Genomic DNA, 56,399 nt, shown 5'->3' on the forward strand with positions numbered 1-56,399 from the left:
CTTCGTTGCCTGTAAGGAAAGTGAGCTGGAGGAGTTCGAACACTCCATCTCCGACCTTGAATACAACTGGTACCTGCATACCGTTTAAGCGGTTTGCAGCTGCAAAAAAACGCCGTTGGCTGATTCAGCCAGCGGCGTTTTTTTATGGCCTCTGTGGCGAGGGGATTTATCCCCGATGGGCTGCACAGCAGCCGTAAACCCTGAGAACCGGTTATTCCTGATACACCAAGCTGAATGGCTTGGGGCCGCTTCGCTGCCCATCGGGGATAAATCCCCTCGCCACAGGTCGGCAGACAACATCGAACCCGGCTCGTACAATGCCCGCTGCCCCGCAGGAGACTTTCATGACGCGTCCCGCCCCCGTCCGCAAACCCCGTGCCCGCAGTCAGGCACGGATCGATTCGATACTCGACGCCGCGCGTACGCTGCTGGCTTCCGAGGGCGTGGCCAGTCTGTCGATCTACAGCGTCGCCGAGCGCGCGCAGATTCCGCCCTCCTCCGTGTATCACTTTTTCGCCAGCGTCCCGGCATTGCTCGAAGCGCTGACCGCCGACGTTCACGCCGCGTTTCGCGCCTGCCTGCAAGCGCCGATCGATCACGGGGCCCTGCGCGACTGGCGTGATCTGTCGCGGCTGGTCGAACGGCGGATGCTGGAGATCTACGACGAGGATGCCGCCGCCCGGCAGTTGATTCTTGCCCAGCACGGGCTCACCGAAGTGACTCAGGCTGACCGTCAGCACGACATCGAGCTGGGCGACCTGATGCACAAGCTGTTCGACCACCATTTCGAATTGCCGCGACTGCCCACCGACGTCGATGTGTTTGCACTGGCGATGGAACTGGGCGACCGCGTCTACGCCCGGTCAGTCCAGCAGCACGGGCAAATCACCCCGCGCCTGGCCGAGGAAGGCATGCGCGTATTTGATGCCTATCTGGGCTTGTATCTGCCGCTCTATCTGCCCAAGCGAACAGCTGCCGTCTGACCGGTAACAGACAACAGCGCATTGCCCGATGACTTGTTCAGATCGCGCGGAGCAGAATCCTGTCGATGGAATGATCGGCCGACTTGTTGAGAATCAGGCTGGCCTTGTCGCGGGTCGGCAGGATGTTCTCGACGAGGTTTTTCAGGTTGACCCGGTCCCAGGTGCCGGACGCCACTGACAGCGCCTCGTCATTCGACAGGGACTTGTACTTGTTGAAGTACGACTCGTCAGACTGAAACGCGGTGTTCTTCAAGTAGACAAAGCGTTCGAGGTACCACTTCTTGATGTCCTCTTGCGCAGCATCGACGTAGATCGAAAAGTCGACGAAGTCGAGGACATTCAGACTGTCGCGTTTGTCCTCTTGCAGCACATTCAGGCCTTCCAGAACGATGATATCGGGCGACTGAATGGTCTGCGTTTCATCAGGAAGAATGTCGTACTGGACGTGCGAGTAGACCGGAATCTGCACCGGCTGGCCTTCGTTGCGCACGGCGTGCAAAAAGTCGAGAAGCAGCGCCCGGTCATAGGATTCGGGAAAGCCTTTGCGGTGCAACAGGTTGTTCTTTTCCAGGGTCGCCAGCGGCAACAGAAACGAGTCGGTGGTCACCAATTGCACATCAGGCGAGCCCGGCCACGACGACAGAAGCGCCGACAAGACCCGGGCAAAACTGCTTTTACCCACCGCGACACTGCCGGAGATGCCGATGACATACGGCGGTTTGTGCGCCGGCTCGCCGAGAAACTCACTGTGCACCTGACCCAGCGACCGCGCCGCCGCTGCATGCAGATTCAGCAGGCGCGCCAAAGGCAGCAGAATGGTCTCTACCTCCTCACGCGTCATGGGCTGTGTCGGACTGATCAACGCATTCATTTGCGCAGACGAAAGGCTCTGCGCCGCATCGTCCCGGAAGGCTGACCATTGCTCGCGAGTAAATTCCCGGTACTCGCGGTGAGCGGGCGAATGCCCTGCGGCATTCTGCTTCGTCGTCATAATCTTCCTGTAGGCGCCCGGACAAAAGCCGGAACATAGCAGATCTGCCCGGCGCCTCCAAACCGACGAACGTCTGCCTCAACAGCCTTTGAAAAGCGCGCATGAAAAAACCCCGGAGGGCTCAAGCCGTCCGGGGCCCTGTGTACCGCATCGATTACAACTTGGCGATCGACACCTCGGTGGATTTCACGAAGGCAATCACTTCGCTGCCGACCACCAGTTCCAGCTCCTTGACCGAACGGGTGGTGATCACCGAAGTGACGATGCCCGAGGCGGTTTGCACGTCGATTTCCGACAGCACGTCGCCGAGGACGATTTCCTTGATCGAGCCTTTGAACTGGTTGCGCACGTTGATGGCTTTGATAGTCATGGCATTGATTCCTGTCGTTGGATGTAACTTGAGTTATTGAGCCCAACGCAATTGCGTAGGCAGTGGTGAAACGGGTTCCGGCTCCGGCGGCTCGCCGGGCAGGGACAGAACACGGTTGAGCACTTCGGTTTCCAGCGCCGCCAGCCGGTGCGATCCGCGTACACGCGGGCGTGGCAGCTCCACATGCAGGTCAAGGCCGACTTCGCCGTCCTCGATCAGAATCACCCGGTCGGCAATCGCCACCGCTTCACTGACGTCATGAGTCACCAGCAGTACGGTGAAACCGTGTTGCTGCCAGAGACGTTCGATCAGTTGCTGCATTTCAATGCGGGTCAGCGCGTCCAGTGCGCCGAGCGGTTCGTCGAGCAACAGCAGACGCGGTTGGTGGATCAGCGCCCGGGCCAGTGCGACGCGCTGCTTCTGTCCGCCAGATAACGCTGCCGGCCACTCATTGGCACGATCCGCCAGACCCACCGCGTCCAGCGCTTCGAGCGCCTTGGGACGCCAGTTGCCTTTAAGGCCCAAGCCGACGTTGTCGATGATCTTTTTCCACGGCAGCAAACGTGCTTCCTGGAACATCAGTCGAGTGTCTTCCCGCGCATCGCTGAGCGGTGCAGCGCCGGCCAGCAAGTCGCCACCAGTCGGTTGATCGAGGCCGGCGAGCAAGCGCAGCAAGGTGCTTTTGCCGCAACCGCTGCGCCCGACCACAGCGACGAATTGCCCCGCCGGGATGTGCAGGTCGATGTCACGCAGCACCTTCCGCGCACCGAAGGTTTTCTGCAGATTGCGCACCGCCAGCGGAATGCCGCGCAGCAGGCGTGGAGGTTGTTGAGCAGTCATGCCGCACCTCCCTTGGCGACCTGATAGGCCGGGTGCCAACGCAACCACACACGTTCAAGACCACGGGCCGCGAGGTCGGCGAGTTTGCCCAGCACCGCGTAAAGCAGGATCGCCAGCACCACCACGTCAGTCTGTAAAAACTCGCGGGCATTCATCGCCAGATAACCGATGCCGGAGCTGGCCGAAATGGTTTCAGCGACGATCAGCGTCAGCCACATAAAGCCCAGGGCGAAGCGCACGCCAACCAGAATCGAAGGCAGCGCGCCCGGCAGAATCACCTGCCAGAACAGGCTGAAACCGCTCAAGCCATAACTGCGCGCCATCTCCACCAGCGCCGGGTCGACGTTGCGAATGCCGTGATAGGTGTTGAGGTAGATCGGGAACAACGTGCCCAGCGCCACCAGAAAAATCTTCGCCGACTCGTCGATGCCGAACCAGAGGATCACCAGCGGAATCAGCGCCAGATGCGGCACGTTGCGAATCATCTGCACCGAGCTGTCGAGCAGACGTTCGCCCCACTTCGACAGGCCAGTAATGAAGCCCAGTGCCAGACCGATGCTGCCGCCAATGGTAAAACCGAGCGCCGCGCGCCAGCCGCTGATCGCCAGATGCGTCCAGATCTCGCCGCTGCGCACCAGACTGACACCGGCCTCGATCACCGCCACCGGTGCCGGCAGGATGCGTGTCGACAACCAACCGGCCGACACCGACAACTGCCACACCGCCAGCAAGAGCACCGGCAACGCCCAGGGCGCGAGGCTGTGGATGATTTTCTTCATGGCTAGCCTCAGCTCTGCGACGCGGCTTTGGGAAGAATGTCGTTGGCGACCATCTCGCCGAACGGGCTGACATAACCGGCGCTTTTCGGCAGTTCCGGGCGTTCGATATCGAGGTGCGGGAACAGCAACTCAGCGACGCGATACGACTCTTCAAGGTGTGGATAACCGGAGAAGATAAAGGTGTCGATGCCCAGGTCTGCGTATTCCTTCACGCGGGCAGCCACGGTCGGACCGTCGCCGACCAGCGCCGTACCGGCACCGCCGCGCACCAGGCCAACGCCGGCCCACAGGTTCGGGCTGACTTCGAGGTTGTCGCGGCTGCCACCGTGCAACGCGGCCATACGTTGCTGGCCGACCGAATCGAAACGCGCCAGAGAGGCTTGAGCGCGGGCGATGGTGTCGTCATCCAGATGCGAGATCAACCGATCTGCGGCTTGCCAGGCTTCGGCGTTGGTTTCGCGAACGATTACGTGCAGACGAATGCCGAAGCGCACGGTGCGACCGAGCTTGGCGGCTTTGGCCCGCACCTGTTCGATCTTTTCGGCGACCGCGGCTGGCGGCTCGCCCCAGGTCAGGACCATTTCAACTTGTTCGGCTGCCAAGTCCTGCGCCGCTTCCGACGAGCCACCGAAGTACAGCGGTGGACGCGGTTGTTGGATCGGCGGATAGAGCAATTTCGCGCCCTTCACACTGATGTGCTGACCGTCGTAATCAACGGTCTCGCCTTCCAGCACGCGGCGCCAGATACGGGTGAATTCCACCGAGGCCTGATAGCGCTCTTCATGGCTGAGGAACAGTCCGTCGCCGGCCAATTCTTCCGGATCGCCGCCGGTCACCAGGTTGAACAGCGCACGACCACCGGACAGACGATCCAGCGTGGCTGCCTGCCGCGCCGCCACCGTCGGGGAAATGATCCCGGGGCGCAGGGCAACAAGGAACTTCAGACGCTGGGTCACCGGGATCAGCGATGCCGCCACCAACCACGAGTCTTCGCAGGAGCGGCCAGTGGGGATCAGCACGCCGCCGAAACCCAGACGATCCGCCGCTTGCGCGACTTGTTGCAGATAACCGTGGTCGACGGCGCGGGCGCCTTCGGCGGTGCCAAGGTAATGGCCGTCGCCGTGGGTAGGCAGGAACCAGAAGATGTTGAGGCTCATGGAGTGGTCTCCTTGGGGATTCGAGTTACTGGGCTTGGGTGGCCGAGCTTTGGGCCACAGCGGCCGGTGGTGTCCAGATCACATCCTTGATGCTCAACGGCTTGGGAATCAGCTTGAGCTGGAAGAACGTGTCAGCGATTTTCTGTTGCGCGGCGACCACTTCCTGGGTCAGGAACAGCGCGCCGTAGCCCTGGCGTTTCACCGAAGTCAAAGTGATGTCCGCCGGCAGGCCGAGCAGTGGCGCGACTTGTTGGGTGACGTCTTCAGGATTGGCTTTGGACCACTCGCCAACCGCGCGCACTTCCTCGACGAGGGTCTTGATCACCTCGGGATTTTTCTGCGCATAAGGTTTGGTCGCCAGATAGAACTGGTGGTTGTCGACGATGCCTTTGCCGTCGCGCAGGGTGTGCGCTTGCAGCTGTTTCTCGGCGGCAGCCTGGTACGGGTCCCAAATGACCCAGGCGTCGACACTGCCACGTTCAAACGCGGCGCGGGCATCGGCCGGCGGCAGGAATACGGTCTGGATATCGGAGTATTTGAGGCCGGCGTCTTCCAGTGCGCGCACCAGCAGGTAGTGAACGTTGGAGCCTTTGTTCAGCGCGACTTTCTTGCCCTTCAGATCCGCCACCGATTTGATCGGCGAGTCTTTCGGCACAAGGATCGCTTCGCTGTTTGGCGCTGGCGGCTCGTAGGCGACGTAGAGCAGATCGGCACCGGCAGCCTGGGCGAACACCGGTGGGGTTTCGCCAGTAACACCGAAATCGATCGAGCCGACGTTCAGGCCTTCCAGCAACTGCGGGCCGCCGGGGAATTCAGTCCATTGCACGTCGACGCCTTGGGCGGCCAGACGTTTTTCCAGGGTGCCCTTGGCTTTGAGCAGCACCAGCGTGCCGTACTTCTGATAACCGATCCGCAATGTTTCGGCTTGAGCTTGAGTGATGGCGCCGAAGGTGACAGCCGCAGCAAACAGAGCGACCAGACCACGACGCAAAAATACAGTGCGCATAGCGCTCTCCTTTTTGCTGTTGGGTTTTGGCTGCACCTGCTTGCCCGTTGGCGGGCGAGTAAGGCCAGTACTTCAAGTTCGGGTGAGACTTAAATGCTCCAGCGAGCACTCAACAAACGTTCGTTCAACAAGCCCGGCTCCAGCGGTTTCGGCCGGCGGGCCATGGCGCTGACAAACTGGTCCAGCGCCTCATACAGTCGCTGCTCCAGCGCCGGTGCCAGTTGCGCCGCCGCGCTGCCTTCGCCGTAAGCGATCTGGCTATCCTCGGCGAAAATTCCCTGGAGCATTTCCTGGGCTTTCAATGCCGACAACACGGGCTTGAGGGCGTAATCGACCACCAGCATGTGGGCGATGCTGCCGCCGGTGGCCATCGGCAAAACAATCTTGTGGCTCAGGGCGCGCTCGGGCAGCAGATCCAGCACAGTTTTCAACGCACCGGAGAACGAGGCCTTGTACACCGGGGTGGCAATCAACAGGCCATCGGCATTTTCAATCTGAGCCAGCAGGTCGAGCACCTTCGGGCTGTCGAAGCGGGCGTGGAGCAAGTCTTCGGCCGGAAAGTCGCGCACCTGATAACTCACCACTTCCACCCCTTGCTCCTGCAACCAGCGTTGCGAGCGCTCCAGTAGCACCCCGGAACGGGAGCGTTGGCTAGGGCTGCCACCGAGTGAGACGACCAGCATTGAGACAATTCCTTGAGCGTTACAGGCGATTCGCGGGTTGCGATCTCGCTTCGATGGAAGTGACCTTACCAGTTGATTTATATATCCATAAATCATATTTATTCATTTGGTTATTCGTTTTGGAGATATATATTCCGGCATACGGCGGGCGAAAAAAAAGGCCGTGGAAACGGCCTGAAATCCCCTGCTTTGTGGCTACACACTGATCGTTCCTACGCTCTGCGTGGAATGAATCCAAGGACGCTCCGCGGCCACTGTGACGCGGAGCTTCACGGGCGGCATTCCCACGCGGACGGTTCGACGCCTCGACGTGGGAACGATCGCCTCAAAAGGTTATTTATTCGGCTGCGGCGTCAGGCGCAGATACGGTTTCACCGCGCGATAGCCTTTGGGAAAGCGTTTCTTGATCTCGTCTTCATCCTTGAGCGACGGCACGATCACCACCTCGTCACCGTCCTGCCAGTTGGCCGGGGTGGCCACTTTGTAGTTGTCGGTGAGTTGCAGCGAATCGATCACCCGCAGAATTTCGTGGAAGTTGCGCCCGGTGCTCGCCGGGTAAGTGATGGTCAGGCGGATCTTCTTGTTCGGATCGATCACGAACAGCGAACGCACGGTCAGGGTGTCGTTGGCGTTCGGGTGGATCAGGTCATAGAGGTCGGAAACCTTGCGATCGGCGTCCGCCAGGATCGGGAAGTTGACGAGGGTGTTCTGGGTTTCGTTGATGTCTTCGATCCACTTGTGGTGAGAGTCCACCGGGTCGACCGACAGCGCGATGGCTTTGACGCCGCGCTTGCTGAATTCATCCTTGAGCTTGGCGGTAAAACCCAGCTCGGTGGTGCACACCGGGGTGAAGTCCGCCGGATGGGAGAACAGCACGCCCCAGCTATCGCCCAGCCACTCGTGGAAACGAATCTTGCCGGCGCTGGAATCCTGTTCGAAGTCGGGGGCGATGTCGCCGAGTCTGAGGCTCATGGTGCTGCTCCTGATGAGTTGTTGGAGACCTCAACTGTAGCTTGGCTTTTGATCTTCTGAAAAAGAATAAATAAATAGATATCTAGATCTAAAAAGAATATTAAAGATCTGTTCACTGGACGCTCGGCCGTATCCCGACGAACATCGTTCGCAAGGTTCGAGAAGGCCTTGAGTAGCTGCAAAGAGGGAAATTCGGGGAGGGCTTACGGGGGTGAGCCTGACTCGAAAACGCAAAAGCCCCGTCCGGCGCGATGCCGGACGGGGCTTTTTTACATCAACGAATCGAGACGCGCTATTACAGCAGCGGGATCGAGTAGCTGACGATCAGGCGGTTTTCATCCTGGTCGCGTTGACCTGGGATGTCGTTGCGCCAGGTAGCGTTTTTCCACATCAGGCCCAGGTTCTTAAGCGGGCCTTCTGGTACTACGTAACCGACGGTCAGGTCGCGTTCCCACTCGGAACGGCCGGTGGCATTGACGCTGACTTGGTTGAAACCGACGCGACCGGTAGTGTCGATGTTATCGCCACGCAGGTAAACCACACCGGCGGTCAGGCCAGGCAGGCCCACTTTGGCGAAGTCATACGAGTAGCGAGCCTGCCAGGTACGCTCGCCAGCACGACCGAACTTCTGGATTTGCATGTCAGTGATGGTGTAGTTCGAAGAACCGTCACCCTGGTTCAGCCACGGGAAGTCGCTGTTGCCGTTGCTGACCTGGTAACCGCCACCGAAGGTGTGACCTGCAACGGTGTACAGGAACAGACCGCTGTACAGGTTGTTGTCGACTTTACCTTTGGTGATGCCAGTACCGTAGTCACCCGAGGTGTAGTAGTTGGCATCGGTGCCGTTTTTACCGTCGTCACGGCTGTTGAAGTAACGGAGGTCCGACTTCAACACGCCCGGGCCGATTGCCCAGTTGTGCACCAGGCCCAGGAAGTGTTGCTTGTAGAACTGATCCAGATTGCCGTAGTAGTACTGGGCAGTCAGGTCTTTGGTGATTTTGTAGTCACCACCGGCATAGATGAACTTGTTGCTGTCGCGACCAGTCGCGGTACGACCGTTGGCGCCAGCGATCGACAGTTCTTCGTTGTTACTGGAGTTACGACCTTTGACGTGCTCGATCTGGCCGCCAACAAGGGTCAGGTCCTTGATGTCGCCCGAAGTGATCTGACCACCCTGGAAGGTTTGCGGCAGCAGACGACCATCGTTTGTAACGATAACCGGGTTTTTCGGCTGCAGAGTACCCAGCTTCAGTTCGGTCTGGGAGATCTTGGCCTTGGCAGTCAGACCCAGGCTGGAGAAGTTATCAACCGCTTCGCCATTGGATTTGCTCGGGAAAACAGTGCCACCGTAGGAACCGTAGTTGGTGGCGGTCGCTGGGGAAGCGCCGTTAGTGCCACCACCGGAATCCAAACGCACGCCCAACAGGCCGATAGCGTCGATACCGAAGCCTACGGTGCCCTGGGTGTAACCGGAGATGAAGCGCAGATCGAAGCCTTGGCCCCATTCTTCTTGCTTGCTCTGAACGCCGTTACGCTTGTTGGCGGGAGCGTTGACGTCGCCATCACGGTTATCAGTATTGATGTAGAAGTTACGCAGCCCCAAAGTAGCTTTGCTGTCTTCGATGAAACCGGCGGCGCCTGCCTGCTGCGCCATAACCCCTACGGCCACAGCCAGGGCCAAGGTGGACTTGTTCATGTAAAGCTCCTCTCGTTTCTAATTCTTGTGTTCCTGGCCCGGGATCTGACGCCCCTGGGTCCTAAGATTCGCGATTAGCGCCAGACCGTGACTGACAAGTCAATCGTAACCTTGTGTGTCTACGACCAAGGTCTAATCGCAGTGATTTGGTCCGTGCAGAGTAAAGATTTCCTGATAAACCCAAAAAGAATTTATTCATTCTTTTTCATATCATTTCGGAATATGGCCAGTATCTTGCCACCTCCGCCGGGAAACAGCGTATCGGCGACTAAGCTCATTCCTAAATGGTATTTGTTAGCCTTTTTTTAGATCGATTAGCTTTGGCGCAACCCCAAATCGTCAAACCCTATCGAAAAGGCGACGCCATGATGGCCAAACGCGCACTATCTAGTCAATTTGTTACAGTTTGTGTGTCAGCACTGATTTCTTTCTCCGCCCACGCCGCCAACCTTACCGTTGGCTACCAGACCGGTATCGATCCGAGCAAAGTCCCTCAGGCCGACGGCGTCTACGAGAAAACCATCGGTGAGAAAATCGACTGGCGTCGTTTCAATAGTGGCCCGGAAGTTGTGACAGCCATTGCCTCCGGTGATGTACAGATCGGCAACCTCGGTTCCAGCCCGTTGGCGGCTGCCGCGTCACGAAACCTGCCGATTGTGGCCTTCATCGTCTCGGCGCAGATCAATGCCGCCGAAGCCTTGGTGGTACGCAACGGCAGCGGCATCAACTCCCCGCAGGATCTGGTCGGCAAAACCATCGCCACGCCGTTCGTTTCCACCTCCCACTACAGCCTGCTCGGCGCGCTCAAGCACTGGGGCCTGGACACCTCGAAAGTCAAAGTGGTCAACCTGCAACCCGCAGAAATCGCCGCTGCCTGGAAACGCGGCGACATTGACGGTGCGTTTGTCTGGTCGCCAGCACTGGGTGAAATCCGCAAGACCGGCAAGACCCTGACCGATGCCGCGCAGGTCGGCCAATGGGGCGCGCCAACCTTCGAAGTCTGGGTCGCACGCAAGGACTTCGCCGAGAAGCATCCTGACGTCGTGGCCAAATTTGCCAAGGTCACTCTAGACTCGTTCGCCGACTACGCCAGCCATAAAGACAGCTGGACGGCTGACTCGGCACCTGTACAGAAAATCGCCAAATTGACTGGCGCCAATGCCGCTGATGTTCCTGAACTGCTCGCCGGCTCAGCTTTCCCGGATGCCAAGGCACAGCAAACCACCGCGCTGCTGGACGGCGGCACGGCGAAGGCAATTGGCGAGACGGCGAAGTTTTTGAAGGAGCAGGGCAAGGTTGAAACGGTGCTGCCGGATTATTCGCCGTACGTGAGTGCGAAATTCATCACTGAATAACAGTGAAATCCATCACTGGCTCAATGAAACCTGTGGCGAGGGGATTTATCCCCGATGGACTGCGTAGCAGTCCCAAAAGCAGGGCCGCTGCGCGCCCCATCGGGGATAAATCCCCTCACCACAGATAAATCCCCTCACCACAAAAGCCCCGCCAATTCAGATCAAAGGGTCTTTTCGAAGATTTTCGAGTTGCGCTGATAGTTGTACAGCGACGCCCGTGCCGCTGGCAGGCGTTCAACACTGCTCGGCTCGAAGCCACGCTCGCGGAACCAGTGCGCAGTGCGCGTGGTGAGTACAAAGAGAGTCTTCAAACCTTGCGCGCGGGCACGGGTTTCGATGCGCTCCAGCAGTTCATCACCGCGACCACCGTGGCGGTACTCCGGGTTCACCGCCAGACACGCCAGTTCACCGGCATCCGAATCGGCAATCTGATACAGCGCCGCACAGGCGATGATCATCCCCTCACGCTCGACCACGCTGAACTGCTCGATCTCACGCTCCAGCACTTCACGCGAACGGCGCACCAGAATCCCCTGTTCTTCCAGCGGACTGATCAGGTCGAGCAAGCCACCGACGTCTTCAATCGCCGCCTCGCGCACCAGTTCGAATTGCTCCTGGGCCACCAGCGTACCGCCACCGTCACGGGTGAACAGTTCGGTCAGCAGCGCGCCGTCCTCGGCATAGCTGACGATGTGGCTGCGCGCCACGCCGCCGCGGCAAGCCTCGGCAGCGGCATCCAGCAGCTCCGCTTGATAGTTGCTGCTGCCCAGACGCTGCAAATGCGCCGGCACTTGTTGTGGGCGCAGTTCGCGCACCAGTTTGCCGTTCTCATCGATCAGACCGAGGTCGGCGCCGAACAACAGCAGTTTGTCTGCGCCCAGGTCGATGGCGGCGCGGGTGGCGACGTCTTCGCAAGCGAGGTTGAAGATTTCACCGGTCGGCGAGTAGCCCAGCGGCGACAGCAGCACGATGGAGCGTTCATCGAGCAGACGATTGATGCCTTTGCGATCGACCCGGCGCACTTCGCCGGTGTGGTGATAATCGACACCTTCGAGCACGCCGATCGGCCGCGCGGTCACCAGGTTGCCGCTGGCCACGCGCAGACGCGAGCCCTGCATCGGCGATGAAGCCATGTCCATCGACAGCCGTGCCTCGATGGCAATGCGCAACTGGCCGACGGCGTCGATCACACACTCCAGCGTCGCCGCATCGGTGATGCGCATGCCGTGGTGGTAATGCGGCGTCAGGCCACGGGCGGCGAGGCGGGTTTCAATCTGTGGGCGCGAACCGTGCACCAGCACCAGACGCACGCCGAGGCTGTGCAGCAGGACGATGTCGTGGACGATATTGCCGAAATTCGGATGCTCCACGCCGTCGCCGGGCAGCATGACGACGAAGGTGCAGTCGCGGTGGGCATTGATGTAGGGAGATGCGTGACGAAGCCAATTGACGTATTCGGGCATGAACCTGGGCCTGTAATAAAGAGCAGCCGGAAAAGGGGCGAAACGGAAAACGCACAGCGGGCTGATGGTTATCGTCGGAACAGGCTTGGCGACACGCGCGCTCTCCTCATGAATACGGGTTGGAATGCTGGCAATTTACAGCGTTTGGTCGAGCAAAACACAGATCCCTTGTAGGAATGAGCTGCTCGCGATAGCGGAGTGTCAGTCAATATCTCCGGTGACTGTCTCACCGCTATCGCGAGCAGGCTCACTCCTACAAATCCTGTGGTGTTGGGGCACTTGTCAGACAGTAATGTTCAATCAGTTGCCGCAATAGATGCACGGTAGGCTGCAAACGTGACATTTCAAGGTACTCGCCCGGTTGATGTGCACAAGCAATGTCGCCGGGGCCGAGTACGATGGTTTCGCAGCCAAGGCGCTGAAGATAAGGCGCTTCGGTGCCGAACGCCACTGCTTCGGCCACATGACCGGTGAGCTTCTCGGCGATACGCACCAATTCGGCGTCTTCAGACTGTTCGAATGGCGGCACTTCCGGGAACAACGGTTTGTAGTCGATCTTCACCTGATGCCGTTCGGCAACCGGGTTGAGCTTGCGCAGAATCTCGGCGCGCAGGACTTTCGGGTCCATGCCCGGCAACGGCCGCAAGTCGAACTCCAGCGAACACTGGCCGCAGATGCGGTTGGGGTTGTCGCCACCGTGGATGCAGCCGAAGTTCATCGTCGGTTGCGGCACGCTGAACTGCGGATTGTTGAATTCACGCTGCCACAACAGGCGCAGACCACGCAGTTCTCCGATGGCATCGTGCATGGCTTCGAGGGCACTGTGGCCCAGGCGCGGATCCGACGAATGACCGCTCTGCCCGAGAATATCGATGCGCTCCATCATGATGCCTTTATGCATGCGGATCGGCTTGAGCCCGGTCGGCTCGCCGATCACCGCCGCACGGCCCAGCGGTCGCCCGGCCTCGGCCAACGCGCGGGCACCGGACATCGAGCTTTCTTCATCGCAGGTGGCGAGGATCAGCAGCGGCTGCTTGAACGGCTGATCAAGCAGCGGCAGCACGGCTTCGATAATCAGGGCGAAGAAGCCCTTCATGTCGCAACTGCCGAGCCCGACCCAGCGACCATCGACTTCGGTGAGTTTCAGCGGATCGGTCTGCCACAGCACATCGTCATACGGCACCGTGTCACTGTGCCCGGCCAGCACCAGCCCGCCGGGACCACTGCCGAAACTCGCGAGCAGATTGAATTTGCCGGGACTGACCTGCTGGATGTCGCAACTGAAACCCAGATCACCGAGCCATCCGGCGAGCAGATCGATCACCGCCCGGTTGGACTGATCCAGGCTTGGCTGCGTACAACTGACCGACGGCGCGGCAATCAGCGCAGCGAACTGGTCTTGCATGGACGGCAAAGGCATCGCTGACTCCCACTCCCGATTTGAAGTCCATCATAGAGCCATCCGGCGTCAGGAATAAACCGCCGCAGGGCGTAGGAAGTTTGAGTCCTGTACACTGCACGACCTTGGCAGCCACACATTCCCCCGGCTGCGCTCCCGATCCTGGATTTTCCGGCCATGCAGAAAGAAACCGAAATCAAACTCCGCGTCAGCCGCGAAACCCTCGCTGCCCTGCGCGAGCACCCGTTACTGAAAAAACGCAACAAAAATGGCTGGGAACGCCGTGAGTTGATGAACCAGTACTTCGACACCCCAGAGCGCGATCTGGCCCAGGCCAAAGTTGCCCTGCGCCTGCGCAAGGATGGCGACGAAGTGATTCAGACCCTCAAGACTCGCGGCCAGAGCGTCGCCGGTCTGTCCGAGCGTAACGAGTACGACTGGAAGTTGCCGAAAGCCAAGCTCGACGTGAAGAAACTCGACGGCGAATGCTGGCCCGAGTCGCTGGCCGAGCTGGACAAGAAAACCCTGAAACCGATCTTTACCACCGATTTCGTCCGCGAGCGCGCCGAAATCGCCTGGGGTCGTGGCAAGGCCAAAGTGGTCATCGAAGCCGCGCTGGACCTGGGTCATGTGGTAGTCGGCAAACAGAAAGAAGAAATCTGCGAGCTGGAACTGGAACTGCGCGAAGGCGAGCCTGCCGCGCTGCTGGAACTGGCCGCTGAATTGGCGCAAACCCTGGCGCTGATGCCGTGTGATATCAGCAAGGCCGAACGCGGCTACCGTCTGTACGACGCCAACAGCTACTCGCTGAGCCTGCCGGCACCCGAGCTGACGCCGGAAACCCAGCTGGACGACGCTTTCGCCGCGCTGGGCTGGCACTTGCTCGGCAGCAGCCAGCGCCTGGCCGAACAGTACCGTTTCAACGGTCACTGGCGCCTGTTGCTGGACTGGGTCGAGAACCTCGCCGAAATGCGCGCCCTGCTCAGCAGCCTCGGCCAGGCCGCACCGCGTCCGTCGACCCACGACCTGCGCGTGGCGCTGGATGCCTTGCTGGAAGACTGGCGCCCACTGGTGCAGGTCGGCATCGAAGACGAAGACGTGCGCAAAGCTGCGCCGGAACAGTTCCTCGAAGAACTGGAAGACCCGCGTTGGGGCCTGTTCTCGCTGACCGCTTCGCGCTGGTTGCTGGCTCGCAGCTGGACGGCCGAGCGAAACGTGCGTGGCAACCGTCAGGGTGGCGCGCAGTTGCACAGCTGGTTGCCGCGCACATTGGGTGAAGAAGCCACGGCCCTGCAATTGCAGCGTTACCAGCAGCAGCCGGAAGATCTGGCCGAGCAATTGCCGCGTATCGAGCGTATTCAGGTCTGGTTGCACCACGCGCGTAACGTGCTGGAGATCCCGGAAATGGATCGCCTGTACGGCGAGCTGAACAAACTTGCGCAACTGGCCAACGAACCGACGATCACTGACGAACTGCTCGATGCGCGCAAGCAGCAGGCGATTGCGGTTTATCAGAACCGTGCCTGGAAAATGCTGCTGCGTATGTAATACCCCTGTGGCGAGGGGATTTATCCCCGATGGACTGCGCAGCAGTCCCTGCTTTTAAGGAAGCGGGGCCGCTTCGCGACCCATCGGGGATAAATCCCCTCGCCACAAAGGCCCTCCGCGCTAGACCGGGAGGCTGGTTGTGGACTTGATTTCGGAAAGCGCCACAATCGAATTCACTTCCTGAATCCCCGGCACCAGCGACAGTTTCTCGAAGAAGAACCGCTCGTACGCCTCGATATCCGCCGCGACAATACGCAGCAGAAAATCCACCGCGCCCATCAGCACATAACACTCCAGCACTTCCGGAAAGCCGCGAATCGCCTCGGTGAACTCGGTGAAGTTCGAACGCCCGTGGGCATTGAGTTTTATCTCGGCAAATATCTGCGTATTCAGGCCAATCTTCTTGCGATCCAGCAACGTCACCTGCCCGCGAATGATGCCCTCCTCCTTCATCCGCTGAATCCGCCGCCAGCAGGGCGATTGCGACAGCCCCACCTGTTCGGCGATCTGCGCGCTCGATAGCGACGCATCCTCTTGCAGCAGGGCGAGAATCTTGCGGTCGTAGCTGTCCAGCTCGCTGTGCATATAAAAACCTCAAACAGATAACCTGGCGAATTGATCTATTCGCTGACTCATCAATAACGCCGATCTTAGCCAAGAAATACCCATCAGCGAATGTAAAAATTTCTCCAGTGAATTTGGAGACTTGCCATGCCACACCTTGAAGCCGTGAACAGCGCCCCCACCCGCGCCGACGTGTGGAACGTCAGCAATGCCCACTGCCTGGCGCAGTATCAAATCCTCGCCGAGGCCGAGCCGGATTTGCTGGTGCGGGTGTTGAACCTGTTCGCGTTGCAGTTCCTTACCCCCGAGCAGGTCAATGTGCAGCGCCTGAATGATCTGTTGTCGATCGACCTTGTCATGGGCGGCCTGAGCTGGCATCGCGCGCAAGTGATTGCGGAAAAACTTCGTAACCTGATCAGCGTGTGCTCGGTGAACCTGCAAAACGCCGACACGGCTTGGGATGCGCAGGCGCAAGCGGCCGGCTGACAAATCCGGCAACGGCTTCGTCGGGTAGTGGCCCAACAGTCTGCGGGGCCACGACTATCCTTTGCGCACAGTCGTTCAAAAGGAGCCCGCATGTCCGTTCAACTCGCCACTCAGGACCGCTGGCTGGAACTCAACGATGTGTTGCGTGAACTGGTCGCCCAAGGCTTCATCAGCCAGGACTCGGCCGAACAGGCGCTGAACGCCCGTCGGCGCCACGCCGCCCACAGCCAGATGCACCCACTGGAATTCATCGCCAGCCAACAGCTCGACGACCTCAGCCGTCCGGGCAAACATCTCGACCTCGAAAGCCTGACCTTGTGGCTGGCGCAACAGGCCGGGCAGCCGTATTTGCGCATCGACCCGCTGAAGATCAACGTTGCCGCCATCACCCCGCTGATGTCCTACGCCTTTGCCCAACGGCACAAGATTCTTGCCGTCGCGGTCGACCGCGACTCGGTAACCGTGGCCAGCGCCCAGCCCTATGTGAATGGCTGGGAAGCCGATCTGACCCACGTCCTGAAACTGCCGATCAAGCGAGTAGTGGCCAACCCGGCGGATATCCAGCGTTTCAGCGTCGAGTTTTTCCGCTTGGCCAAATCGGTCAGCGGCGCCAGCAATGCCGATCAGCAAAGCGGCAACCTCGGCAACTTTGAACAACTGCTCAACCTCGGCGCCAGCGATCAGGAACCGGACGCCAACGACGCGCACATCGTCAACATCGTCGACTGGCTGTTCCAGTACGCCTTCCAGCAGCGCGCCAGCGATATCCACATCGAGCCGCGTCGCGAGCAAGGCACCGTGCGCTTTCGCATCGACGGCGTGCTGCACAACGTCTATCAATTCCCGCCGCAGGTGACCATGGCGATAGTCAGCCGCCTGAAAAGCCTCGGCCGGATGAATGTCGCCGAGAAGCGCAAACCCCAGGATGGTCGGGTCAAGACCAAGACCCCGGACGGCGGCGAGGTCGAGTTGCGGCTGTCGACCTTGCCCACGGCGTTCGGCGAAAAAATGGTCATGCGGATCTTCGACCCGGAGGTTCTGCTCAAGGACTTCGACCAGCTCGGGTTTTCAACTGACGACCTGCGCCGCTGGCAGGACATGACCCGCCAGCCCAACGGCATCATTCTGGTCACCGGGCCAACCGGTTCGGGCAAGACCACCACGCTGTACACCACGCTGAAAAAACTGGCGACGCCGGAGGTCAACCTCTGCACCATCGAGGACCCGATCGAAATGGTCGAACCGGCCTTCAACCAGATGCAGGTCCAGCACAACATCGACCTGAGCTTCGCCGCCGGCGTGCGTGCGCTGATGCGGCAAGACCCGGACATCATCATGATCGGCGAGATCCGCGACCTCGAAACCGCTGAAATGGCGATTCAGGCTGCACTGACCGGGCACCTGGTGCTGTCGACCTTGCACACCAACGATGCGCCGAGCGCGATCAGCCGTCTGCTGGAGCTCGGCGTGCCGCATTACTTGATCAAAGCCACCGTGCTTGGCGTCATGGCCCAGCGGTTGGTGCGCACCCTGTGCCCGCACTGCAAGGCGCCCCTCACGCTTGAGGAAGAAGACTGGCAAACCCTGACCCGACCGTGGCAAGCACCGCTGCCGACGAATGCGCAACGCGCGATTGGTTGTCTGGAATGTCGCGACACCGGTTATCGCGGTCGCGCCGGGGTCTACGAAATCATGCAACTGAGCGATAGCCTCAAGGCGTTCATCACCCCCGACACCGACCTCACGGCGATTCGGCGCCAGGCGTTCAAGGAAGGCATGCGCAGCCTGCGCTTGTCCGGAGCACAGAAAGTCGCGGCCGGGCTGACGACGATCGAGGAGGTGTTGCGGGTGACGCCACAGAGTGAGCAGCGCTAGAGACGCTACCAGTCGATCACATTGACCTCGGCATTGGGCTTGATCCACAGCACGCTGCCGTCGGATTGCCGTTGCAGAATCGAGTGGTTGAGCTTGAGTCCTTTCCCGGTGCGCAGATTTCGTACCGCGTCGGACTTGCTCGGGCTGAACATCAAGGTGCCCGGACTGTTCTGCGCCACCCGCACTCCATGTGGGTATTGCCAGTCGCCGACGGTTAGCGGATTTTCCAGCTGACCCTCCCACCGCAATAGCCGGTGCTGCTGGTCGAGTGTCACGGAGACACTCGACAACACGATGCCGCGCACTGAAACCGGCTCCCGGGCCATCCAGTCACTGACGCTGTACTCGTCGCCCTCCCGATAGATTCGGCTTTGCGCCGGCCAGGTCTCTCCGGCAATCTGCGCACCGGCCACCAGCGTACAAGCACTAAAACGCCAGCGCTCAGGTTGCAGCCGGGTCTCCTCGGTGACACTCATCTTCAACCAGGTGCCGCCCGCACAGGGCCAGCCATCGACCACTTGATCCCCCACCAGCAGCAACTCGGCTTCGGGCAGGAAATACATTTTCAATGCCGAAACCTTTATCCCGGCAATGGCATGCGGAGCGATGAATTCAGCACTGCGTACACTGGCCAGACCATGGATTTGCGGCTCACCCTTCTCGTCCAGCGGTTCGAGCGTACTCAGGTGCACACTGGCACCGGCCGGCAAAGTCAGCTCCCCGACCTGAAGAGCGTGATCGAGCGTGGGATTACGCAGCTGACGCTCCCGGTGATCGACCCATAGCCGATACGAGGTCAAGCCAACAACGCTGACACAGACCAATGCCATGGCCCCGACCTTGCGTGGATGCCGCAGCAACGGTCTGCGCCACGCCGGTACACACAGCATGATCAAAAGCACGGGCAGGCCGATGAAACCGACCATGAGAAACCACCAGAACATGGCATAAAACAAAGCAGGAAAATTCAAGGCAGCGTCCATGCGTGAAAACCATCGCGCATGGTGCCAAACAACTCGTTGGAGCCCTAGCGCTAGATTGCGCAACAGGCTGAAACAGAGCACTCATGGAACCGGATCGGGCAAATGACGATCCAAGGCCGTAGTTAACCCCCAGGAGTCATCTCATCATGCGTCTCAAACTTGCTGTCGCCACCCTTGCCTTGCTGTCCCTCCCTGTTGGTTCAGCGATGGCCGACAGCTTTTGGCGTAACGTCATTTCGTCCGGCGCCACCACTGGCTCGACCTACCTGACCTTCAAGGATCACAAGCTGATCGTCGCCGCACAGGACGATGCCGGCAGTTTCGTTGCCAGTGATGGCGGGATCCGTGGCCCGTACCTGGAAGCGGCGATGCAGAAAGTCCGCGCCGACAATCCGGGCCTGCAAGCGACGGACATGGAACTGGCGAACGCGATTCTGGCGAAGAATGCCGTGGCTTCCGAATAAGCCTTTCACCGAAGAAAATGCCGCTCACATGAGCGGCATTTTTTTGCCCGCTATTTCAGATGCGCCATAGAACCCTGTGGGAACGGGCTTGCCCGCGATGGCGGTGCAGCATTCACCCAATATGCTGGATCTGCCCGCTCCCACAGGATTTGGATAACTTCCAGAAAAGTCAGCGGTAATCGTCCACCGGCACGCAAGCGCAAAACAGATTGCGATCCCCATAGACGTTATCCACCCGATTCACCGCCGGCCAATATTTGTGCGCCTTGTTATGCGCATCCGGAGTAATGCCCTGCTCGATACTGTAAGGCCGCTCCCACACCCCGGTAACATCCGCCAACGTGTGCGGCGCACGCTTGAGCGGGTTGTCTTCCGCCGGCCAGTTGCCGTTCTGCACCTCGCTGATTTCTGCGCGAATGCTCAACATGGCGCCGATAAAGCGGTCCAGTTCGGCCTTCGACTCGCTCTCGGTCGGCTCGACCATCAACGTCCCCGGCACCGGGAATGACATGGTCGGCGCATGGAAGCCATAGTCCATCAGGCGCTTGGCGACATCTTCTTCGCTGATCCCGGTCTGCGCCTTCAGCGGCCGCAGATCAAGAATGCATTCATGCGCCACTCGCCCGTTGCGCCCGGTGTACAGCACCGGAAACGCGCCGGATAAATGTTGCGCCAGATAGTTTGCCGCCAGAATCGCCACCTCACTGGCATCGGCCAGTTGCGGGCCCATCATGGCGATGTACATCCAGCTGATCGGCAGAATACTTGCGCTGCCCCACGGCGCTGCGCTGACCGCACCGTTCTGCGCCAGCGGTCCGTCAATCGGCACCACTGGATGGTTGGCGACAAATGGCGCCAGATGCGCACGAATGCCGATCGGCCCCATGCCCGGCCCGCCGCCGCCATGGGGAATGCAGAACGTCTTGTGCAGGTTCATGTGCGACACGTCGGCGCCGATGTCCGCCGGCCGCGCCAGCCCGACCTGCGCGTTGAGGTTGGCGCCGTCCATGTACACCTGACCGCCGTGCTGGTGGATAACTTCGCAGATTTCGCTGATGCCTTCTTCATACACGCCATGGGTCGACGGATACGTCGCCATCAGGCACGACAACCTGGCCCCGGCCTCGGCGGCTTTGGCCTTCAGATCATCCAGATCGACGTTGCCCGCCTCGTCGCACTCGACAATCACCACACGCATTCCGGCCATCTGCGCCGAGGCCGGGTTGGTGCCGTGGGCCGAGGACGGAATCAGGCAGATATCCCGCGTCCCCTGCTGGCGGCTCTCGTGATATTTGCGGATCGCCAGCAGCCCGGCGTACTCACCCTGAGCGCCGGAGTTGGGCTGCATGCAAATCGCATCGAACCCAGTGATCGCGCACAGCCAGCGCTCGAGCTCTTCGATCATCAGGGTGTAGCCGACTGCCTGCTCTCGGGGCACAAACGGATGCAGGTTGGCGAACTGCGGCCAGGTGATCGGGATCATCTCGCTGGTGGCGTTGAGTTTCATCGTGCAGGAGCCCAGCGGGATCATCGACTGGTTGAGCGCCAGGTCCTTGTTCTCCAGTTGCTTGAGGTAACGCAGCATCTCGGTTTCGCTGTGATGAGCGTTGAACACCGGATGGCGCAGGTAAGGCGTCTTGCGCTGGAGGTTGTCGGGAATGCCTGAAACCAGGACTTCAGCATCGAGATCGTCGACGTTCAAACCATGATCGGCACCAAGCAGCACATCGAAGAGTTTTGCGACTGTATTTTCATCGCTCGTCTCATCCAGGCTCAGACCGACGCGACCACGGCCGAGGATTCTCAGGTTGATCTGCGCGGCCTGGGCGCTTCCGATGATTGCGGTTTGCGCGCCGCCAACGTCCAGCGTCAGCGTGTCGAAAAACCGTGCGTTGACCCGTTTGATGCCGTGGCGCTCAAGACCCGCCGCGAGGATGCAGGTCAGCCGATGTACGCGCTGGGCGATTCGTTTCAAACCTTCCGGCCCGTGGTAAACCGCATAGAAACTGGCGATGTTGGCCAATAACACCTGTGCCGTGCAGATATTCGAATTGGCCTTCTCGCGGCGGATATGTTGCTCGCGGGTTTGCAGGGCCATGCGCAGTGCCACGTTGCCCCGGGCATCCTTCGACACGCCAATGATCCGCCCGGGAATCGCCCGTTTGTATTCCTCGCGGCTGGCAAAAAATGCCGCGTGCGGCCCACCGTAGCCCATGGGCACGCCGAAACGCTGGGACGAGCCGAACACCACATCAGCGCCCAATTCACCCGGCGGCGTCAGCAACAACAAACTCAATAGATCAGTGGCGACGCAGGCCAACGCCTGCTGTGCATGCAGGTGGTCAATCAGCGGCTGCAAATCAGCGATTTCGCCGTGGGTGTCGGGATATTGCAGCAGCGCACCGAACACCTGGTGCTGCTTCAAGTTATCCACAGCATCGATGATCAACTCGAAGCCAAACCCTTCGGCACGGGTCTGCACCACGGAAACGGTTTGCGGATGACAGTTCTCGTCAACAAAAAACAGATTGCTCTTCGACTTGGCAACGCGCTTGGCCAGTGCCATGGCTTCAGCGGCGGCGGTGGCTTCATCGAGCAACGAAGCGTTAGCCAGTTCGAGGCCGGTGAGGTCGATGGTCATTTGCTGGAAGTTCAGCAAGGCTTCGAGCCGACCTTGGGCGATCTCCGGTTGATACGGCGTGTACGCGGTGTACCAACCGGGATTTTCCAGCACGTTGCGCAAGATAACGCTGGGTGTGAGGGTGCCGTGGTAGCCCATGCCGATCAGGCTGGTCCACACCTGATTCTGCTCGGCATACCCGCGCAGTCTGGCCAGTGCGGCTTGCTCATCCAGCGCCGGCGGCAGATCGAGCGGGCGATTGAAGCGAATGCCCGGCGGCACGGTCTGCTCGATCAGTTCGACCCGGCTGCCGAGACCGAGACTGTCGAGCATGGCTTGTTGCTCAGCGGCATCCGGGCCGAGGTGACGGCGCAGGAAGGCCTCGGAATCGCGTAACTGGCTCAGGGACGGCAACTGGGACATGACGGGCTCTCTCTAGGCTGGCGCTCGGCGTCAATGCAACACGGTCAAACCAGCATAGCAGCCCGTGTAGCAACTCATTTTCAGTACAGACGCCCGCTCCCACACTGGATTTTCATTGCCCATGAAAAAGCCCCGACGAGTCGGGGCTTTGGGGTATCGCTCGAAGCTTATTCGCCGATGGCTGCCTTGTAGGCCGCGGCATCCAGCAGCTTGTCCAGCTCAGCCTTGTCGCTTGGCTTGAGTTTGAAGATCCAGGCAGCGTACGGCTCGTTGTTCAGTTCTTCCGGCGAGTTGGCCAGTTCTTCGTTGACCGCGATCACTTCTCCGCCAACTGGGGAGTAGATGTCGGAAGCCGCCTTCACCGATTCAACAACACCTGCTGCATCACCGGCAGCAAACACTTTGCCGACCTCAGCCAGTTCAACGAACACCACATCACCCAGCGCTTCCTGCGCGTGATCGCTGATGCCCACAGTAACGGTGCCATCGGCTTCCAGACGTGCCCATTCGTGACTTTCGGCAAAACGCAGTTCGGCAGGGATATCGCTCATCTTCGGTGTCCTCAAGAAATTGTCAGCGGTCTGCCCGCCGGAAAAGGTTAGATCAAAGTTTTGCCGTGGCGCACGAAGGTCGGTTTGACCACGCGTACCGGGTACCACTTGCCACGGATTTCCACTTCGGCGCGGTCGGCGGTGGCCATCGGAACACGCGCCAGGGCAATCGATTTGCTTAGCGTAGGAGAGAAACTACCACTGGTGATCTCCCCTTCGCCAACATCGGCGATGCGAACCACCTGATGAGCACGCAAAACACCGCGTTCTTCGAGCACCAGACCGACCAGTTTGTGCGCAACACCCGCGGCTTTTTCTGCCTCCAGCGCGGCGCGGCCGATGAACTGGCGCGAGGCCGGTTCCCAGGCAATGCTCCAGGCCATGTTCGAGGCAAGCGGCGAAACGTCCTGATGAATGTCTTGACCGTAGAGGTTCATCCCGGCCTCAACCCGCAAGGTGTCGCGGGCACCAAGGCCGATCGGCGAAATGCCGGCTCCGACCAGATCGTTGAAAAACGCTGGAGCCTGATCAGCCGGCAAGGCGATTTCCAGACCGTCTTCACCGGTGTAACCGGTACGGGCGATGAACCAGTCGCCGTCGGCGTGCGCTTCGAAAGGTTTGAGCTGCTGGATCAGCGAGGCGCGGGACTGGGTGACCAGTTCGGCAATCTTGTGCCGAGCCTGCGGGCCTTGAATGGCGAGCATGGCCAGTTCGGAGCGCTCGTGCAGCTGCACGTCGTAACCGCCCACTTGCGCATTCATCCAGGCCAGGTCCTGATCGCGGGTGGAGGCGTTGAACACCAGCCGATAACCGTCCTCGAGACGGTAGACGATCATGTCGTCGACGATGCCACCGCGCTCGTTGAGCATGGTGCTGTACAACGCACGGCCGGGGTTGTGCAGGCGTTCGACATCATTGGCCAGCAAATGCTGCAGCCAGGCTTTGGCCTGAACACCGGTGACATCAATTACGGTCATGTGGGAAACATCGAACACCCCGCAATCGCGGCGCACTTCGTGGTGCTCCTCGACCTGCGAGCCGTAATGCAGTGGCATGTCCCAACCGCCAAAATCGACCATCTTCGCGCCGAGGGCGAGATGCAGGTCATACAGAGGCGTACGCTGTCCCATGGGTTTCTCCTTCCGGGCGTGGCGAAGGTGCGGACAGCCGCTGCACGGGTGAAAGCCTTGAAATAGAAGGCTCTCAGCCGATTCCAGCGAACAGATCTGTCAGACGAACCGCACCGAATGCCGCGCATTGTAGCCGCATGATTCAGGACTCACTACTAAGTGTTTCGGTGCGCCGAGCGGCGGATCAGTCCGATAACCGGCAATAAACCGACCAGAACCAGAGTCAGCGCTGGCAATGATGCCCGCGCCCATTCGCCTTCGCTGGTCATTTCAAAGATGCGCACGGCCAGCGTGTCCCAGCCAAACGGGCGCATCAGCAGGGTCGCGGGCATTTCCTTGAGGACATCGACGAACACCAGCAACGCCGCGCTCAATGTGCCGGGCAGCAACAGTGGCAGATACACTTTGAAAAACAGTCGCGGCCCACTGACACCCAGGCTACGTGCCGCTTCGGGCAAAGACGGCCGTATACGCGCCAAGCTGTTTTCCAGCGGGCCGTAGGCGACAGCGATGAAGCGCACCAGATAAGCCATCAGCAACGCCGCCAGACTGCCCAGCAGCAAGGGTTTGCCGGCGCCACCGAGCCAGCCCGAAAGCGGGATCACCAGTTCGCGATCCAGATAACTGAACGCCAGCATGATCGAGACCGCCAGCACCGAGCCCGGCAAGGCGTAGCCAAGATTGGCCAGACTGACGCCGGAACGGATCGCCGGAGTCGGTGCCAAGCGTCGGGCAAACGCCAGCAACAACGCGACGCTGACGGTGATCAACGCGGCCATGCCGCCCAGATACAGGGTGTGGACGATCAGCCCGGCGTAACGCTCATCGAGATCGAAACGGCCGCGCTGCCAGAACCAGACGAGCAGCTGCAGCATCGGAATGACGAAAGCGCAGGCGAAGACCAATCCGCACCAGCTCATCGCCGCGAGCGCCTTGAATCCACGCAGGTGGTACAGCGCCTTGACCCGTGGCCGCTCGTTGCCCGCCCGATTGGCCCCGCGTGCGCGGCGTTCGCCGTACAGCACCAGCATCACCACCAGCAACAACAGGCTGGCCAGTTGCGCCGCGCTCGGCAGGCTGAAGAAGCCGTACCAGGTTTTGTAGATGGCCGTGGTGAAGGTGTCGAAGTTGAACACCGAGACTGCGCCGAAATCCGCGAGGGTCTCCATCAGCGCCAGCGCTACACCGGCGCCGATCGCCGGCCGCGCCATCGGCAACGCAACGCGCCAGAACGCTTGCCACGGCGATTGCCCGAGCACCCGTGCGGCTTCCATCAGGCCTTTGCCCTGAGCAAGAAACGCGCTGCGCGCCAGCAGGTAAACGTAGGGATAGAAGACCAGCACCAGCACCACAATTACCCCGCCGGTGGAGCGTACCCGTGGCAACCGCAGGCCAGTGCCGAACCATTCACGCAGCAGCGTTTGCACGGGGCCGGCGAAATCCAGCAGGCCGACGAAAACGAAAGCCAGTACGTAGGCCGGGATGGCGAACGGCAGCATCAGCGCCCAGTCGAGCCAGCGCCGCCCGGGGAATTCGCAGAGGCTGGTCAGCCAGGCGAGGCTGACACCGAGTAGCGTCACGCCGACACCGACGCCGAGCACCAGGGTCAGGGTGTTACCCAACAGGCGCGGCATCTGGGTTTCCCACAGGTGCGACCAGATCTGCTGATCGATGGTCTGCCAGGAGAGCAACAGGACACTCAGGGGCAACAGCACCAGCGAGGCAATGGCGAAGACAATGGGATACCAGCGGCGTTGGGCGGGGTGGGCCAAAGAAACAGTCTCGTTCAAATGATTGTGCCCACGCTCTGCGTGGGCACACATCCTGTGACGCTCTGCGTCACGCTTTCAGCGGCACGACGCGGAGCGTCGGGGGATGCATTCCTACGCAGAGCGTGGGAACGATCAGGTTCACGGTGCGCAGTATGAACGCCGGATCAGTTCCAACCCGCCCGATCCATCATCCGGATCGCTTCAGCCTGACGCTTGCCCGCGACTTCCACCGGCAAGGTATCCGCGACAAACTTGCCCCACGCCGCCACTTCTTCCGAAGGCGCTACGGCCGGGTTGGCCGGGAACTCCTGGTTCACGTCGGCAAAAATCTTCTGCGCCTCAGGCGTGGTCATCCACTCGACCAGGGCCTTGGCCGCTTCCGGGTGCGGTGCATGCTTGGTCAGGCCGATCCCCGATAGATTGACGTGCACGCCGCGATCCGCCTGATTCGGCCAGAACAGTTTCACTGGCAGATCCGGCTTCTGCTTGTGCAGTCGACCGTAGTAGTAAGTGTTGACGATGCCGACGTCGCACTGGCCGGCGTTGATCGCCTCAAGCACCGCGACGTCATCGGAGAACACGTCGGTGGACAGGTTGTTGACCCAGCCCTTGAGGATTTTCTCGGTTTTCTCGGCGCCGTGGACTTCGATCATGGTCGCCGTTAGCGACTGGTTGTAGACCTTCTTCGCCGTGCGCAGGCACAGGCGCCCTTCCCAGTTCTTGTCGGCCAGCGCTTCGTAGGTGGTCAATTCACCCGGTTTAACCCGCTCAGTGGAATAGGCGATGGTCCGTGCGCGCAGGCTCAGGCCAGTCCAGGCGTGAGTGGACGAGCGATATTGAGCGGGAATGTTGGCGTCGATGGTTTTCGACGTAAACGGCTGGAGGATGCCCATCTGCTCGGCCTGCCAGAGGTTGCCGGCATCGACAGTCAGCAGCAGGTCGGCGGTGGCGTTCTCGCCTTCGGCCTTGATGCGCTGCATCAGCGGCGCTTCCTTGTCGGTGATGAACTTGATCTTCACCCCGGTCTTGGCGGTGTAAGCATCGAACACTGGCTTGATCAGCTCATCGATGCGCGACGAGTAAACCACCACCTCGTCGGCGGCCTGGGCAGTGGTACTGCCAATCAGGGTCAAGGCCAGTGCGGTCAGAAGACGCTTGGGTGCCAACATGGGAGTGGTCTCTCGGTCGGAAAATGTGGGCCAAATGATAAGGACTCACATTTACCAGCTCAATCGATCACTGTTCGAAGGAGTTACCAGATGTTGCACAGCGTGTTTTTGTAGTGGCATCACCGACGCCATCGCGGGCAAGCCCGCTCCCACAGGGTCTTCGGGTGTACACAACATTGATGTTTCACACCGACCACTGTGGGAGCGGGCTTGCCCGCGAAGAGGCCATCAGCCTCAATGAAAATGTCAGGCTTTAGCGAGCGCGGGAAGATCACCGGTCAAGCCGAGGGCTTCACGCACAAATAACGCTTTCGCTTCGGGCATCTGCTCGACCAGTTTCAAACCCGTGTTACGCAACCAGCGCAACGGCAGCGGATCTGCCTGGAACAATCGCTCAAACCCTTCCATCGCCGCCATCAGCGCCAGATTGTGCGGCATGCGTCGACGCTCGTAGCGGCTCAGGACCTTCACGTCCGCCAGTCGCTCACCGCGCTCGTTCGCTTGCAGCAGCACTTCGGCCAACACCGCCGCGTCGAGGAAGCCCAGGTTCACACCCTGCCCCGCCAAAGGGTGAATGGTGTGCGCAGCGTCGCCAATCAGCGCCAGCCCTTCAGCCACGTAACGCTTGGCATGCCGCTGACGCAGCGGCACGCTCAGACGCGGGTCGGCACTGACGACTTCGCCCAGACAACCTTCAAACGCACGCTCCAGCTCACGGCAGAATTCCGCTTCATCCAGCTTCATCAAGCGCTCGGCCTCGCTCGGCGTGGTCGACCAGACGATCGAGCACCAATCCTGCTGACCGTCGCGCTCCAGCGGCAGAAACGCCAGCGGGCCGTGATCGGTGAAGCGTTGCCACGCGGTCATCTGATGCGGTTTGCTGCTACGCACGCTGGTGACAATGGCGTGATGCAGGTAATCCCATTCGCGGGTGGCCACGCCGGTCAGGCGGCGTACGGCCGAATTGGCGCCATCCGCTGCGATCACCAGTGGCGCACGCAATTGCCGACCATCGGCCAGCGTCAGCAGCCAGTCATCGCCCGAGCGACGCATCTGTTCCAGTCGCGCATTGGCCAGCATGCCCAGATCGCAATCGTGCAAACGGTCGAGCAAGGCATCCTGGACCACGCGGTTCTCGACGATATGGCCGAGCACCTCGGCGTGCACGCTGCTCGCCGAGAAATGAATCTGCCCGGTGCCACTGCCGTCCCACACGTGCATGTCGGTGTACGGACTGCTGCGCCGCTTGGCGATGCCATCCCACACGCCGAGGCGTTCGAGGATTCGCTGGCTGGCCGCCGAGAGCGCACTGACACGCGGTTCAAACGCCGCGTCGGCATCGAACGGTTTCACGCTCAACGGGCTGCCGTCGAGCAGCAACACTTCCAGCCCGCTGTCCTGCAACGCCAGCGCGAGGGCGCTGCCGACCATTCCGGCTCCGACAATCAGCAGATCTGCGCGCATTTCCATGCTTTAAGCCTGTCTCGCTTGCGGCTTGAGCCGCACGTAAAGGGTTTTACCGACCCGCGCCACAAGGTTGCCGGCGCCGTCATGAATGTCGACCTGCAACTGCGGCAGGTATTTCTCGCCACTGGCGGTCTGCCGGCGGATCTCGCCGAGCAAGGTCTCGTCGATGCTGAAGCGGGCGAATACCGGGCCTTTGCCCGGCGCAATGAAATCGATATCGGCCGCCTTGTCCCAGACGATGTACCGCGATCCGAGGTTTTCCATCAGCATCAGCATGAAAAACGGATCAACCATCGAATACAGACTGCCGCCGAACTGGGTACCGACGTAGTTGCGGTTATACCAGCCCAGGCCCATCGACACCTGAATGTCGCGGAAGTCATCGCTGATATGCCGCACCCGCACTCCGGCGCCCAGGTACGGCGGGTAGAACGTCATCACCCAGCGCATCAAGCGCGCTTTGCCAAATCTGGCGGTCAACCCCTTAAGCATCCGGTCGGGTTCCCAACCCCATCGCCTGACGGGCAAACCAGCGCTTGGCTGGCGGCAACAGATCGAGGCCGAGCAGACCGATATTACGGCCCAGCGAAACCAGCGGTTGCGTGCTGCCGAACAAGCGCGTGACCTGATCGGAGAAGCCGACTGTAAGGTCCTGATCAAGACGCTGCCGCTCGCGATACGCCTGCAAGGTGGCGAAGTCGCCGAGCGGTTTGTCGCTGCTCAACAAAGCGGCGGCCAAGGCATCGGCATCGCGCAGAGACAGGTTGAAACCCTGACCGGCAATCGGATGCAGGCTGTGCGCCGCGTTGCCGAGCACGGCCAGATGCGAACGCACCTGTTCCTCAGCTTCAACCAGCGACAGCGGATACAAATGCCGCGCGCCGACCTGTTTCAGCGTACCGAGGCGATAGCCGAAAACGCCCTGCAATTCGCTGAGGAAATCGCGCTCATTCAAGTCCGCCAGACGCTGCGCGTCCATGCCCAGACGCGTCCAGACCAGCGCGCAGCGGTTTTCCGGCAGTGGCAGCAGCGCCATCGGGCCTTCGTCGGTGAAGCGCTCGAAGGCCATGCCGTTATGCGCTTCGCTCGGGGTGATGTTGGCGATCAGCGCGCTCTGGTTATACGGACGCTTGCGCACGTTGATGCCCAATTGCTCGCGCAGCCCCGAGCGGCCGCCATCGGCGAGCACCGCGAGGTCGCATTCAAGGGTGGTTTCATCATTGAGCGTCAGGCGATAGCCATCCGGCAGCGGCTCCATGCGCGTGACTTCCGCCGGGCAGCGCCAGCTGATCACGTCTTTGTCGATGTGCTGCCACAGACACTGGCCGAGCCAGGCGTTTTCCACCACGTAACCGAGCGCCGGTACGCCCTCTTCCATCGCCGACAAACGTGCGGTGGAGAAGCGACCACGGTCGGAGACGTGAATCTGTTTGATCGGCTCGGCGCGGCGGGAGATTTCCTGCCACACGCCCAGCCGTTGATAAATCTGCCGCGAGCCGAAGGACAACGCCGACGAACGCGCGTCGTAGCTCGGCTGCCAACTGTCGCCGGGGGCGAACGGCTCGATCAGGACAATTTTCCAGCCGCGGGCCTTGGCCCCGGCCTGCAAGGCCAACGCCAGACTGGCGCCGACCAGGCCGCCACCGATGATTGCCAGATTGACTCGACTCATGCTGCGTGTGTCCGTGCTTGCGCCATCAGCGCTTCGATTTCGGCGACGGTTTTCGGCACGCCGCTGGTGAGGATTTCACAACCGGTTTTGGTCACCACCACGTCGTCCTCGATGCGTACGCCAATGCCGCGCCATTTCTTCGCGACGTTCTGATTGTCCGGGGCAATGTAGATACCCGGCTCCACGGTCAGCGCCATGCCGACCTCCAGCACGCGCCATTCGCCGCCGACCTTGTACTCGCCGACGTCGTGCACATCCATGCCCAGCCAGTGGCCGGCGCGGTGCATGTAGAAAGCTTTATAGGCTTCAGTCGCGATCAACTCGTCGACCTCGCCTTGCAGCAATCCAAGTTTCACCAGCCCCGTGGTAATCACTCGAACCGTGGCTTCATGCGCCTGATTCCAATGCTTGTTCGGGGCGATTTCGGCGAACGCGGCTTCCTGCGACGCCAGCACCAATTCGTAGATCGCTTTCTGCTCGGGCGAAAACTTGCCGTTGACCGGCCAAGTGCGGGTGATGTCGCTGGCGTAGCAGTCGATCTCGCAACCAGCGTCGATCAGCACCAGATCACCGTCCTTGAGCAGTGCGTCATTCTGCTGGTAATGCAGGATGCAGCTGTTGCGCCCGGCCGCGACGATCGAGCCGTAGGCCGGCATCTTCGCCCCGCCCTTGCGGAATTCGTAGTCGAGTTCGGCTTCGAGGCTGTACTCATAAAGCCCGGCACGGCTGGCCTGCATCGCCCGGATGTGGGCCTGGGCCGAGATCCGGGCGGCTTCGCGCATCACCTTCACTTCTGCCGCCGACTTATACAGGCGCATGTCGTGCAGCAGATGATCCAGGGCAACGAATTCGTTCGGCGGCTGGGCGCCGAGATGCGCTTTAGAGCGGATCACGTTGATCCAGTCCATCAGGTGGCGGTCGAATTCGGGGTTGCTGCCCATCGCCGAATACACCCGGTCGCGGCCTTCGATCAGGCCCGGCAGGATGTCGTCGATATCGGTAATCGGGAACGCGTCGTCAGCGCCAAAGTCGCGGATCGCGCCTTCCTGGCCTGCGCGCAAGCCGTCCCACAATTCGCGTTCGGCATTGCGTTCACGGCAGAACAGCACGTATTCGCCGTGCTCGCGGCCGGGCATCAAGACGATGACGGCTTGCGGCTCGGGGAAACCGCTGAGGTACTGGAAGTCGCTGTCCTGACGGTAGACATGCTCGACGTCGCGGTTGCGGATCGCTACCGCGGCGGCAGGCAGAATCGCGATGCTGTTGGGTTCCATCTGCGCCATCAGGGCCTTGCGGCGACGGCTGTATTCCGCTTTGGGGATATGGATCATGGGCAGATGGCTTTCCCTGGCACGCGATTAATGCAGCGACGGCTTGGCGGCTGGCGGCACGTCGGCTTTCTTGGTTTCCGAGAACAGCAGCAGCGGCGCGACGCGCAGGTACTCCATGACTTCCATGTAGTCGGTTTCGCCGTCTTCGGATTCTTCCAGGGCGTCTTGCACCTGGGAAATGGCGGCCAGATCCTGCAGCACTTCGGTAGCTTCGGTGCTGAGCATGCTGCTGTCGCGGCAGTTCAGGCCGAAACCGCTGAGGAAGCCCTGGCACCACTCGCCCAGTGCAGCGGCGCGCTCAGCCAGCGGGGCGTCATCGGTCGGCAGCAGCAGAACGACGGTGACGTCGTCGCCGGTCAGCTCGCCCTTGACCATCTCTTGCAGGCCGATCAGGGCGTTGCGGACGTTGTCCTGGATGTCGCCTTCGAGCAGTTCGGCGGCGTCGATCAGCCAGCCTTCGTTATCGAAGCCGGCACCGGCGCAGCTGCGTCCGAGCAGCACGCCATGCAGTTCGGCAGGCGAGACGTTGTGGCCGCTGGAAGTCAGCAGGGTGGCAAAGGCTTGGTACGGGGAATTCGCAATGGTCATGGGCAGCTAGGCGCCAGACGGCGCTATGTCTAGAATGAAGGCCTTGTATCCTACATCGACAGACTCGCCAAGACTATTAAAGGCTGTCCGCCAGCTAACCCATCAGACAGTGAATCCAATGGAAGACAACGACCTGCAAGCGCTGATGGCCAGACTCGAACTGCTGATTGGCCGAGTCGAGCAACTAAAGAGCCAAAACGGACTCTTACTAGCTCAGGAAAAGACCTGGCGCGAGGAACGCGCGCACCTCATTGAAAAAAACGAAATCGCCCGGCGTAAGGTCGAATCGATGATTTCGCGCCTCAAGGCCCTGGAGCAAGACTCATGAGTTCAAGCAATAGCGTTACCGTGCAGATCCTCGACAAAGAGTATTCGATCATCTGCCCGCAGGAAGAACGCAGCAACCTGGTCAGTGCCGCACGCTACCTCGACGGCAAGATGCGCGAGATCCGCAGCAGCGGCAAAGTCATCGGCGCCGACCGCATTGCCGTGATGGCCGCGCTGAACATCACCCACGACCTCTTGCACAAAGAAGAGCGCCCGGACATCCAGGCCAGCGGCTCGACCCGTGAACAGGTGCGCGACTTGCTCGATCGTGTCGATCTGGTCCTGGCCGACGATCCGGACATCAGCAAGGGCTGATTCGCCAGGCCGCTTGAGGTATACTCGCGGCACTCCCTGGGGTGCTTGCCAGTTGACGATGTCCCTGAGCCGATTCGCACTACCCTGGAAGTTGCACGTTGGGCTGGTGTGCATGTCCGCCAGACGGAAAGCCTTAAAGTCTACTGCATCTTCCACCTTGAACTTTCGGGTTCAAGGGCTAAGTTGACAGCGGTTCATCCGGGGAGCCTGATTCGAATCCGATGTCGGTGAAAACCGACATCGGATTTTTTATGCGTACGTTTTCGTCCAACCTGCCGAAGCCGAACCATGACCGAACCCGCGCTGCTACCCCGCCCGCAACTCCGTCGCCTGCTGCGCAAGGCGCGCCGCTCACTGACTCCCGGTGAACAACGGCAGGCCGCCAAGGGCCTGTTCCGGCAACTGGCCCAAGACCCGCATTTTCGCCGGGCAAAACATATCTCCCTGTACCTGCCCACTGACGGTGAAATCGACCCGCGACTGCTGCTGCGCGAAGCCCAGCGTCGGGGCAAAGCCACCTACTTGCCGGTACTCAGCGCCTGGCCGCGAACCAAAATGGTCTTCCAGCGCATCCGCCCCGGCGAGAAACTCAAGCCCAATCGCTTCCGTATTCTCGAACCGCGCGCGCAGTTGGCGCGCCAGCGGAAAATCTGGACGCTGGACCTGGTGTTGTTACCGCTGGTGGGGTTTGACGATGTCGGTGGGCGACTGGGAATGGGCGGCGGCTTCTATGATCGCAGCCTGGCGTACCTGGCGCGGCGCCAGAACTGGCGCAAGCCGACACTGCTCGGGCTGGCTCATGAGTGTCAGAAAGTCGAACGACTGGCGCAGGCGAGTTGGGATGTTCCGTTACAAGGCACGGTCACCGACAAGGCATGGTATTTCGCGGGATAGGACGCCGCGCAGATCAGCGGCGTCGGGAAGGCAGTTTCAGCGCTTGAAGGCGGTCGACTGTTGAACCTGTTGCGCCACTTCAATCGGTGCATCGGCCTTGTTGGCCCACAGGCTCTGTGCATAACCGGTGGTCACGACACCGAGGCCGAACAAAATCACCAAAGTCCACAGCAAATCCGGTTTGCGTTTCATCGATTGCCCCCCTCAAGGCACATCATCACGATGACAGCAGCGGTTTCCATTCGTAGGCCGTGCAGCAGCGTCAAGCTTTAAAGGCCGGCATTTTGCGACAACGTGAACCTGCGCGCAAACGCTGACGTCAACCGACCGTCGGTTTGTCATAAAATTGCCCGACAACTTGCCCAATGAACGCTTCAGGAGCAAAAACCATGGCCTATTGGCTGATGAAATCCGAGCCGGACGAACTCTCGATCAAAGGTCTTGAAAAACTCGGCAAAGCGCGCTGGGACGGGGTTCGCAACTATCAGGCACGCAACTTCCTGCGGGCGATGGCGGTAGGTGATGAGTTCTTTTTCTACCATTCCAGCTGTCCTGAGCCAGGGATTGCCGGTATCGGGAAAATAATCGAGGCGGCGTACCCGGATCCCACCGCACTGGAACCGGAAAGCCATTACTTCGACCCCAAAGCCACGCCGGAGAAAAACGCCTGGAGTGCGATCGATGTGGCGCATGTCGAGACGTTTGCGCGGGTCTTGAAGCTCGATTACCTGAAACAGCAGACCGCGCTGGCGCAAATGCCACTGGTGCAGAAAGGCTCGCGGCTTTCAGTGATGCCCGTCACCGCCGAACAATGGGCCGCTGTGCTCGGCCTGCGCTGAGAACCGCCCGGTCACGCACTGTCGGCAGACAAAAGGGTCTAGGCTTGCCGCTCATTTGATTGACATCAAGCGCCCCCAGCGCTTGAACCGTCAGACTGGACGCCACAGCCGCAGGATGCCCCCCATGTCGACGCACCGCCGTTCCTCACTGTTATTTGCCGGATCGCTCATAGCCTTATTATTGGCCGCCGGCGGCTTCGGTTACTGGAAGTCGATCAGCAGTCGCCTGCCCGAGGGGCTGTCGGCCGGCAACGGACGACTTGAGGCCACCGAAGTGCAGATCGCCAGCAAGACACCCGGTCGCCTCGCCGAGGTGCTGGTCGATGAAGGCGACAAGGTCACTCAAGGCCAACTGCTGGCGCGCATGGACACCCGCACCCTTGAAGCCCAGCGCAACCAGGCCGAAGCCGAGGTCTTGCGCGCCCGGGAAAACCTCAACGCCGCCCAGGCCAATGTGCAGTTGCGTCAGAGTGAGCTACTGCTGGCCCAGCAGGAACTCGGGCGCTCTCAGTCGCTGTTCAAGCACGGTTTTGTCAGCGCCCAGGTCATCGATCAATTGCAGTCGCGCATCGGCACCGGCAACGCTGCCGTGACGGCGGCCCGCGCCCAGGTGTCGGCGGTTGCTGCAGCGATCGGCGCAGCGCAGGCGCAGGTCGCTCAACTGACCAGCGAAATCGACGACAGCAGCCTGCGCGCGCCGATTGATGGCGTGATCCAGTTACGCATGGCCGAACCCGGGGAAGTGCTGGGCGCCGGTGGCCGCGTCCTGCTGTTGATTGATCTCAACGATCAGTACATGAACCTCTATCTGTCCGCCTCGGTGGCCGGGCGTCTGGCGGTGGGTGATGAAGCGCGGGTGCTGCTCGATGCCCTGCCCGACAAGCCCTTGCCGGCAAAAATCAGTTTCGTCGCCGGCAAATCGCAGTTCACCCCCAAGGAAGTCGAAACCCGCGACGAGCGGCAAAAACTGGTGTTCCGCGTCAAGCTGCGCCTGACCCAACCCAGCGCCGTGCCGCAAGCCAAGCCCGGCATGCCCGGCGCGGGGTATGTGCGCACCGCGCCGATCACCTGGCCGGCCAATCTGCAATGAGCAGCCTCGCGGTTCAGGCGAACGCTATCGCGCACCGCTACGGCAAACAGCAAGCGCTGAGCGATATCACCTTCAGCCTGCCTGCCGGCACCCGCTGCGGGCTGATCGGCCCCGATGGCGCGGGCAAGTCCAGCCTGCTGGGGCTGATCGCCGGGGTGAAGGCCTTGCAGCAGGGGCAACTGAACGTCCTCGGCGGGCCGATTCAGGATCGTCGCCACCGCGACACGCTGTATGCGCGCATCGCCTTCATGCCCCAAGGATTGGGCGGCAACCTGTATCCCGAGCTGTCGATCCGCGAAAACATACAGTTCTTTGCCACGCTGTTCGGTCTGTCGAAGGCCGACAGCGAACAACGCATGCACAACCTGCTGCTCGCCACCGACCTGCTGAAGTTCGCCGAGCGCCCCGCCGGCAAGTTGTCCGGTGGCATGAAACAGAAACTCGGGCTGTGCTGCGCGCTGATTCATGAGCCGGACCTGCTGATCCTCGATGAACCGACCACCGGCGTCGACCCGCTCTCACGCCGGCGTTTCTGGGAGTTGGTCGACGACGTACGGCGCCAGCGCCCGCAGCTGACCCTGCTGGTCGCCACCGCTTATATGGAGGAAGCCGAACAGTTCGAGCATTGCCTGATGCTCGACAACGGCCAATTGATTGCCACCGGCCTGAGCCGTGAACTGGCGGCCGTCACCCCGAGTGGCAAACTCGACGAGGCCTTCACCCATTTCCAGGGTGACAGCCAGCATGACGCCAAGCCGTTGGTGATTCCGCCACGTAGCGGTGACAGCAGCGACATCGCCATCGAAGCCCACGACCTGACGCTGCGTTTCGGCGATTTCACCGCCGTGGATCACGTCAGCTTCGCCATCGGTCGCGGCGAGATTTTCGGTTTTCTCGGCTCCAACGGCTGCGGCAAGACCACCACCATGAAAGTCCTGACCGGGCTGATGCCGGCCAGCGAAGGCCGCGCGACACTGCTGGGCAATCCGGTGGATGCCAAGGATCTGGCCACGCGCAAACGGGTCGGCTTCATGTCCCAGAGCTTTTCGCTGTATGGCGAACTCAGCGTGCGACAGAACCTTGAGCTGCATGCTCGGCTGTTCGACTTGCCCAAAGCCGAACGCGCGCCACGCATCGAAGCGTTGATCGAGCGCTTCAATCTGCGCGGCGTTGCTGATCAGCCGTCAGGCGCTCTGCCCCTTGGGCTGCGTCAACGCCTGTCGCTGGCGGTCGCGGTGTTGCATCGCCCGGAAGTGCTGATCCTCGATGAGCCGACGTCCGGCGTCGACCCGGCCGCTCGCGATGACTTCTGGCGACTGTTGATCGAACTGTCCCGCGAACAAGGCGTGACGATTTTTCTCTCCACCCACTTCATGAACGAAGCCCAGCGCTGCGACCGCATCTCGCTGATGCACGCCGGCAAGGTCCTGGCGTGCGATACCCCGGCGGCGCTGCAATGTCAGTTTGCTGGAGAGACGCTGGAAGCCGCTTTCGTGACGTGTCTGGAACAGGCTCAGGGCACCGCCGAATCGCCGCCCGCGAATGAATCGACGACGGCGCCAACGGCCAATGCACCGCCGCTCAAACAGCGCGGCTTCAGCCTCGGTCGCCTGCTGGCGGTGGCCAGTCGCGAAGGCAAGGAGCTGCTGCGTGACAAGGTGCGCATGGCGTTCGCGCTGGCGGGGGCGATTTTCATGATGGTGATTTTCGGCTACGGGATTTCCCTGGACGTGGAAAACCTCGCGTTCGCCGTGTACGACCAGGACCAGACACCGCAGAGCCGAACCTACCTGGAAGCCTTTCGCGGCTCGCGCTACTTCGATGAGCGGCCGGCCATCCACGACGCTCAAGAACTGCACCGACGCCTGCAACGTTCGGAGATCAAACTGGCGTTGGAAATCCCGCCCGGATTCGGCCGCGACCTGTACGCCGGACGGCAGCCTGCGGTGGCGGCGTGGCTGGATGGCGGCATGCCGTTTCGCGCCGAAACCAGCCGCAACTATGTCGAAGCCGTGCACTTGGCCAACCTGCAACAGTTGGCCGAGCAAAGTAGCCCCGCGATGCAACATCAGGCGGGCGCCAGCCTGGAAACCCGCTTTCGCTACAACCAGGATGTGGTCAGCGTCAACGCCATCGGCCCCGGGGTCATGGCGCTGATTCTGGCGTTCATTCCGGCGATGTTGACGGCGCTGGGCATCGTCCGCGAAAAAGAGCTGGGCTCGATCACCAACTTCTACGCCACGCCCCTGACCCGCCTGGAGTTTCTGCTCGGCAAACAGGCGCCGTACCTGCTGGTCAGCCTGGTCAATCTGGCGCTGCTGGTGGCGATGAACCGCTGGCTGTTCGGCGTGCCGTTCAAGGGCAGCCTGCTGACGCTGGCCTTCGGCGGCCTGCTCTACGTGCTGGCGACCACCAGCATGGGCCTGCTGATTTCAGCGTTCACCCGCACGCAAATCGCCGCGATCCTCGGCACCATGATCATCACCAGCCTGCCGACCATCCAGTTCTCCGGGCTGATCGTGCCGCGCTCTTCGCTGGAAGGTGCGGCTGCGGTGATGGGCATGCTGTTTCCGGCGGGGCACTTTCTCGACATCGCGGTGGGCACGTTCACCAAAGCGCTGGACCTGCGGCAGCTATGGCCGCAGTGCCTGGCGCTGTTCGGGTTCTTTGTCGGGTTCACCGGGCTGAGCCTGGTCATGCTGAAAAAGCAGGAGGCCTGAATGCACAAGTTCGCGCACATCCTGCGCCTGGGACTCAAGGAACTGACCAGCCTGCGCCACGACAGGGTATTGCTGCTGTTCCTGTTCTACGCCTTCACCGTGGCGATCTACATGCCCGCCGCCGGCTCAGTGATCGGCGTGCACAATGCCAGCGTGGCGATCGTCGACGAAGACCACAGCGCGCTCTCGCGCCAGTTGGCCCAAGCCCTGCAACCGCCGGAGTTCCAGACGCCGGTGCTGTTGCCTTACCCGCAACTGGACCAGGTCATGGACAGCGGCCAGTACACCTTCGTCATCAACATTCCGGCAGGTTTTCAAACCGACCTGCTGGCGGCGCGGCACCCGGCCATTCAGGTCAATGTGGACGCCACCGCCATGAGCCAGGCGTTCATGGGCGCCGGTTACATCGGCCGGATCTTCCAGCGTGAACTGCAGGACTATGGCGGCCAGGGCGATGCCGCGAGCAAGACGCCGATTCAACTGACCACCCGCGCGCTGTTCAATACCAACCTGGAGGGCGGCTGGTTTCTGGCGGTAATTCAGATCGTCAACAACATCACCATTCTGGCGATCATCCTCACGGGTACGGCGCTGCTGCGCGAACGCGAACACGGCACGCTCGACCATTTGCTGGTGCTGCCGCTGACGGCGCTGGAAATCATGCTGGCGAAAATCTGGAGCAATCTGCTGGTGGTGGTGCTGTGCACCTGGCTGTCGCTGGAGGTGGTGGTCAAAGGCGCGCTCGGCGTACCGTTGGCCGGCTCGATGAGCCTGTTTTTGCTGGTGACCGCGGTTTATCTGTTTGCCAGTACCGCGTTGGGAATCTTCCTCGCGACGCTGGCGCGCTCGACACCGCAGTTCGGCCTGCTGGCGATTCCGGTGATCATCCCGATGTTGCTGCTGTCGGGCGGCAGCACGCCATTGGACAGCATGCCGCAGTGGCTGCAGTGGGTCATGCAGGGCTCACCGTCCACGCACTTTGTCAGCCTTAGCGCCGCGATTCTGTTCCGCGACGCCGGGCTGAGCGTGGTCTGGCCGGACTTGCTGGCGCTGACGGCCATCGGCCTGCTGTTCTTTGTCATCGCCCTGGCACGTTTTCGCAAAAGCCTGGCGTCCTGAACAGCGGCCGGAGTGCTTACTGAATGATCAGGTTGTTGAACAACAGATCTTCAACCACCGGCTTGCCGGTCTCGTCATTCATCACTTGCTGGGTTTGCTTCAGGGCTTCCTGACGCAGCTTTTCCTTGCCTTCGATGCTGCCCATCGCCTCGGTGGTCTGCTGGGTGAACAGCGCCACCAGTTGATTGCGGATCAGCGGCTCGTTGGCCTTGACCAGTTTGGTCGCCTCTTCGCCTGTCACGCGCAATGCCACATCGGCCTTGTAGACCTTGAGCTTCGGCGTGCCGTCCAGCCCGTAGTTGCCCACGAACGGCGGGCTCAGGGTGATGTAATTGACCTTCGGCGCCTCGCCTTCTTTGGCTTCTTCGGCCAGCGCTGCCACAGGCAGAGACAGGGCCAGCAACAACATGATCCACGCTTTCACAATTCGCTCCTTATCCGGTTTGCGGCCTAGCATAACGACCCGCCGCGCAAGCACAAGCTTATGGCTGACTATCAGGGCCGGGCATGCTCGTTGACCCGTTGACTGACACACCTACACTTATCGGCCATCACTCCCAAAGGAATAGCCCTGATGAAAGCCGTGCTGTGCAAAGCCTTCGGCCCTGCCGAATCGCTGGTGCTGGAAGACGTCGCCAGCCCTGTCGCGAAGAAGAACGAAATCCTGCTGGACGTGCACGCCGCCGGGGTCAACTTCCCGGACACGCTGATCATCGAGGGCAAATACCAGTTCAAGCCGCCCTTCCCGTTCTCGCCGGGTGGTGAAGCGGCCGGCGTGGTCAGCATTGTGGGTGAAAAGATCAGTCATCTGAAAGTCGGTGACCGGGTCATGGCCCTGACCGGCTGGGGCAGTTTCGCCGAGCAGGTCGCGGTGCCGGGCTATAACGTGCTGCCGATTCCGCCATCAATGGACTTCAACACCGCCGCCGCCTTCAGCATGACCTACGGCACCTCGATGCACGCACTCAAGCAACGCGCCAATCTGCAACCGGGCGAAACCCTGCTGGTGCTCGGTGCGTCCGGCGGTGTAGGTCTGGCTGCCGTGGAGATTGGCAAAGCCATGGGCGCCCGCGTGATCGCCGCCGCCAGCAGCGCGGAAAAACTCGCCGTGGCCAAGGCGGCCGGCGCCGACGAGCTGATCAACTACAGCGAAACCAGCCTCAAGGACGAAATCAAACGCCTCACCGATGGCCAAGGCGCCGACGTGATTTACGACCCGGTCGGTGGCGACCTGTTCGATCAAGCCATCCGCGCCATCGCCTGGAACGGCCGCTTGCTGGTGGTCGGTTTCGCCAGCGGGCGCATTCCCGAGCTGCCGGTCAACCTTGCCCTGCTCAAAGGCGCGGCGGTGCTCGGCGTGTTCTGGGGCTCGTTCGCCCAGCGTCAGCCACAGGACAACGCTGCAAACTTCCAGCAGTTGTTCGGCTGGTTTGCCGAGGGCAAGTTGAAGCCGCTGGTGTCGCAGGTGTATCCACTGAGTAATGCGGCGCAGGCGATCAATGATCTTGGCCAGCGCAAGGCGGTGGGCAAGGTGGTGGTGCAGGTGCGCTGAGTTTCTGATGGAGGCCAGAACTGTCTGTGCGGCGGTTCTGGCTTTTCCTTAGTGGCTCAAATCAAAGCAACTCGCGAATCTCCACGGGCAAAAGACTCATGAATTTGCGTGTCGGATTGTCCCGACAGCCCCTGACAATTGTCGGTACTCGCTGATTCATCTTCGCAATCATCGCCAGACGCTCCTCATCCGACAATTGATGCCTGGTGATTGAATTTGAAAGATAGGCCCGCGTATACGCAAATACGCTTGAGTCAACCCAATCGAACTCGCTCATATTTCCAAGGTTTTCGTTAACGGCCCGGCATTTAACTGTTTTCAGCCATTGGTTGATATGAAGCGGGTGGTCTTCGAGGTGGAAAATCATTGGCGCGACGATTTCCTGCTCTTCAGGTTTGTCCCCTTCAACCACCCAGGGTTTGAACCGCCACTGCGCTATCGCGGCTCGAACTGCTTCGGCCAAGTCCGGGTGAGTGCTTTCCCGAATCCTGATGTCGCTGACCGAGCCATCCGCCCTGGCGATAAAACTGACCTTCACCTCCCCCGTGATGCCCGCCCGCTGCAGCATTCGAGGATAGACAGGTTTGGGATTGTTTTCCGGGATCAAAAACTTCTCTGAGGCCAGCGCAGAACCTTCGAACACCAACAAAAGCCAAGCAAAAAACCAGCGCATGATCCCACCCCCTTCCTTAGTGATTCGCCTTTCCCGGCAACAGCACAAAGGTTACGGAGCAATGGCTTTGAACTGAATGGCGCAGCTTCTCCTTTGGACGCAGGACATTTCCTAAACCCCGTCCCTAAAAAGGGTAAATAACCGCGCAAAAGGGTCACCGGTAACTTTTCTGACGGACTGTTAGCCGCGACCGGGATCAGCAATATCGCCCGGCAGCAAATGTTCCTGAATCTTCTGGCTACGCGATTCGACAAGTTGCCCCTTGTCGTCGAAGCGCAAAACGATGAGCCAGTCGTAGACATCCACCGGCCATTTCGGTTGACCGATCAATGCCGGGCCGTCGCCACCAAAAGCCGAGATCAACTTGTTGATATGCCCGTGGTGCCAGGCAATCAGCACGGTTTTCGCCTGATTACTCTTGCGCAGCAAACTGACCAGTTTGTCGACATCGTTATTGGCATAAGGCTGTTCGATGGGCAGTTGCAGGCGCTGGGACAGCGGGATCAGCGTCTGACGCGGGCGCATACTTTCCGCGCTGTCGGCGGTAGCGATCAGGCGCTGAGGTATCAGCGTCTGGCCGTCCAGCATCAGCGCACTGAAATAGTCGGCATAGGCCACAGCCCGTTGCTCTCCTCGGGCATTGAGTTGCCTGCCGACCTCAGGTTTTTCCGCATGACGCACGATCAGCACCGTGACATTGCGCAAACCCGGTGCCGCAGAATCCTGGGCGTAACTCAGTGCCAGAACGGACACAGTGATTACGGCCGCCGCCAGCAATCCGGGCAGCAACATACGAACCTTCAGAGCCATCATTTATCTCGGTTGCATCGGTCGGAGTGACTGATCACGAGTCTATGACAGCCATCGTCGACCGCTACAAAAACGCCCTGTTCTTACAGCTGAGCGACAGGTTCGTAAAGGAACACGCGAATTCGACTATTTCCGCTGTTTGGTCGATGCGAACCGGTGCTATTTTCGGTAACGAAACTGTAACATTCGCATCCGCAGTCAAAACAAGAAATTTGGAGCTCTTGAATGTTTGCTTTCTTTCGTCCTGCCGCACATCAGGCTCCATTGCCTGAAGAAAAAATAGACAGCACTTACCGACGCCTGCGCTGGCAGATCTTCGCCGGTATCTTCTTTGGCTACGCGGGTTATTACCTGCTGCGCAAAAACTTCTCTCTGGCCATGCCGTACCTGATCGACGAAGGCTACAGCCGCGGTGATCTGGGTCTGGCGATGTCGGCGATCGCGATCGCTTACGGCTTGTCGAAATTCCTCATGGGCCTGGTGTCCGACCGTTCCAACCCGCGTTACTTCCTGCCGTTCGGCCTGCTGGTGTCGGCCGGGGTGATGTTCATTTTCGGTTTCGCACCATGGGCAACGTCCAGCGTGACCATGATGTTCATTCTGTTGTTCATCAACGGCTGGGCCCAGGGCATGGGCTGGCCGCCAAGTGGCCGGACCATGGTGCACTGGTGGTCGCAGAAGGAACGTGGCGGCGTAGTGTCGGTGTGGAACGTGGCGCATAACGTCGGCGGTGGCCTGATCGGCCCGCTGTTCCTGATCGGCATGGGCCTGTTCAACGACTGGCACGCAGCGTTCTACGTACCGGCAGCGGTGGCGCTGGGCGTGGCGGTGTTTGCCTTCATCACCATGCGCGACACCCCGCAATCGGTGGGCCTGCCGCCGATCGAGAAGTACAAGAACGACTACCCGGAAGGTTACGACGCCAGCCACGAAGACGAATTCAGCGCCAAGGAAATCTTCGTCAAGTACGTGCTGCGCAACAAAATGCTCTGGTACATCGCCATGGCCAACGTCTTCGTCTACCTGCTGCGCTACGGCGTGCTGGACTGGGCGCCGACCTACCTCAAGGAAGCCAAGGGTTTCACCGTGGATAAAACCTCGTGGGCCTATTTCTTCTACGAGTGGGCGGGCATTCCGGGCACGCTGCTGTGCGGCTGGATGTCGGACAAGATCTTCCGTGGCAACCGTGGCCTGACCGGCATGGTGTTCATGGCACTGGTGACCGTGGCGACCCTGGTTTACTGGCTGAACCCGGCCGGCAACCCGACCGTCGACATGATCGCGCTGTTCTCGATCGGCTTCCTGATCTACGGCCCGGTAATGCTGATCGGCCTGCAGGCGCTGGAACTGGCACCGAAGAAAGCCGCCGGCACTGCTGCCGGTTTCACCGGTCTGTTCGGTTATCTGGGCGGTTCGGTCGCGGCCAGTGCGGCCATGGGCTACACCGTGGACCACTTCGGCTGGGACGGTGGTTTCGTCTTGCTGGTCGGCGCTTGCCTGCTGTCGATGGCCTTCCTGGCCCCGACCCTGTGGCACAAGCAAGTCGCCAGTCAGAGCCGCGAAGCCATCGCGTGATCGGCTGTTGATTTGCAGCGCTTGAGTCGCGCCTCCAGATTTCGGTCTGGCATGGCGTGACTGCGCAGGGCGTGTGCGGTCTGCTCGACATAATCGCGAGTGGTGCCGTAACGCCCGCAGGCGCTTTCGAACACCTGGCTCAGCACATGATCCGGCAGGTTGCCGGCATAGCTGGGCAGGTGTCGCTCCAATACAAATCCCAACGCCTGTACCTGAGTGCCATCTTCGAGTCGGCAATTGAGCCAGTGTGGCCGATAGGACGGCACCGGCATCTCGCGTTTCCACAGCGCATACAGCGCAGCGTCGAGGTTGTCTTCCGGCAGCCGATAGGCGAAGCCGCTACACGAACCGCCGCGATCCAGACCAAACACCAGACCGGGCATTTCCGGCGTGCCGCGATGCTCGTGCGACCACAGGTACAAGCCGCGATGGTAGCCATGCACTCGACCGCGCACCCGTTCGACTGCCGAACATTCCGGCCGCCAGATCAGCGAACCATAGGCGAACAGCCACACCGGCCCGCCCTTGTGGCGTGCCATGGTCGATTGCATGGAAGCGAGAAGTTGTTCGTGCGTCAGCTGCGGCCCAAGATCGAGCCGTGGAGGGTAAGCGAGATTCAAGAATCCGTTTTCAATGGCGCTCATGGCGAATAGCGTTCAGCTCCCCGCGGGTGAAGAATTACTTAATAGAACGCACCGCTGTAACAATAAGGCACATATGTTTTAAGGCAATTTAAGTGCCATGGCACAGTTCTTAATTAATTGCCCTATTGATATATAACCTAGCGGTATTTACCCAATTAGATAAATACCGATCAGCTATATAGAGGGTTATAAAGACTCAGGAGCGCGGAGCGTAAGCGAATACATCGGCACGCATTTGATGAGCGTCCATGCCTGCTTCAACAAGTGCATCCAGCGTGCCGTAGACCATGGCCGGTGAGCCGCTGGCGTAGACGTGCAAGGGTTTCAGATCCGGGAAGTCTTCGCACACCGCCTCGTGCAACATCCCGCAGCGCCCTTCCCAACCGCACTGGTCGCTGACAACTTTGTGCAGGAACAGATTGGGCAGCTTCAGCCATTCATCCCAATGTTCGATCTGATAGAAGTCCTCCGGACGACGCACGCCCCAGTACAGATGCACCGGGTGTTTGAAGCCGTTGGCGCGGCAATGCTCGATCAGGCTGTGGATCTGGCCCATGCCAGTACCTGCGGCGATCAGCACCAGCGGCCCGTCGGGCAATTCGGCAAGATGGGTGTCGCCGAACGGCAGTTCGACGCGCACCATCGCGTTGCGTTGCAGTTGCTCGATCAGACTCAACGCACTCGCTTCGCGCGCCAGCACGTGGATTTCCAGATCGCGCCCGCCGTGGGGTGCCGAGGCCATGGAGAACGCCGACTTCTCGCCGTTCTCGCGTTCGATCATCAGATACTGCCCGGCGTGATAACGCGGTGGCTTGCCGGCCGGTGCACGCAGACGCACGCGCCAGGTGTCGCCGCCGACGTCCCGGCATTCAATGACCTGACACGACAGGCTGCGCACCGGCAGTTCTCCCAGCGCGAGCACGCCATCCCACAGCAGGATGCAGTCTTCCAGCGGCTCGGCTATGCAAGTGTAGAACTCGCCGTGGTCATGCACCTTGCCGGCCTGCTCGACGCGGCCTTCGACCAGCAGCGCCGCACACACATGACAATTGCCGTTGCGGCAGCTTTGCGGGCATTCGTAGCCCAAGCGCCGCGCACCATCGAGAATCCGCTCGCCGGGCCGTATCTCAAGCACCGCTCCGGAGGGCTGCAGGGTTACACGCATCAATCTATTCCTAACTGATTCCAGATGGCATCGATCCGTTGGGTGACGGCGTCGTCCTTGACGATCACACGGCCCCACTCGCGAGTGGTTTCGCCCGGCCACTTGTGGGTGGCATCCAGGCCCATTTTCGAACCCAGGCCGGAGACCGGCGAGGCGAAGTCGAGGTAGTCGATCGGCGTGTTATCGATCATCACCGTGTCACGCTTGGGGTCCATGCGCGTGGTGATGGCCCAGATCACGTCGTTCCAGTCCCGGGCGTTGATATCGTCGTCACAGACGATAACGAACTTGGTGTACATGAACTGTCGCAAAAACGACCAGACACCGAGCATCACGCGCTTGGCATGCCCCGGATACGACTTCTTCATGGTCACGATGGCCATGCGGTACGAGCAGCCTTCCGGCGGCAGGTAGAAGTCGGTGATCTCCGGGAACTGCTTCTGCAGGATCGGCACGAACACTTCGTTGAGTGCTACACCGAGGATCGCCGGCTCATCCGGCGGACGGCCAGTGTAAGTGCTGTGGTAGATCGGTTTGATGCGGTGGGTGATGCGCTCGACGGTGAACACCGGGAAGCTGTCGACTTCGTTGTAGTAACCGGTGTGGTCGCCGTACGGACCTTCGTCGGCCATTTCGCCCGGGTGGATCACGCCTTCGAGGATGATCTCGGCGGTGGCCGGCACTTGCAGGTCGTTGCCCCGGCACTTGACCAGTTCGGTGCGGTTACCGCGCAGCAGGCCGGCGAAAGCGTATTCGGACAGGCTGTCCGGCACCGGGGTCACGGCGCCGAGGATGGTTGCCGGATCGGCGCCAAGGGCCACAGACACCGGGAACGGCTGGCCCGGATGTTTCTCGCACCATTCGCGATAGTCCAGCGCGCCGCCACGGTGGCTGAGCCAGCGCATGATGACTTTGTTGCGGCCGATCACTTGCTGACGGTAGATACCGAGATTCTGGCGGTCCTTGTTCGGGCCTTTGGTGACGGTCAGGCCCCAGGTGATCAGCGGACCGACGTCGCCGGGCCAGCAGGTCTGTACCGGCAGCATCGCCAGGTCGACGTCGTCGCCTTCGATGACAACTTCCTGGCACACCGCGTCTTTGACGACTTTCGGCGCCATCGAGATGATCTTGCGGAAGATCGGCAGTTTCGACCAGGCGTCTTTCAAGCCTTTCGGCGGCTCCGGCTCCTTGAGGAACGCCAGCAACTTGCCTATTTCGCGCAGCTCGCTGACCGATTCGGCGCCCATGCCCATCGCCACCCGCTCGGGCGTGCCGAACAGGTTGCCGAGCACCGGAATGTCGTAGCCGGTCGGTTTTTCGAACAGCAGCGCCGGGCCCTTGGCCCGCAGCGTGCGGTCGCACACCTCGGTCATCTCCAGCACCGGCGAGACGGGAATCTGGATGCGTTTCAACTCTCCGCGCTGCTCAAGCTGCTGCACGAAATCCCGAAGATCCTTGAATTTCATTGACGATGGCACCCTCAAAATAGGCGTACATCCTACCTGCTCTGACGGGCAAACAGCAGCCCGTCAACGCCCGGCATCGTTCAATTGTGGCTCGTGCCCAGCAGGATCGGCGCAAACAACGGGCTCAGTCTGGCACTACCGACGTCCGAAAGATGATCCGCATCCTTGTACTGCGAGTGGCCGTCGACATCGATGGCGCAGAGCCCGTCCTTGCACATCAGCGGTGTCGGGTCGATGACATGCACGCCGGAATCGGCGGCGCTCATCGAAGCGAACAGGTCAGTGAAAAACTGCTGACGTGCCAGATGTTCACTGAGCGGACGACCAAGCCCTTCTGCCGAACGGCCGATCCGGGCCAGGCTGGTCAGGCGGTCAATGTAACTCTTGTGCTGCAGTGGCACTTCCTTGAACAGCCAGACTTGCACGCCGGACTCGCGCAACCCTGCCACGCGCGCTTTGATAGCGGCAGCCATTCGTTGCTCTGCCTGGCGCGGGTTGTCTTTGCGATCAAGCAGGAACTGCCGATCCCCGTCGCCGTCTTCGCGGCCATAAACGTACAGACTCCAGTTCGCTGCCAGCACCACATCCTTGATCCCCAGACTGATGACGCGTTCCATGTTGCGCTGGTTGAAGTCTTTGCACTGCGTGCGCAACGCGTCATCGATGATCGGCGGGCACCCCGTCAGGCTGTACAGCCACACCGGCTGCACGTTGCGGCCAGTATTGCCCTCGATGGCCGGCAACAATGCGGCGGCGTGACTGTCGCCCCAGAACATTTTTGTCGCCGTAATACTCTGGTCACCGCCCACCAGGCAGGACTTGGTCAGCGCCTTGTCGGTGCTCAAGTGCATGCACTTCGACTGCCCGGCGTTCCACTCACGCGATTGTGCATACTCGAGCGCCTTGCCGCTGAGACGTTGCGGAACACCGTCTGCCGAGCGAATCACCGAACCGGTAATCGCCAGCACCGTGATCGACACCAAACCACCGACCAACACCGAGTTACGGCTGGCAAACACTCGCTTCTCACGAAACGGCAGCTCGATATACCGCAGGCTCAGCCACGCCAGGGCCAACGCCAAGGCCATCCAGCCGAGCGCTTCCAGCGGCTGGATGCCGTCGATGGAAATCGCGTTGGCATACACGTAAACCGGCCAGTGCCACAGATAAAGCGAGTAAGAAAGCAAGCCAATCCAGACCAGAACCCGGACACTCAACAGACGACTGGCCCACGTTGCGCCCTGTGCGCCAGACCAGATCAGCGCCGTTGTGCCCAGTACCGGCAGCAAGGCTGCCCAGCCCGGGAACACCGTGGTCTTGTCAAAAGTGAAAACGGCCACCAGCACCGCCGCCAGCCCGGCCAGGCCAATGGTCTGCCGCAGCCATGGCCGCGCGACGTGTTTCGGTACCGGCAACACCGCCAGCATGGCCCCGCAGAGCAACTCCCAGGCGCGGGTCGGCAGCGCGAAAAAGGCGAATTCAGGTCTGCGTTCGATGTAGAGGATGTTCAAACCGAACGACACCAGCAGCACCGCGAACAACATCCAGCGCCAATGCCGGACGTAGCGCATCAGCAACACCATCATCAGCGGGAAGAAAATGTAGTACTGCTCCTCCACCGCCAGCGACCAGGTATGCAGCAACGGCTTGAGTTCCGAGGCGGGCTGGAAGTAGCCGTCCTCGCGCATGAACAGAATGTTGGAAATGAACAGGGATTGGTAACGAATCGTGCGCCCCAGCTCTACCAGGTCTTTGGCCGTCAGCAAAAGCCAGCCTAGTGCCAGCGTCACCACTACAACCACGGTCAATGCCGGCAGGATGCGCCGGGCGCGACGCCCCCAGAAATCGAGGAAGCTGAAGCGCTGCGCACTGATTTCACGGAACAGGATCGAAGTGATCAGGAATCCGGAGATGACGAAAAACACATCAACGCCGACAAAGCCGCCACTGAACGTATTGAATCCGAAATGAAACAGTACGACGGGTAAAACCGCCAGTGCCCGTAATCCGTCGATATCACGGCGATTGCCAAACGTGTGCATGAAAAACCTTACCTGATCTGGATACAAAATCCCTTGAAGGCGCGAACTTATCAGCCGCGCAAACTTCAATCCAGATACAAATAATCCGGCACAAAAAAAAGCGCCCTTTCGGGCGCCTTTTTCAAACAGCTTTTCGTATCACTTGCGCTTCATCGACAAGAAGAACTCGTCGTTGGTCTTGGTCGTTTTCAGCTTGTCGACCAGGAACTCGATGGCGGCAACTTCGTCCATCGGGTGCAGCAGCTTGCGCAGGATCCACATGCGCTGCAGTTCGTCGTCGGCGGTCAGCAACTCTTCGCGGCGGGTGCCGGAACGGTTGATGTTGATGGCCGGGAAGACGCGCTTTTCCGCAATCTTGCGGTCCAGCGGCAGTTCCATGTTGCCGGTACCCTTGAACTCTTCGTAGATCACTTCGTCCATCTTCGAGCCGGTTTCAACCAGCGCGGTGGCGATAATGGTCAGCGAGCCGCCTTCTTCGATGTTTCGCGCAGCGCCGAAGAAACGTTTTGGCTTCTCCAGGGCGTGGGCATCGACACCACCGGTCAGGACCTTGCCGGAGCTCGGGATCACGGTGTTGTAGGCACGGGCCAGACGGGTGATGGAGTCGAGCAGGATCACCACGTCCTTCTTGTGTTCAACAAGGCGCTTGGCCTTCTCGATCACCATTTCGGCAACCTGTACGTGACGGGTCGGCGGTTCGTCGAAGGTCGAGGCAACCACTTCGCCGCGCACGGTGCGCTGCATTTCGGTCACTTCTTCCGGACGTTCGTCGATCAGCAGCACGATCAGATGAACTTCAGGGTTGTTACGGGCGATGTTCGCTGCGATGTTTTGCAGCATGATCGTTTTACCGGCTTTCGGCGGAGCGACGATCAGGCCACGCTGGCCTTTGCCGATCGGGGCGCACAGGTCGATCACACGACCGGTCAAGTCTTCGGTGGAGCCGTTACCGGCTTCCATCTTCATGCGCACGGTCGGGAACAGCGGGGTCAGGTTCTCGAAGAGAATCTTGTTTTTCGCGTTCTCCGGACGATCGAAGTTGATCGTGTCGACCTTGAGCAGGGCGAAATACCGCTCGCCTTCCTTCGGAGGGCGAATCTTGCCAACGATGGTGTCACCGGTGCGCAAGTTGAAACGGCGGATCTGGCTCGGCGAGACGTAGATATCGTCCGGGCCGGCCAGGTAGGAGGCGTCAGCGGAGCGCAGGAAGCCGAAGCCGTCCTGGAGAATCTCCAGCACGCCATCACCGGAGATTTCCTCGCCGCTTTTGGCGTGCTTTTTCAGCAGGGAGAAAATCACGTCCTGCTTGCGCGAACGGGCCATATTTTCTATGCCCATCTGTTCGGCCAATTCGAGCAGTTCGGTAATCGGCTTTTGCTTGAGTTCAGTCAGATTCATATAGGAATGACGTAATCATTTATGGAGGGGGGGAAATTAAGCTTTTGGCTTAATGAGGCCGCGCCGCGGAGAAGGCGACAGGATCGCGAACTTATTCGAAAAGGAGTGCGTCGGCGACGGCTAGCAGGGGGCAGTGGAGAAACCAGTGCGGGGCCGAATGTACCACCTGAGTTTCGGAGCGTCTAGCCCTGAATACGCAAAAAGCCCCGCTAATTGCGGGGCTTTTTTTCAGGCACTTTACAGCGACGCTTAGATGTTGGCGTCGAGGAAAGCAGCCAGTTGCGACTTCGACAGGGCGCCGACTTTGGTCGCTTCAACGTTGCCGTTCTTGAACAGCATCAGTGTCGGGATACCACGCACGCCGTGCTTGGCCGGGGTTTCCTGGTTCTCGTCGATGTTCAGTTTGGCAACGGTCAGCTTGCCTTTGTAAGTCTCGGCAATCTCGTCCAGAACCGGAGCGATCATTTTGCAAGGGCCACACCATTCAGCCCAGTAGTCGACCAGTACAGCGCCTTCGGCCTTGAGTACGTCGGCTTCGAAGCTAGCGTCGCTAACGTGTTTGATAAGATCGCTGCTCATGGAATTCTCCAGGTTGTAAGCAAAAAAACGTGGCCCATCATATCCGCCCTTCCCCGGTTCAGGAAGCCGCAGATGATTGAGTCTTGCTATGGTGCCCCATGAGTTTGGGTATAGCTCAAGTCACGCCGTGGCGGGGGCGATGAAAGCGATTCCGGTGCGCAGTGCCGCGTTGCGCACGTGCTCCTGCATGGCTTTTTGTGCAGCGCCCGAGGCACGGCGAGCAAGTGCGCGAAGGATCTTGCGGTGCTCCTGCCAGGTTTCCATGGCCCGTTCGGCGCGGATGAACGGTAGTTTCTGGCTCTCCAGGAAGATCTCGGCGCTGGCGGTGAGGATGCTCAGCATCGCCTGATTACCGCTGGCCAGCAGGATTCGCCGGTGGAATTCAAAGTCCAGTTTTGCCGCTGCTTCGAAATCGCCAGCCTTCAACTGCTCGCGCATCGCCGCCACGTTGTCTTCCAGCACATCCAGATCGAACGTGCTCAGCGTCACCGCCGCCAGCCCGGCGCCAAAGCCTTCCAGTGCATAGCGAAGTTGAAAGATATCCAGCGGCGAGGCCTGCGCCGCGAACGACCAGCCTGGAGCATTCTCACCGCGCGACAACTCGACCGGTGACTGTACGAAAACCCCCTTGCCCGGCTGAATGCTGACCACCCCGAGGGCACTCAGCGACGACAACGCCTCACGCAACGAAGCGCGGCTGACACCCAACTGCAACGCCAGATCCCGTTGTGACGGCAAGGCATCGCCCGCGCCAAAGCCCTGTTCGGTGATCAGTTTGCGGATCGCTTGCAGCGCCACTTCGGGTACCGCACGGGAGATCGAATTCATGTTTTTCAGACGCGCCAGGCCAATGTGCGGCTAGTTGTAAAGCTATTCGCCGAGTCCGGCAAGTCGTGCCCCAGCGGGGTTCGGTGCGGCGGGCCGATGCGCCATGGCAGTGCGAAAAACTACCTGACTGTTCAGACCAGTAAGACCGAACAAACCCGCTGAAACTACGGCCTGCCGGGGCAAAAACCGCGTATTGGCACGGCGCATGCTCTGTCCGATCGCAGATTTAACTTCCCGCCGATCCGGAGATTGTCCATGACCAAGCGTTACAGCGCCCTCCTCGCCGCCCTGTTCTCCTCTCTGCTGCTAAGCCAGGCCCCTGCTCACGCCGACGGTCTCGACGATGTGGTCAAACGCGGCACATTGAAAGTTGCGGTGCCCCAGGACTTCCCGCCTTTCGGCTCGGTCGGCCCGGACATGAAGCCTCGTGGCCTGGACATCGATACGGCGAAACTGCTGGCCGATCAACTCAAGGTCAAACTCGAACTGACGCCGGTCAACAGCACTAACCGCATCCCGTTCCTGACCACCGGCAAGGTCGACCTGGTGATTTCCAGCCTCGGCAAAAACCCCGAGCGCGAGAAAGTCATCGATTTTTCTCGCGCCTACGCGCCGTTCTACCTCGCCGTGTTCGGCCCGCCAGACGCTGCGATCGCCAACCTTGACGACCTCAAAGGCAAAACCATCAGCGTCACCCGTGGCGCCATCGAAGACATCGAGCTGACCAAGGTTGCCCCCGAAGGCGTGACCATCAAGCGCTTCGAAGACAACAACTCGACCATCGCCGCTTACCTCGCCGGCCAAGTCGACCTGATCGCCAGCGGCAACGTGGTGATGGTCGCGATCAGCGAAAAGAACCCAAAACGTGTGCCGGCGCTGAAAGTGAAGCTCAAGGATTCGCCGGTCTACGTTGGCGTGAACAAGAACGAAGCGGCGCTGCTGGCCAAGGTCAACGACATCCTGACCACCGCCAAGGCTGACGGCGCTCTGGAAAAGAACTCGCAGACCTGGCTGAAAGAGCCGCTGCCGGCCGATCTCTGATCGACTGCGCGGGAGACCTTCATGGCTTATCAGTTCGATTTCATGCCGGTGCTGGAAAACACCGACCTGCTGCTGCGCGGCGCGCTGTTCACCCTTGAGTTGACGGCCATTGGCGCGCTGCTCGGGGTTGGCGTGGGCATTGTCGGGGCGCTGGTGCGGGCGTGGAACATCCGCCCGTTCTCGGCGATCTTCGGCGTCTACGTCGAGTTGATCCGCAACACGCCGTTTCTGGTGCAACTGTTCTTCATCTTCTTCGGCTTGCCGTCGCTTGGTGTACAGATTTCCGAGTGGCAGGCGGCGGTGCTGGCGATGGTGATCAACCTCGGCGCTTACTCGACCGAGATCATCCGCGCCGGCATTCAGGCGATCCCGCGCGGGCAACTGGAAGCCGCCGCCGCGCTGGCAATGACGCGCTTCGAGGCGTTCCGCCATGTGGTGCTGCTGCCGGCGCTGGGCAAGGTCTGGCCGGCCCTGAGCAGCCAGATCATCATCGTCATGCTCGGCTCGGCGGTGTGTTCGCAGATCGCCACCGAGGAGCTGAGCTTCGCCGCCAACTTCATTCAGTCGCGCAACTTCCGCGCTTTTGAAACCTACGCGCTGACCACGCTGATCTACCTGTGCATGGCGCTGCTGATCCGCCAACTGCTGAACTGGGTCGGCCGCCGCTACATCGCGAGGAGCAGCCAATGAGCGACTTCACCTTCTGGGACATCCTGCGCAACCTGCTCACCGGTCTGCAATGGACGCTGGCGTTGTCGCTGGTGGCGTTTATCGGCGGTGGCCTCGTCGGGCTGCTGATCCTGATCATGCGCATCTCGAAAAACCCTGTGTCGAGCAACATCGCCCGGACCTGGATCGAACTGTTTCAGGGCACGCCGCTGTTGATGCAGCTGTTTCTGGTGTTCTTCGGCGTCGCACTGGCAGGGATCGAGATCTCGCCGTGGATGGCGGCGGCGATTGCTCTGACCTTGTTCACCAGCGCCTATCTGGCGGAGATCTGGCGCGGTTGCGTCGGATCGATCGCGAATGGCCAATGGGAAGCCTCGGCGAGTCTGGCGCTGAATCCACTGGAACAGCTGCGCTACGTGATCCTGCCGCAAGCCTTGCGCATTGCCGTGGCGCCGACCGTGGGCTTTTCGGTGCAAGTGGTCAAAGGCACCGCCGTGACCTCGATCATCGGTTTCACCGAACTGACCAAGACCGGCGGCATGCTCGCCAACGCCACGTTCGAACCGTTCATGGTCTACGGCCTCGTCGCCCTCGGCTACTTCCTGCTCTGCTACCCCTTGTCCCTCAGTGCGCGCTACCTGGAAAGGAGACTGCATGCCTCTGCTTAGAATTTCCGCCCTGCATAAATACTACGGCGATCACCACGTGCTCAAAGGTATCGACCTCAGTGTCGAGGAAGGCCAGGTGGTGGCAATCATCGGCCGCAGCGGCTCGGGCAAATCGACCCTGCTGCGCACGCTCAATGGCCTGGAATCGATCAACGACGGCGTGATCGAAGTCGACGGCGAGTACCTCGACGCCGCCCGCGCCGACCTGCGCAGCCTGCGGCAGAAGGTCGGCATGGTGTTTCAGCAGTTCAACCTGTTCCCGCACCTGACCGTGGGTGAAAACGTGATGCTCGCGCCGCAAGTGGTGCAGAAGGTGCCCAAGGCCAAGGCTGCGGATCTGGCGCGCAAGATGCTCGAACGGGTCGGCCTGGGGGAGAAATTTGATGCCTTCCCGGATCGGTTGTCCGGCGGGCAACAGCAACGGGTGGCGATTGCCCGGGCGCTGGCGATGTCGCCCAAGGTGCTGCTGTGTGACGAGATCACCTCGGCGCTCGACCCGGAACTGGTCAATGAAGTGCTCGCCGTGGTGCGCCAACTGGCCAAGGAGGGCATGACGCTGATCATGGTCACCCACGAAATGCGCTTTGCTCGTGAGGTGGGTGACAAACTGGTGTTCATGCACCATGGCAAGGTGCATGAGGTGGGGGATCCGAAGGTGTTGTTTGCCAATCCGCAGACGGTGGAATTGGCCAACTTCATTGGTACGGTTGAAGCGACAGCCTGAAGGTTATTCAGGGACTTTAGCGGCCCCTTCGCGGGCAAGCCCGCTCCCACAGGGTTCTGCGGCGGAACATGATTGTGTGTTCGACACAAAAACCTGTGGGAGCGGGCTTGCCCGCGATTGACCGCGCCGCGGTCTCAAGCTTTTCTGCGCTGAATCAACGGTTTGAACCATGCGCGTTGGCGCCAGCGTTTGATCGTGGCACGATGTCGGGGTTATCGACCGAGACCCCCAGACCATGCCGCAATCCCAAGCCAAGAATCTGTCCCTGATCGCCGCAATCGACCTGGGCTCCAACAGCTTTCACATGGTCGTGGCCAAGGCCCAGAACGGCGAAATCCGCATTCTCGAGCGCCTGGGCGAGAAGGTTCAGCTGGCCGCCGGCATCGACGATCAGCGCCAGCTCAACGAAGAATCGATGCAACGTGGCCTCGATTGCCTCAAGCGTTTTGCCCAACTGATCAACGGTATGCCGCTGGGCGCCGTACGCATCGTCGGCACCAACGCCCTGCGCGAAGCGCGCAACCGCCTCGAATTCATCCACCGCGCCGAAGAAATCCTCGGTCACCCGGTGGAAGTCATCTCCGGCCGTGAAGAGGCGCGCCTGATCTATCTGGGCGTGTCGCACACCCTCGCCGACACCCCGGGCAAACGCCTGGTCGCCGACATCGGCGGCGGCAGTACCGAATTCATCATCGGCCAGCGCTTCGAACCGCTGCTGCGCGAAAGCCTGCAAATGGGCTGCGTCAGCTTCACTCAACGCTATTTCAAGGACGGCAAGATTACTCCGGCCCGCTACGCCCAGGCCTACACGGCGGCGCGACTGGAGATCATGAGCATCGAACACGCCCTGCATCGCCTGACCTGGGATGAAGCCATCGGCTCCTCGGGCACCATCCGCGCCATCGGCCTGGCGCTGAAGGCCGG

At 60.5% G+C, this 56,399-nt stretch carries 55 protein-coding genes and 1 other RNA gene (2 of these 56 only partly in view); 22 read left to right on the forward strand and 34 right to left on the reverse strand.

All coding sequences use genetic code 11. The features are described from left to right. A protein-coding gene (locus tag ACVVH8_RS28415; protein ID WP_103302480.1) for a glutamine synthetase family protein crosses the window boundary here: on the forward strand, nt 1–88 show its 3' end. The gene continues 1,289 nt to the left of window position 1, outside the view; 88 of the gene's 1,377 nt are visible here — the last part of the coding sequence; its start codon lies beyond the left edge, outside the window; the stop codon is at nt 86–88. 256 nt (nt 89–344) lie between these two features. Further along, a complete protein-coding gene (locus ACVVH8_RS28420) occupies nt 345–983 on the forward strand; it encodes a TetR/AcrR family transcriptional regulator (RefSeq protein WP_475227522.1) in 639 nt (212 codons plus the stop codon). Nucleotides 984–1,020: 37 nt separating this feature from the next. On the opposite strand, the gene coaA is transcribed toward ACVVH8_RS28420, so the two are convergent. The 9 genes from coaA to ACVVH8_RS28465 all read right to left on the reverse strand — a co-directional run bounded on the left by coaA (nt 1,021) and on the right by ACVVH8_RS28465 (nt 9,477). Then, complete coding sequence (gene coaA, locus ACVVH8_RS28425; RefSeq protein WP_103302482.1) at nt 1,021–1,974, reverse strand: type I pantothenate kinase; 954 nt, start codon at nt 1,972–1,974, stop codon at nt 1,021–1,023. Between the two features lie 154 nt (nt 1,975–2,128). Then, entirely contained in the window at nt 2,129–2,344 is a 216-nt protein-coding gene (locus tag ACVVH8_RS28430; RefSeq protein ID WP_003229256.1) for a TOBE domain-containing protein, read from the reverse strand. Between the two features lie 33 nt (nt 2,345–2,377). Then, a complete protein-coding gene (gene ssuB / locus ACVVH8_RS28435) occupies nt 2,378–3,184 on the reverse strand; it encodes an aliphatic sulfonates ABC transporter ATP-binding protein (protein WP_475227524.1) in 807 nt (268 codons plus the stop codon). After that, nucleotides 3,181–3,963, reverse strand: a complete 783-nt coding sequence (gene ssuC / locus ACVVH8_RS28440) for an aliphatic sulfonate ABC transporter permease SsuC (protein WP_093429771.1) — start codon at nt 3,961–3,963, stop codon at nt 3,181–3,183. Before ssuC ends, ssuB begins: the two co-directional genes overlap by 4 nt. Before the next feature lie 8 nt (nt 3,964–3,971). Beyond that, entirely contained in the window at nt 3,972–5,120 is a 1,149-nt protein-coding gene (gene ssuD, locus ACVVH8_RS28445; protein ID WP_007939251.1) for an FMNH2-dependent alkanesulfonate monooxygenase, read from the reverse strand. A gap of 25 nt (nt 5,121–5,145) precedes the next feature. Beyond that, entirely contained in the window at nt 5,146–6,126 is a 981-nt protein-coding gene (locus ACVVH8_RS28450; RefSeq protein WP_475227527.1) for a sulfonate ABC transporter substrate-binding protein, read from the reverse strand. A gap of 89 nt (nt 6,127–6,215) precedes the next feature. Further along, nucleotides 6,216–6,809 (reverse strand): NADPH-dependent FMN reductase, encoded by a 594-nt coding sequence (gene ssuE, locus ACVVH8_RS28455; RefSeq protein WP_103302486.1) that lies wholly within the window; start codon nt 6,807–6,809, stop codon nt 6,216–6,218. A 333-nt stretch (nt 6,810–7,142) separates the two neighbouring features. After that, the gene (locus ACVVH8_RS28460; RefSeq protein WP_103302488.1) at nt 7,143–7,781 is read right to left on the reverse strand and encodes a peroxiredoxin; all 639 of its coding nucleotides are present in this window, start codon (nt 7,779–7,781) and stop codon (nt 7,143–7,145) included. Nucleotides 7,782–8,076: 295 nt separating this feature from the next. Next, nucleotides 8,077–9,477: an OprD family porin gene (locus tag ACVVH8_RS28465; RefSeq protein WP_103302489.1), complete on the reverse strand. Its 1,401-nt coding sequence runs from the start codon at nt 9,475–9,477 to the stop codon at nt 8,077–8,079. A 365-nt stretch (nt 9,478–9,842) separates the two neighbouring features. Here ACVVH8_RS28465 and tauA point away from each other — a divergent pair, with 365 nt between their 5' ends. Further along, on the forward strand, nt 9,843–10,832 hold the full coding sequence (gene tauA / locus ACVVH8_RS28470) for a taurine ABC transporter substrate-binding protein (protein WP_103302490.1): 990 nt from the start codon (nt 9,843–9,845) through the stop codon (nt 10,830–10,832). 161 nt (nt 10,833–10,993) lie between these two features. Here the strand turns inward: tauA and argA are convergent, their stop codons facing one another. Then, complete coding sequence (gene argA / locus ACVVH8_RS28475) at nt 10,994–12,295, reverse strand: amino-acid N-acetyltransferase (RefSeq protein WP_103302491.1); 1,302 nt, start codon at nt 12,293–12,295, stop codon at nt 10,994–10,996. Between the two features lie 253 nt (nt 12,296–12,548). Further along, nucleotides 12,549–13,715, reverse strand: coding sequence for an acetylornithine deacetylase (gene argE, locus ACVVH8_RS28480; RefSeq protein WP_475227529.1), 1,167 nt, complete (start codon nt 13,713–13,715; stop codon nt 12,549–12,551). A 156-nt stretch (nt 13,716–13,871) separates the two neighbouring features. On the opposite strand from argE, the gene ACVVH8_RS28485 reads away from it, so the two are divergent. Beyond that, the gene (locus tag ACVVH8_RS28485; protein WP_213026896.1) at nt 13,872–15,242 is read left to right on the forward strand and encodes a CYTH domain-containing protein; all 1,371 of its coding nucleotides are present in this window, start codon (nt 13,872–13,874) and stop codon (nt 15,240–15,242) included. A 120-nt stretch (nt 15,243–15,362) separates the two neighbouring features. On the opposite strand, the gene ACVVH8_RS28490 is transcribed toward ACVVH8_RS28485, so the two are convergent. Then, a complete protein-coding gene (locus tag ACVVH8_RS28490; protein ID WP_016983809.1) occupies nt 15,363–15,827 on the reverse strand; it encodes an Lrp/AsnC family transcriptional regulator in 465 nt (154 codons plus the stop codon). Between the two features lie 126 nt (nt 15,828–15,953). Here ACVVH8_RS28490 and ACVVH8_RS28495 point away from each other — a divergent pair, with 126 nt between their 5' ends. Both ACVVH8_RS28495 and tfpB read left to right on the forward strand, forming a co-directional pair. Next, nucleotides 15,954–16,292 (forward strand): hypothetical protein, encoded by a 339-nt coding sequence (locus ACVVH8_RS28495; protein WP_103302495.1) that lies wholly within the window; start codon nt 15,954–15,956, stop codon nt 16,290–16,292. A 90-nt stretch (nt 16,293–16,382) separates the two neighbouring features. Beyond that, a complete protein-coding gene (gene tfpB / locus ACVVH8_RS28500; RefSeq protein ID WP_475227531.1) occupies nt 16,383–18,167 on the forward strand; it encodes a type IV pilus assembly ATPase TfpB in 1,785 nt (594 codons plus the stop codon). Between the two features lie 5 nt (nt 18,168–18,172). Here tfpB and ACVVH8_RS28505 read toward each other — a convergent pair whose 3' ends face one another. Continuing rightward, the gene (locus ACVVH8_RS28505; protein ID WP_475227534.1) at nt 18,173–19,138 is read right to left on the reverse strand and encodes a hypothetical protein; all 966 of its coding nucleotides are present in this window, start codon (nt 19,136–19,138) and stop codon (nt 18,173–18,175) included. Between the two features lie 155 nt (nt 19,139–19,293). Here ACVVH8_RS28505 and ACVVH8_RS28510 point away from each other — a divergent pair, with 155 nt between their 5' ends. Beyond that, a complete protein-coding gene (locus ACVVH8_RS28510) occupies nt 19,294–19,614 on the forward strand; it encodes a DUF2388 domain-containing protein (protein WP_169843014.1) in 321 nt (106 codons plus the stop codon). A 169-nt stretch (nt 19,615–19,783) separates the two neighbouring features. On the opposite strand, the gene gcvP is transcribed toward ACVVH8_RS28510, so the two are convergent. From gcvP to ACVVH8_RS28560, 10 genes are all read right to left on the reverse strand, one after another. Beyond that, nucleotides 19,784–22,657 (reverse strand): aminomethyl-transferring glycine dehydrogenase, encoded by a 2,874-nt coding sequence (gene gcvP / locus ACVVH8_RS28515; RefSeq protein WP_475227536.1) that lies wholly within the window; start codon nt 22,655–22,657, stop codon nt 19,784–19,786. 167 nt (nt 22,658–22,824) lie between these two features. Beyond that, on the reverse strand, nt 22,825–23,208 hold the full coding sequence (gcvH, locus tag ACVVH8_RS28520; RefSeq protein ID WP_103302498.1) for a glycine cleavage system protein GcvH: 384 nt from the start codon (nt 23,206–23,208) through the stop codon (nt 22,825–22,827). 47 nt (nt 23,209–23,255) lie between these two features. Then, nucleotides 23,256–24,338, reverse strand: coding sequence for a glycine cleavage system aminomethyltransferase GcvT (gene gcvT, locus ACVVH8_RS28525; protein WP_103302499.1), 1,083 nt, complete (start codon nt 24,336–24,338; stop codon nt 23,256–23,258). Nucleotides 24,339–24,493: 155 nt separating this feature from the next. Beyond that, nucleotides 24,494–26,110, reverse strand: a complete 1,617-nt coding sequence (locus tag ACVVH8_RS28530; protein ID WP_213026901.1) for an ABC transporter permease — start codon at nt 26,108–26,110, stop codon at nt 24,494–24,496. Between the two features lie 164 nt (nt 26,111–26,274). Beyond that, nucleotides 26,275–27,279, reverse strand: coding sequence for an extracellular solute-binding protein (locus ACVVH8_RS28535; RefSeq protein ID WP_475227538.1), 1,005 nt, complete (start codon nt 27,277–27,279; stop codon nt 26,275–26,277). Between the two features lie 246 nt (nt 27,280–27,525). Continuing rightward, nucleotides 27,526–28,743, reverse strand: coding sequence for a 2-octaprenyl-3-methyl-6-methoxy-1,4-benzoquinol hydroxylase (locus tag ACVVH8_RS28540; protein WP_475231240.1), 1,218 nt, complete (start codon nt 28,741–28,743; stop codon nt 27,526–27,528). Nucleotides 28,744–28,752: 9 nt separating this feature from the next. Then, nucleotides 28,753–29,238, reverse strand: a complete 486-nt coding sequence (locus ACVVH8_RS28545; protein ID WP_475227541.1) for a DUF4442 domain-containing protein — start codon at nt 29,236–29,238, stop codon at nt 28,753–28,755. Next, the gene (gene ubiH, locus ACVVH8_RS28550; protein ID WP_475227543.1) at nt 29,231–30,418 is read right to left on the reverse strand and encodes a 2-octaprenyl-6-methoxyphenyl hydroxylase; all 1,188 of its coding nucleotides are present in this window, start codon (nt 30,416–30,418) and stop codon (nt 29,231–29,233) included. Before ubiH ends, ACVVH8_RS28545 begins: the two co-directional genes overlap by 8 nt. Then, the gene (pepP, locus tag ACVVH8_RS28555; protein ID WP_103302505.1) at nt 30,415–31,749 is read right to left on the reverse strand and encodes a Xaa-Pro aminopeptidase; all 1,335 of its coding nucleotides are present in this window, start codon (nt 31,747–31,749) and stop codon (nt 30,415–30,417) included. The genes ubiH and pepP overlap by 4 nt, the downstream gene beginning before the upstream one ends. A 27-nt stretch (nt 31,750–31,776) precedes the next feature. Next, nucleotides 31,777–32,337 carry a YecA/YgfB family protein gene (locus tag ACVVH8_RS28560; RefSeq protein ID WP_123532641.1) on the reverse strand — a complete coding sequence of 187 codons (561 nt, stop codon included), beginning with the start codon at nt 32,335–32,337 and terminating at the stop codon, nt 31,777–31,779. A gap of 118 nt (nt 32,338–32,455) precedes the next feature. Here ACVVH8_RS28560 and ACVVH8_RS28565 point away from each other — a divergent pair, with 118 nt between their 5' ends. The 4 genes from ACVVH8_RS28565 to ACVVH8_RS28580 all read left to right on the forward strand — a co-directional run bounded on the left by ACVVH8_RS28565 (nt 32,456) and on the right by ACVVH8_RS28580 (nt 33,873). Further along, entirely contained in the window at nt 32,456–32,665 is a 210-nt protein-coding gene (locus ACVVH8_RS28565; protein WP_103302507.1) for a TIGR02449 family protein, read from the forward strand. Beyond that, a complete protein-coding gene (locus tag ACVVH8_RS28570) occupies nt 32,662–32,979 on the forward strand; it encodes a cell division protein ZapA (RefSeq protein ID WP_007967943.1) in 318 nt (105 codons plus the stop codon). Before ACVVH8_RS28565 ends, ACVVH8_RS28570 begins: the two co-directional genes overlap by 4 nt. A 30-nt stretch (nt 32,980–33,009) precedes the next feature. Beyond that, nucleotides 33,010–33,188: non-coding RNA, 6S RNA (gene ssrS / locus ACVVH8_RS28575), on the forward strand. A gap of 79 nt (nt 33,189–33,267) precedes the next feature. Continuing rightward, entirely contained in the window at nt 33,268–33,873 is a 606-nt protein-coding gene (locus tag ACVVH8_RS28580; protein ID WP_103302508.1) for a 5-formyltetrahydrofolate cyclo-ligase, read from the forward strand. A 36-nt stretch (nt 33,874–33,909) separates the two neighbouring features. On the opposite strand, the gene ACVVH8_RS28585 is transcribed toward ACVVH8_RS28580, so the two are convergent. After that, nucleotides 33,910–34,065: a hypothetical protein gene (locus ACVVH8_RS28585; protein WP_007911192.1), complete on the reverse strand. Its 156-nt coding sequence runs from the start codon at nt 34,063–34,065 to the stop codon at nt 33,910–33,912. Nucleotides 34,066–34,262: 197 nt separating this feature from the next. Here ACVVH8_RS28585 and ACVVH8_RS28590 point away from each other — a divergent pair, with 197 nt between their 5' ends. From ACVVH8_RS28590 to ACVVH8_RS28605, 4 genes are all read left to right on the forward strand, one after another. Next, on the forward strand, nt 34,263–34,712 hold the full coding sequence (locus ACVVH8_RS28590) for an EVE domain-containing protein (protein WP_103302509.1): 450 nt from the start codon (nt 34,263–34,265) through the stop codon (nt 34,710–34,712). Nucleotides 34,713–34,836: 124 nt separating this feature from the next. Further along, on the forward strand, nt 34,837–35,802 hold the full coding sequence (locus ACVVH8_RS28595; protein ID WP_401302111.1) for an HlyD family secretion protein: 966 nt from the start codon (nt 34,837–34,839) through the stop codon (nt 35,800–35,802). Continuing rightward, nucleotides 35,799–38,522, forward strand: coding sequence for a ribosome-associated ATPase/putative transporter RbbA (gene rbbA / locus ACVVH8_RS28600; protein WP_475227547.1), 2,724 nt, complete (start codon nt 35,799–35,801; stop codon nt 38,520–38,522). The genes ACVVH8_RS28595 and rbbA overlap by 4 nt, the downstream gene beginning before the upstream one ends. Continuing rightward, the gene (locus ACVVH8_RS28605; RefSeq protein WP_475227550.1) at nt 38,523–39,641 is read left to right on the forward strand and encodes an ABC transporter permease; all 1,119 of its coding nucleotides are present in this window, start codon (nt 38,523–38,525) and stop codon (nt 39,639–39,641) included. A gap of 16 nt (nt 39,642–39,657) precedes the next feature. On the opposite strand, the gene ACVVH8_RS28610 is transcribed toward ACVVH8_RS28605, so the two are convergent. Next, on the reverse strand, nt 39,658–40,065 hold the full coding sequence (locus tag ACVVH8_RS28610) for a flagellar basal body-associated protein FliL (protein WP_027610485.1): 408 nt from the start codon (nt 40,063–40,065) through the stop codon (nt 39,658–39,660). A 150-nt stretch (nt 40,066–40,215) separates the two neighbouring features. Between ACVVH8_RS28610 and ACVVH8_RS28615 the strand changes: the two genes are divergently transcribed. Further along, a complete protein-coding gene (locus ACVVH8_RS28615) occupies nt 40,216–41,193 on the forward strand; it encodes an NADPH:quinone oxidoreductase family protein (protein WP_475227552.1) in 978 nt (325 codons plus the stop codon). A 61-nt stretch (nt 41,194–41,254) separates the two neighbouring features. On the opposite strand, the gene ACVVH8_RS28620 is transcribed toward ACVVH8_RS28615, so the two are convergent. Together ACVVH8_RS28620 and ACVVH8_RS28625 are read right to left on the reverse strand one after the other, a co-directional pair. Beyond that, entirely contained in the window at nt 41,255–41,866 is a 612-nt protein-coding gene (locus ACVVH8_RS28620) for an energy transducer TonB (protein WP_475227554.1), read from the reverse strand. Nucleotides 41,867–42,046: 180 nt separating this feature from the next. Next, nucleotides 42,047–42,676, reverse strand: coding sequence for a flagellar basal body-associated protein FliL (locus tag ACVVH8_RS28625; protein ID WP_103302946.1), 630 nt, complete (start codon nt 42,674–42,676; stop codon nt 42,047–42,049). Nucleotides 42,677–42,901: 225 nt separating this feature from the next. On the opposite strand from ACVVH8_RS28625, the gene glpT reads away from it, so the two are divergent. Next, nucleotides 42,902–44,251, forward strand: a complete 1,350-nt coding sequence (gene glpT, locus ACVVH8_RS28630; RefSeq protein WP_103302515.1) for a glycerol-3-phosphate transporter — start codon at nt 42,902–42,904, stop codon at nt 44,249–44,251. Here glpT and ACVVH8_RS28635 read toward each other — a convergent pair. The 7 genes from ACVVH8_RS28635 to ACVVH8_RS28665 form a co-directional block, all read right to left on the reverse strand. After that, nucleotides 44,227–44,895: a gamma-glutamylcyclotransferase gene (locus tag ACVVH8_RS28635; RefSeq protein WP_475227557.1), complete on the reverse strand. Its 669-nt coding sequence runs from the start codon at nt 44,893–44,895 to the stop codon at nt 44,227–44,229. The two genes, glpT and ACVVH8_RS28635, sit on opposite strands and share 25 nt — an antisense overlap. A gap of 196 nt (nt 44,896–45,091) precedes the next feature. Beyond that, nucleotides 45,092–46,060: a CDP-6-deoxy-delta-3,4-glucoseen reductase gene (locus tag ACVVH8_RS28640; protein ID WP_166221695.1), complete on the reverse strand. Its 969-nt coding sequence runs from the start codon at nt 46,058–46,060 to the stop codon at nt 45,092–45,094. Continuing rightward, nucleotides 46,060–47,526 (reverse strand): 4-hydroxy-3-polyprenylbenzoate decarboxylase, encoded by a 1,467-nt coding sequence (gene ubiD, locus ACVVH8_RS28645; protein WP_103302518.1) that lies wholly within the window; start codon nt 47,524–47,526, stop codon nt 46,060–46,062. Before ubiD ends, ACVVH8_RS28640 begins: the two co-directional genes overlap by 1 nt. An 80-nt stretch (nt 47,527–47,606) precedes the next feature. Further along, the gene (locus ACVVH8_RS28650; protein ID WP_475227559.1) at nt 47,607–49,568 is read right to left on the reverse strand and encodes an acyltransferase family protein; all 1,962 of its coding nucleotides are present in this window, start codon (nt 49,566–49,568) and stop codon (nt 47,607–47,609) included. A gap of 138 nt (nt 49,569–49,706) precedes the next feature. After that, nucleotides 49,707–50,966: a transcription termination factor Rho gene (gene rho, locus ACVVH8_RS28655; RefSeq protein ID WP_003229334.1), complete on the reverse strand. Its 1,260-nt coding sequence runs from the start codon at nt 50,964–50,966 to the stop codon at nt 49,707–49,709. 249 nt (nt 50,967–51,215) lie between these two features. Next, entirely contained in the window at nt 51,216–51,545 is a 330-nt protein-coding gene (gene trxA, locus ACVVH8_RS28660) for a thioredoxin TrxA (protein ID WP_003206727.1), read from the reverse strand. Between the two features lie 120 nt (nt 51,546–51,665). Beyond that, the gene (locus tag ACVVH8_RS28665; protein WP_475227561.1) at nt 51,666–52,373 is read right to left on the reverse strand and encodes a FadR/GntR family transcriptional regulator; all 708 of its coding nucleotides are present in this window, start codon (nt 52,371–52,373) and stop codon (nt 51,666–51,668) included. 255 nt (nt 52,374–52,628) lie between these two features. Between ACVVH8_RS28665 and ACVVH8_RS28670 the strand changes: the two genes are divergently transcribed. The 5 genes from ACVVH8_RS28670 to ppx form a co-directional block, all read left to right on the forward strand. Then, nucleotides 52,629–53,414 carry a transporter substrate-binding domain-containing protein gene (locus ACVVH8_RS28670; protein ID WP_103302521.1) on the forward strand — a complete coding sequence of 262 codons (786 nt, stop codon included), beginning with the start codon at nt 52,629–52,631 and terminating at the stop codon, nt 53,412–53,414. Nucleotides 53,415–53,435: 21 nt separating this feature from the next. After that, nucleotides 53,436–54,104, forward strand: coding sequence for an amino acid ABC transporter permease (locus ACVVH8_RS28675; protein WP_213026920.1), 669 nt, complete (start codon nt 53,436–53,438; stop codon nt 54,102–54,104). Beyond that, nucleotides 54,101–54,751 carry an ABC transporter permease subunit gene (locus ACVVH8_RS28680; protein WP_315445068.1) on the forward strand — a complete coding sequence of 217 codons (651 nt, stop codon included), beginning with the start codon at nt 54,101–54,103 and terminating at the stop codon, nt 54,749–54,751. The genes ACVVH8_RS28675 and ACVVH8_RS28680 overlap by 4 nt, the downstream gene beginning before the upstream one ends. Then, nucleotides 54,738–55,475: an amino acid ABC transporter ATP-binding protein gene (locus tag ACVVH8_RS28685; protein ID WP_103302524.1), complete on the forward strand. Its 738-nt coding sequence runs from the start codon at nt 54,738–54,740 to the stop codon at nt 55,473–55,475. Before ACVVH8_RS28680 ends, ACVVH8_RS28685 begins: the two co-directional genes overlap by 14 nt. 235 nt (nt 55,476–55,710) lie before the next feature. Then, on the forward strand, nt 55,711–56,399 hold the start of the coding sequence (ppx, locus tag ACVVH8_RS28690; protein WP_103302525.1) for an exopolyphosphatase. 814 nt of this gene lie beyond the right edge of the window; 689 of the gene's 1,503 nt are visible here — the first part of the coding sequence; its start codon is at nt 55,711–55,713; its stop codon lies beyond the right edge, outside the window.

The sequence above is a fragment of the Pseudomonas trutticola BRTCR10 genome (assembly GCF_056155105.1).

Bases quoted from the DNA above. Each gene is read 5' to 3' on its own strand.
- ubiH (WP_475227543.1), bottom strand. From the start codon at position 30,418: ATGAGTCGAGTCAATCTGGCAATCATCGGTGGCGGCCTGGTCGGCGCC.
- gcvH (WP_103302498.1), bottom strand. From the start codon at position 23,208: ATGAGCGATATCCCTGCCGAACTGCGTTTTGCCGAAAGTCACGAATGG.
- ACVVH8_RS28545 (WP_475227541.1), bottom strand. From the start codon at position 29,238: ATGCTTAAGGGGTTGACCGCCAGATTTGGCAAAGCGCGCTTGATGCGC.
- pepP (WP_103302505.1), bottom strand. From the start codon at position 31,749: ATGATCCATATCCCCAAAGCGGAATACAGCCGTCGCCGCAAGGCCCTG.
- ACVVH8_RS28420 (WP_475227522.1), top strand. From the start codon at position 345: ATGACGCGTCCCGCCCCCGTCCGCAAACCCCGTGCCCGCAGTCAGGCA.
- ACVVH8_RS28540 (WP_475231240.1), bottom strand. From the start codon at position 28,743: ATGCGCGCAGATCTGCTGATTGTCGGAGCCGGAATGGTCGGCAGCGCC.
- ACVVH8_RS28620 (WP_475227554.1), bottom strand. From the start codon at position 41,866: ATGCGCTGGTTTTTTGCTTGGCTTTTGTTGGTGTTCGAAGGTTCTGCG.
- ACVVH8_RS28595 (WP_401302111.1), top strand. From the start codon at position 34,837: ATGTCGACGCACCGCCGTTCCTCACTGTTATTTGCCGGATCGCTCATA.
- rho (WP_003229334.1), bottom strand. From the start codon at position 50,966: ATGAATCTGACTGAACTCAAGCAAAAGCCGATTACCGAACTGCTCGAA.
- ACVVH8_RS28670 (WP_103302521.1), top strand. From the start codon at position 52,629: ATGACCAAGCGTTACAGCGCCCTCCTCGCCGCCCTGTTCTCCTCTCTG.
- glpT (WP_103302515.1), top strand. From the start codon at position 42,902: ATGTTTGCTTTCTTTCGTCCTGCCGCACATCAGGCTCCATTGCCTGAA.
- ACVVH8_RS28535 (WP_475227538.1), bottom strand. From the start codon at position 27,279: ATGTTGGCACCCAAGCGTCTTCTGACCGCACTGGCCTTGACCCTGATT.
- ACVVH8_RS28615 (WP_475227552.1), top strand. From the start codon at position 40,216: ATGAAAGCCGTGCTGTGCAAAGCCTTCGGCCCTGCCGAATCGCTGGTG.
- gcvP (WP_475227536.1), bottom strand. From the start codon at position 22,657: ATGTCCCAGTTGCCGTCCCTGAGCCAGTTACGCGATTCCGAGGCCTTC.
- ACVVH8_RS28650 (WP_475227559.1), bottom strand. From the start codon at position 49,568: ATGCACACGTTTGGCAATCGCCGTGATATCGACGGATTACGGGCACTG.
- coaA (WP_103302482.1), bottom strand. From the start codon at position 1,974: ATGACGACGAAGCAGAATGCCGCAGGGCATTCGCCCGCTCACCGCGAG.
- ACVVH8_RS28460 (WP_103302488.1), bottom strand. From the start codon at position 7,781: ATGAGCCTCAGACTCGGCGACATCGCCCCCGACTTCGAACAGGATTCC.
- ssuB (WP_475227524.1), bottom strand. From the start codon at position 3,184: ATGACTGCTCAACAACCTCCACGCCTGCTGCGCGGCATTCCGCTGGCG.
- ACVVH8_RS28495 (WP_103302495.1), top strand. From the start codon at position 15,954: ATGCCACACCTTGAAGCCGTGAACAGCGCCCCCACCCGCGCCGACGTG.
- ACVVH8_RS28465 (WP_103302489.1), bottom strand. From the start codon at position 9,477: ATGAACAAGTCCACCTTGGCCCTGGCTGTGGCCGTAGGGGTTATGGCG.
- ACVVH8_RS28490 (WP_016983809.1), bottom strand. From the start codon at position 15,827: ATGCACAGCGAGCTGGACAGCTACGACCGCAAGATTCTCGCCCTGCTG.
- gcvT (WP_103302499.1), bottom strand. From the start codon at position 24,338: ATGGGACAGCGTACGCCTCTGTATGACCTGCATCTCGCCCTCGGCGCG.
- ACVVH8_RS28675 (WP_213026920.1), top strand. From the start codon at position 53,436: ATGGCTTATCAGTTCGATTTCATGCCGGTGCTGGAAAACACCGACCTG.
- argE (WP_475227529.1), bottom strand. From the start codon at position 13,715: ATGCCTTTGCCGTCCATGCAAGACCAGTTCGCTGCGCTGATTGCCGCG.
- ACVVH8_RS28685 (WP_103302524.1), top strand. From the start codon at position 54,738: ATGCCTCTGCTTAGAATTTCCGCCCTGCATAAATACTACGGCGATCAC.
- ACVVH8_RS28570 (WP_007967943.1), top strand. From the start codon at position 32,662: ATGAGTTCAAGCAATAGCGTTACCGTGCAGATCCTCGACAAAGAGTAT.
- ssuD (WP_007939251.1), bottom strand. From the start codon at position 5,120: ATGAGCCTCAACATCTTCTGGTTCCTGCCTACCCACGGCGACGGCCAT.
- ubiD (WP_103302518.1), bottom strand. From the start codon at position 47,526: ATGAAATTCAAGGATCTTCGGGATTTCGTGCAGCAGCTTGAGCAGCGC.
- ACVVH8_RS28605 (WP_475227550.1), top strand. From the start codon at position 38,523: ATGCACAAGTTCGCGCACATCCTGCGCCTGGGACTCAAGGAACTGACC.
- rbbA (WP_475227547.1), top strand. From the start codon at position 35,799: ATGAGCAGCCTCGCGGTTCAGGCGAACGCTATCGCGCACCGCTACGGC.
- ACVVH8_RS28585 (WP_007911192.1), bottom strand. From the start codon at position 34,065: ATGAAACGCAAACCGGATTTGCTGTGGACTTTGGTGATTTTGTTCGGC.
- tfpB (WP_475227531.1), top strand. From the start codon at position 16,383: ATGTCCGTTCAACTCGCCACTCAGGACCGCTGGCTGGAACTCAACGAT.
- ACVVH8_RS28580 (WP_103302508.1), top strand. From the start codon at position 33,268: ATGACCGAACCCGCGCTGCTACCCCGCCCGCAACTCCGTCGCCTGCTG.
- ACVVH8_RS28560 (WP_123532641.1), bottom strand. From the start codon at position 32,337: ATGACCATTGCGAATTCCCCGTACCAAGCCTTTGCCACCCTGCTGACT.
- ACVVH8_RS28665 (WP_475227561.1), bottom strand. From the start codon at position 52,373: ATGAATTCGATCTCCCGTGCGGTACCCGAAGTGGCGCTGCAAGCGATC.
- ACVVH8_RS28680 (WP_315445068.1), top strand. From the start codon at position 54,101: ATGAGCGACTTCACCTTCTGGGACATCCTGCGCAACCTGCTCACCGGT.
- ACVVH8_RS28635 (WP_475227557.1), bottom strand. From the start codon at position 44,895: ATGAGCGCCATTGAAAACGGATTCTTGAATCTCGCTTACCCTCCACGG.
- argA (WP_103302491.1), bottom strand. From the start codon at position 12,295: ATGCCCGAATACGTCAATTGGCTTCGTCACGCATCTCCCTACATCAAT.
- ACVVH8_RS28485 (WP_213026896.1), top strand. From the start codon at position 13,872: ATGCAGAAAGAAACCGAAATCAAACTCCGCGTCAGCCGCGAAACCCTC.
- ACVVH8_RS28640 (WP_166221695.1), bottom strand. From the start codon at position 46,060: ATGCGTGTAACCCTGCAGCCCTCCGGAGCGGTGCTTGAGATACGGCCC.
- tauA (WP_103302490.1), top strand. From the start codon at position 9,843: ATGATGGCCAAACGCGCACTATCTAGTCAATTTGTTACAGTTTGTGTG.
- ssuC (WP_093429771.1), bottom strand. From the start codon at position 3,963: ATGAAGAAAATCATCCACAGCCTCGCGCCCTGGGCGTTGCCGGTGCTC.
- ACVVH8_RS28565 (WP_103302507.1), top strand. From the start codon at position 32,456: ATGGAAGACAACGACCTGCAAGCGCTGATGGCCAGACTCGAACTGCTG.
- ssuE (WP_103302486.1), bottom strand. From the start codon at position 6,809: ATGCTGGTCGTCTCACTCGGTGGCAGCCCTAGCCAACGCTCCCGTTCC.
- ACVVH8_RS28450 (WP_475227527.1), bottom strand. From the start codon at position 6,126: ATGCGCACTGTATTTTTGCGTCGTGGTCTGGTCGCTCTGTTTGCTGCG.
- ACVVH8_RS28625 (WP_103302946.1), bottom strand. From the start codon at position 42,676: ATGGCTCTGAAGGTTCGTATGTTGCTGCCCGGATTGCTGGCGGCGGCC.
- trxA (WP_003206727.1), bottom strand. From the start codon at position 51,545: ATGAGCAGCGATCTTATCAAACACGTTAGCGACGCTAGCTTCGAAGCC.
- ACVVH8_RS28430 (WP_003229256.1), bottom strand. From the start codon at position 2,344: ATGACTATCAAAGCCATCAACGTGCGCAACCAGTTCAAAGGCTCGATC.
- ACVVH8_RS28590 (WP_103302509.1), top strand. From the start codon at position 34,263: ATGGCCTATTGGCTGATGAAATCCGAGCCGGACGAACTCTCGATCAAA.